Annotated in this window: 52 protein-coding genes, 1 other RNA gene and 6 pseudogenes (2 of these 59 cut by a window edge); 43 read left to right on the forward strand and 16 right to left on the reverse strand. The window is 60.3% G+C overall.

The window, feature by feature from the left end; all coding sequences use genetic code 11:
- The 6 genes from AC0V2S_RS15085 to AC0V2S_RS15110 all read right to left on the reverse strand — a co-directional run.
- Positions 1-50, reverse strand: the 5' portion of a protein-coding gene (locus AC0V2S_RS15085; RefSeq protein ID WP_475510449.1) for an RNA polymerase factor sigma-54. Its footprint begins 1,462 nt before the window's first position; the window shows 50 of its 1,512 coding nt (coding positions 1-50); it begins with the start codon at positions 48-50; its stop codon lies off the left edge, out of view.
- Between the two features lie 173 nt (positions 51-223).
- Positions 224-949, reverse strand: a complete 726-nt coding sequence (gene lptB, locus AC0V2S_RS15090) for an LPS export ABC transporter ATP-binding protein (protein WP_475510450.1) — start codon at positions 947-949, stop codon at positions 224-226.
- The gene (gene lptA, locus AC0V2S_RS15095) at positions 949-1,521 is read right to left on the reverse strand and encodes a lipopolysaccharide transport periplasmic protein LptA (RefSeq protein WP_475510451.1); all 573 of its coding nucleotides are present in this window, start codon (positions 1,519-1,521) and stop codon (positions 949-951) included. The genes lptB and lptA overlap by 1 nt, the downstream gene beginning before the upstream one ends.
- A complete protein-coding gene (lptC, locus tag AC0V2S_RS15100) occupies positions 1,508-2,080 on the reverse strand; it encodes an LPS export ABC transporter periplasmic protein LptC (protein ID WP_475510452.1) in 573 nt (190 codons plus the stop codon). The genes lptA and lptC overlap by 14 nt, the downstream gene beginning before the upstream one ends.
- Positions 2,081-2,089: 9 nt before the next feature.
- On the reverse strand, positions 2,090-2,614 hold the full coding sequence (locus AC0V2S_RS15105; protein ID WP_475510453.1) for a KdsC family phosphatase: 525 nt from the start codon (positions 2,612-2,614) through the stop codon (positions 2,090-2,092).
- A complete protein-coding gene (locus tag AC0V2S_RS15110) occupies positions 2,614-3,588 on the reverse strand; it encodes a KpsF/GutQ family sugar-phosphate isomerase (RefSeq protein WP_475510454.1) in 975 nt (324 codons plus the stop codon). Before AC0V2S_RS15110 ends, AC0V2S_RS15105 begins: the two co-directional genes overlap by 1 nt.
- Before the next feature lie 257 nt (positions 3,589-3,845).
- Between AC0V2S_RS15110 and AC0V2S_RS15115 the strand changes: the two genes are divergently transcribed.
- The 10 genes from AC0V2S_RS15115 to hisC all read left to right on the forward strand — a co-directional run bounded on the left by AC0V2S_RS15115 (position 3,846) and on the right by hisC (position 11,887).
- Positions 3,846-4,655, forward strand: a complete 810-nt coding sequence (locus AC0V2S_RS15115) for an ATP-binding cassette domain-containing protein (RefSeq protein ID WP_271195404.1) — start codon at positions 3,846-3,848, stop codon at positions 4,653-4,655.
- Positions 4,655-5,455 carry a lipid asymmetry maintenance ABC transporter permease subunit MlaE gene (gene mlaE, locus AC0V2S_RS15120; protein WP_475510455.1) on the forward strand — a complete coding sequence of 267 codons (801 nt, stop codon included), beginning with the start codon at positions 4,655-4,657 and terminating at the stop codon, positions 5,453-5,455. The genes AC0V2S_RS15115 and mlaE overlap by 1 nt, the downstream gene beginning before the upstream one ends.
- Complete coding sequence (gene mlaD / locus AC0V2S_RS15125) at positions 5,455-5,922, forward strand: outer membrane lipid asymmetry maintenance protein MlaD (RefSeq protein ID WP_108096164.1); 468 nt, start codon at positions 5,455-5,457, stop codon at positions 5,920-5,922. The genes mlaE and mlaD overlap by 1 nt, the downstream gene beginning before the upstream one ends.
- Before the next feature lie 11 nt (positions 5,923-5,933).
- On the forward strand, positions 5,934-6,590 hold the full coding sequence (locus AC0V2S_RS15130) for an MlaC/ttg2D family ABC transporter substrate-binding protein (RefSeq protein ID WP_475510456.1): 657 nt from the start codon (positions 5,934-5,936) through the stop codon (positions 6,588-6,590).
- Positions 6,580-6,891 (forward strand): STAS domain-containing protein, encoded by a 312-nt coding sequence (locus AC0V2S_RS15135; RefSeq protein ID WP_475510457.1) that lies wholly within the window; start codon positions 6,580-6,582, stop codon positions 6,889-6,891. Before AC0V2S_RS15130 ends, AC0V2S_RS15135 begins: the two co-directional genes overlap by 11 nt.
- Positions 6,892-7,038: 147 nt before the next feature.
- Positions 7,039-7,278, forward strand: coding sequence for a BolA family protein (locus tag AC0V2S_RS15140; protein ID WP_271195400.1), 240 nt, complete (start codon positions 7,039-7,041; stop codon positions 7,276-7,278).
- A gap of 22 nt (positions 7,279-7,300) precedes the next feature.
- On the forward strand, positions 7,301-8,566 hold the full coding sequence (murA, locus tag AC0V2S_RS15145) for a UDP-N-acetylglucosamine 1-carboxyvinyltransferase (RefSeq protein WP_457439086.1): 1,266 nt from the start codon (positions 7,301-7,303) through the stop codon (positions 8,564-8,566).
- Positions 8,567-8,645: 79 nt separating this feature from the next.
- Positions 8,646-9,281: an ATP phosphoribosyltransferase gene (gene hisG / locus AC0V2S_RS15150; protein ID WP_108096159.1), complete on the forward strand. Its 636-nt coding sequence runs from the start codon at positions 8,646-8,648 to the stop codon at positions 9,279-9,281.
- A gap of 160 nt (positions 9,282-9,441) precedes the next feature.
- Positions 9,442-10,752: a histidinol dehydrogenase gene (gene hisD, locus AC0V2S_RS15155; protein ID WP_475510458.1), complete on the forward strand. Its 1,311-nt coding sequence runs from the start codon at positions 9,442-9,444 to the stop codon at positions 10,750-10,752.
- Positions 10,753-10,834: 82 nt separating this feature from the next.
- A complete protein-coding gene (gene hisC / locus AC0V2S_RS15160; RefSeq protein ID WP_475510459.1) occupies positions 10,835-11,887 on the forward strand; it encodes a histidinol-phosphate transaminase in 1,053 nt (350 codons plus the stop codon).
- A 56-nt stretch (positions 11,888-11,943) separates the two neighbouring features.
- Here hisC and algW read toward each other — a convergent pair whose 3' ends face one another.
- Entirely contained in the window at positions 11,944-13,098 is a 1,155-nt protein-coding gene (gene algW / locus AC0V2S_RS15165; RefSeq protein WP_475510460.1) for a Do family serine endopeptidase AlgW, read from the reverse strand.
- 112 nt (positions 13,099-13,210) lie between these two features.
- On the opposite strand from algW, the gene AC0V2S_RS15170 reads away from it, so the two are divergent.
- The 3 genes from AC0V2S_RS15170 to cysN all read left to right on the forward strand — a co-directional run bounded on the left by AC0V2S_RS15170 (position 13,211) and on the right by cysN (position 16,934).
- On the forward strand, positions 13,211-13,969 hold the full coding sequence (locus AC0V2S_RS15170; RefSeq protein WP_475510461.1) for a Nif3-like dinuclear metal center hexameric protein: 759 nt from the start codon (positions 13,211-13,213) through the stop codon (positions 13,967-13,969).
- A 147-nt stretch (positions 13,970-14,116) separates the two neighbouring features.
- The gene (gene cysD / locus AC0V2S_RS15175; RefSeq protein ID WP_475510462.1) at positions 14,117-15,034 is read left to right on the forward strand and encodes a sulfate adenylyltransferase subunit CysD; all 918 of its coding nucleotides are present in this window, start codon (positions 14,117-14,119) and stop codon (positions 15,032-15,034) included.
- A 1-nt stretch (position 15,035) separates the two neighbouring features.
- Positions 15,036-16,934, forward strand: coding sequence for a sulfate adenylyltransferase subunit CysN (cysN, locus tag AC0V2S_RS15180; RefSeq protein WP_475510463.1), 1,899 nt, complete (start codon positions 15,036-15,038; stop codon positions 16,932-16,934).
- Positions 16,935-17,002: 68 nt separating this feature from the next.
- Here cysN and AC0V2S_RS15185 read toward each other — a convergent pair whose 3' ends face one another.
- Positions 17,003-17,461: a Z-ring associated ZapG family protein gene (locus AC0V2S_RS15185; protein WP_271195390.1), complete on the reverse strand. Its 459-nt coding sequence runs from the start codon at positions 17,459-17,461 to the stop codon at positions 17,003-17,005.
- 156 nt (positions 17,462-17,617) lie between these two features.
- On the opposite strand from AC0V2S_RS15185, the pseudogene AC0V2S_RS15190 reads away from it, so the two are divergent.
- The 3 genes and pseudogenes from AC0V2S_RS15190 to zapE all read left to right on the forward strand — a co-directional run bounded on the left by AC0V2S_RS15190 (position 17,618) and on the right by zapE (position 20,945).
- Positions 17,618-18,252: pseudogene (locus AC0V2S_RS15190) on the forward strand (alpha/beta hydrolase).
- A gap of 17 nt (positions 18,253-18,269) precedes the next feature.
- Positions 18,270-19,619 (forward strand): tryptophan--tRNA ligase, encoded by a 1,350-nt coding sequence (locus AC0V2S_RS15195; protein ID WP_475510464.1) that lies wholly within the window; start codon positions 18,270-18,272, stop codon positions 19,617-19,619.
- Between the two features lie 231 nt (positions 19,620-19,850).
- On the forward strand, positions 19,851-20,945 hold the full coding sequence (gene zapE, locus AC0V2S_RS15200) for a cell division protein ZapE (RefSeq protein WP_475510465.1): 1,095 nt from the start codon (positions 19,851-19,853) through the stop codon (positions 20,943-20,945).
- Positions 20,946-21,073: 128 nt separating this feature from the next.
- On the opposite strand, the pseudogene AC0V2S_RS15205 reads toward zapE, so the two are convergent.
- Together AC0V2S_RS15205 and AC0V2S_RS15210 are read right to left on the reverse strand one after the other, a co-directional pair.
- A pseudogene (locus tag AC0V2S_RS15205) lies at positions 21,074-22,037 on the reverse strand (hypothetical protein).
- Positions 22,038-22,109: 72 nt separating this feature from the next.
- Positions 22,110-23,015: a GlxA family transcriptional regulator gene (locus tag AC0V2S_RS15210; protein ID WP_475510500.1), complete on the reverse strand. Its 906-nt coding sequence runs from the start codon at positions 23,013-23,015 to the stop codon at positions 22,110-22,112.
- A gap of 248 nt (positions 23,016-23,263) precedes the next feature.
- Here AC0V2S_RS15210 and AC0V2S_RS15215 point away from each other — a divergent pair.
- A pseudogene (locus AC0V2S_RS15215) lies at positions 23,264-24,399 on the forward strand (acyl-CoA dehydrogenase family protein).
- A 63-nt stretch (positions 24,400-24,462) separates the two neighbouring features.
- On the opposite strand, the pseudogene AC0V2S_RS15220 reads toward AC0V2S_RS15215, so the two are convergent.
- Positions 24,463-25,498: pseudogene (locus AC0V2S_RS15220) on the reverse strand (NADP(H)-dependent aldo-keto reductase).
- A gap of 237 nt (positions 25,499-25,735) precedes the next feature.
- On the opposite strand from AC0V2S_RS15220, the gene rplM reads away from it, so the two are divergent.
- The 7 genes from rplM to AC0V2S_RS15255 all read left to right on the forward strand — a co-directional run bounded on the left by rplM (position 25,736) and on the right by AC0V2S_RS15255 (position 30,551).
- Positions 25,736-26,164, forward strand: coding sequence for a 50S ribosomal protein L13 (gene rplM / locus AC0V2S_RS15225; protein ID WP_457435287.1), 429 nt, complete (start codon positions 25,736-25,738; stop codon positions 26,162-26,164).
- 14 nt (positions 26,165-26,178) lie between these two features.
- Complete coding sequence (gene rpsI / locus AC0V2S_RS15230) at positions 26,179-26,571, forward strand: 30S ribosomal protein S9 (RefSeq protein ID WP_108098496.1); 393 nt, start codon at positions 26,179-26,181, stop codon at positions 26,569-26,571.
- 252 nt (positions 26,572-26,823) lie between these two features.
- The gene (gene petA / locus AC0V2S_RS15235) at positions 26,824-27,417 is read left to right on the forward strand and encodes a ubiquinol-cytochrome c reductase iron-sulfur subunit (protein WP_475510466.1); all 594 of its coding nucleotides are present in this window, start codon (positions 26,824-26,826) and stop codon (positions 27,415-27,417) included.
- Positions 27,417-28,628 carry a cytochrome b gene (locus AC0V2S_RS15240; protein ID WP_475510467.1) on the forward strand — a complete coding sequence of 404 codons (1,212 nt, stop codon included), beginning with the start codon at positions 27,417-27,419 and terminating at the stop codon, positions 28,626-28,628. The genes petA and AC0V2S_RS15240 overlap by 1 nt, the downstream gene beginning before the upstream one ends.
- Entirely contained in the window at positions 28,628-29,410 is a 783-nt protein-coding gene (locus AC0V2S_RS15245) for a cytochrome c1 (RefSeq protein ID WP_475510468.1), read from the forward strand. The genes AC0V2S_RS15240 and AC0V2S_RS15245 overlap by 1 nt, the downstream gene beginning before the upstream one ends.
- A 92-nt stretch (positions 29,411-29,502) precedes the next feature.
- Positions 29,503-30,120, forward strand: a complete 618-nt coding sequence (locus AC0V2S_RS15250; RefSeq protein WP_340662277.1) for a glutathione S-transferase N-terminal domain-containing protein — start codon at positions 29,503-29,505, stop codon at positions 30,118-30,120.
- Between the two features lie 17 nt (positions 30,121-30,137).
- Positions 30,138-30,551, forward strand: coding sequence for a ClpXP protease specificity-enhancing factor (locus AC0V2S_RS15255; protein WP_475510469.1), 414 nt, complete (start codon positions 30,138-30,140; stop codon positions 30,549-30,551).
- A 101-nt stretch (positions 30,552-30,652) separates the two neighbouring features.
- Here AC0V2S_RS15255 and AC0V2S_RS15260 read toward each other — a convergent pair whose 3' ends face one another.
- From AC0V2S_RS15260 to AC0V2S_RS15275, 4 genes are all read right to left on the reverse strand, one after another.
- A complete protein-coding gene (locus tag AC0V2S_RS15260; protein WP_475510470.1) occupies positions 30,653-31,183 on the reverse strand; it encodes a BON domain-containing protein in 531 nt (176 codons plus the stop codon).
- Positions 31,180-31,773: a phosphoheptose isomerase gene (locus tag AC0V2S_RS15265; protein WP_475510471.1), complete on the reverse strand. Its 594-nt coding sequence runs from the start codon at positions 31,771-31,773 to the stop codon at positions 31,180-31,182. The genes AC0V2S_RS15260 and AC0V2S_RS15265 overlap by 4 nt, the downstream gene beginning before the upstream one ends.
- Positions 31,774-31,960: 187 nt before the next feature.
- A complete protein-coding gene (locus tag AC0V2S_RS15270) occupies positions 31,961-32,332 on the reverse strand; it encodes a YraN family protein (RefSeq protein ID WP_475510472.1) in 372 nt (123 codons plus the stop codon).
- On the reverse strand, positions 32,333-34,147 hold the full coding sequence (locus tag AC0V2S_RS15275) for a penicillin-binding protein activator (RefSeq protein WP_475510501.1): 1,815 nt from the start codon (positions 34,145-34,147) through the stop codon (positions 32,333-32,335). It lies immediately after the preceding gene.
- Positions 34,148-34,299: 152 nt separating this feature from the next.
- Here AC0V2S_RS15275 and rsmI point away from each other — a divergent pair, with 152 nt between their 5' ends.
- The 18 genes and pseudogenes from rsmI (at position 34,300) to lpxC (ending at position 53,675) form a co-directional block, all read left to right on the forward strand.
- Positions 34,300-35,145 (forward strand): 16S rRNA (cytidine(1402)-2'-O)-methyltransferase, encoded by an 846-nt coding sequence (gene rsmI, locus AC0V2S_RS15280; protein ID WP_475510502.1) that lies wholly within the window; start codon positions 34,300-34,302, stop codon positions 35,143-35,145.
- Positions 35,146-35,194: 49 nt separating this feature from the next.
- An RNA gene (gene rnpB / locus AC0V2S_RS15285) (RNase P RNA component class A) lies at positions 35,195-35,552 on the forward strand.
- Positions 35,553-35,863: 311 nt separating this feature from the next.
- The gene (gene mraZ / locus AC0V2S_RS15290; protein ID WP_475510473.1) at positions 35,864-36,319 is read left to right on the forward strand and encodes a division/cell wall cluster transcriptional repressor MraZ; all 456 of its coding nucleotides are present in this window, start codon (positions 35,864-35,866) and stop codon (positions 36,317-36,319) included.
- Positions 36,316-37,269, forward strand: coding sequence for a 16S rRNA (cytosine(1402)-N(4))-methyltransferase RsmH (rsmH, locus tag AC0V2S_RS15295; protein ID WP_475510474.1), 954 nt, complete (start codon positions 36,316-36,318; stop codon positions 37,267-37,269). The genes mraZ and rsmH overlap by 4 nt, the downstream gene beginning before the upstream one ends.
- Positions 37,266-37,559: a cell division protein FtsL gene (gene ftsL / locus AC0V2S_RS15300; RefSeq protein WP_475510475.1), complete on the forward strand. Its 294-nt coding sequence runs from the start codon at positions 37,266-37,268 to the stop codon at positions 37,557-37,559. Before rsmH ends, ftsL begins: the two co-directional genes overlap by 4 nt.
- Positions 37,556-39,292 (forward strand): peptidoglycan D,D-transpeptidase FtsI family protein, encoded by a 1,737-nt coding sequence (locus tag AC0V2S_RS15305; protein ID WP_475510476.1) that lies wholly within the window; start codon positions 37,556-37,558, stop codon positions 39,290-39,292. Before ftsL ends, AC0V2S_RS15305 begins: the two co-directional genes overlap by 4 nt.
- Entirely contained in the window at positions 39,292-40,755 is a 1,464-nt protein-coding gene (locus AC0V2S_RS15310) for a UDP-N-acetylmuramoyl-L-alanyl-D-glutamate--2,6-diaminopimelate ligase (RefSeq protein WP_475510477.1), read from the forward strand. Before AC0V2S_RS15305 ends, AC0V2S_RS15310 begins: the two co-directional genes overlap by 1 nt.
- Positions 40,748-42,114, forward strand: a pseudogene (locus tag AC0V2S_RS15315) (UDP-N-acetylmuramoyl-tripeptide--D-alanyl-D-alanine ligase). Before AC0V2S_RS15310 ends, AC0V2S_RS15315 begins: the two are co-directional and overlap by 8 nt.
- The gene (mraY, locus tag AC0V2S_RS15320) at positions 42,115-43,197 is read left to right on the forward strand and encodes a phospho-N-acetylmuramoyl-pentapeptide-transferase (protein WP_475510478.1); all 1,083 of its coding nucleotides are present in this window, start codon (positions 42,115-42,117) and stop codon (positions 43,195-43,197) included.
- A 14-nt stretch (positions 43,198-43,211) separates the two neighbouring features.
- Positions 43,212-44,561 carry a UDP-N-acetylmuramoyl-L-alanine--D-glutamate ligase gene (murD, locus tag AC0V2S_RS15325; protein WP_475510479.1) on the forward strand — a complete coding sequence of 450 codons (1,350 nt, stop codon included), beginning with the start codon at positions 43,212-43,214 and terminating at the stop codon, positions 44,559-44,561.
- A gap of 11 nt (positions 44,562-44,572) precedes the next feature.
- Complete coding sequence (ftsW, locus tag AC0V2S_RS15330) at positions 44,573-45,811, forward strand: putative lipid II flippase FtsW (protein ID WP_475510503.1); 1,239 nt, start codon at positions 44,573-44,575, stop codon at positions 45,809-45,811.
- Positions 45,801-46,870, forward strand: a pseudogene (gene murG, locus AC0V2S_RS15335) (undecaprenyldiphospho-muramoylpentapeptide beta-N-acetylglucosaminyltransferase). The gene ftsW and the pseudogene murG overlap by 11 nt, the downstream one beginning before the upstream one ends.
- Before the next feature lie 28 nt (positions 46,871-46,898).
- Positions 46,899-48,317: a UDP-N-acetylmuramate--L-alanine ligase gene (murC, locus tag AC0V2S_RS15340; RefSeq protein WP_475510504.1), complete on the forward strand. Its 1,419-nt coding sequence runs from the start codon at positions 46,899-46,901 to the stop codon at positions 48,315-48,317.
- Positions 48,314-49,261, forward strand: a complete 948-nt coding sequence (locus AC0V2S_RS15345; protein WP_475510480.1) for a D-alanine--D-alanine ligase — start codon at positions 48,314-48,316, stop codon at positions 49,259-49,261. The genes murC and AC0V2S_RS15345 overlap by 4 nt, the downstream gene beginning before the upstream one ends.
- 4 nt (positions 49,262-49,265) lie before the next feature.
- Positions 49,266-50,144, forward strand: a complete 879-nt coding sequence (locus AC0V2S_RS15350; RefSeq protein WP_475510481.1) for a cell division protein FtsQ/DivIB — start codon at positions 49,266-49,268, stop codon at positions 50,142-50,144.
- A gap of 19 nt (positions 50,145-50,163) precedes the next feature.
- Complete coding sequence (gene ftsA, locus AC0V2S_RS15355) at positions 50,164-51,411, forward strand: cell division protein FtsA (RefSeq protein ID WP_475510482.1); 1,248 nt, start codon at positions 50,164-50,166, stop codon at positions 51,409-51,411.
- Between the two features lie 56 nt (positions 51,412-51,467).
- Positions 51,468-52,652, forward strand: a complete 1,185-nt coding sequence (gene ftsZ, locus AC0V2S_RS15360) for a cell division protein FtsZ (RefSeq protein WP_475510483.1) — start codon at positions 51,468-51,470, stop codon at positions 52,650-52,652.
- 111 nt (positions 52,653-52,763) lie between these two features.
- A complete protein-coding gene (gene lpxC, locus AC0V2S_RS15365) occupies positions 52,764-53,675 on the forward strand; it encodes a UDP-3-O-acyl-N-acetylglucosamine deacetylase (protein WP_271195363.1) in 912 nt (303 codons plus the stop codon).
- 103 nt (positions 53,676-53,778) lie between these two features.
- Here lpxC and AC0V2S_RS15370 read toward each other — a convergent pair whose 3' ends face one another.
- The gene (locus AC0V2S_RS15370) at positions 53,779-54,228 is read right to left on the reverse strand and encodes a DUF721 domain-containing protein (protein WP_475510484.1); all 450 of its coding nucleotides are present in this window, start codon (positions 54,226-54,228) and stop codon (positions 53,779-53,781) included.
- Between the two features lie 359 nt (positions 54,229-54,587).
- Between AC0V2S_RS15370 and secA the strand changes: the two genes are divergently transcribed.
- On the forward strand, positions 54,588-56,539 hold the 5' portion of the coding sequence (gene secA / locus AC0V2S_RS15375; protein WP_475510485.1) for a preprotein translocase subunit SecA. It continues 784 nt past the right edge of the window; only the first 1,952 of its 2,736 coding nucleotides appear in the window; its start codon is at positions 54,588-54,590; the stop codon falls past the right edge of the window.

Raw genomic sequence — 56,539 nt, forward strand, 5'->3', positions numbered from 1 at the left:
GGTGTCATCGTCAGCTGCTGGCCCATTTTTAGGACGAGCGATGGTTTCATGGAGGGGGCTTAAGACCTTATTCGCCGGCGCATACGCGCTTTCCACAACGAGGGCGCATGAGCGCCACCAGGAAGCAAATTATATGCCTATGTTTGAGGGGTTTGCCTAGTCCTCAATCGAAGTCTGTAGTGCGTGTCCGAAATTCACTACAGACGGGTACTGCGGGCGCCTGTTACAGGCGGAACTCATGACCCAGATACACCTCTTTCACCAGCTGGTTGGCCAGGATGGTTGCAGAGTCGCCCTCGGCAATCAGCTGGCCGTCATTGACGATATAGGCCGTTTCGCAGATATCCAGGGTTTCACGCACGTTGTGATCGGTGATCAGCACGCCAATGCCTTTGGCCTTGAGGTGATGAATGATCTGTTTGATATCGCCAACAGAAATCGGGTCGACACCGGCGAACGGTTCGTCCAGCAGAATGAATTTTGGCGCAGTGGCCAGCGCGCGGGCGATTTCCACCCGGCGACGTTCACCACCGGACAGGCTCATGCCGAGGTTGTCGCGGATATGGCTGATATGGAATTCCTGCAGCAGGCTTTCCAGTTCCTTGCGGCGGCCGGCACTGTCGAGCTCTTTACGCGTTTCGAGAATGGCCATGATGTTGTCGGCCACCGAGAGCTTGCGAAAGATCGACGCTTCTTGCGGCAGATAACCGATACCGGCGCGTGCACGACCGTGCATGGGCAGGTGGGTGACGTCCTGTTGGTCGATCAGCACGCGGCCCTGATCGGCGTTTACCAAACCGACGATCATGTAGAAGCAGGTGGTTTTGCCGGCGCCGTTCGGGCCGAGCAGGCCAACGATCTGACCACTTTCAATCGACAGGCTGACATCACGAACCACCTGGCGGCCCTTGTAAGCTTTGGCCAGGTGTTGGGCTTTAAGAGTCGCCATTACTGCGCCTGTTTGTCGGCCGGCTGGGCGCCAGCGGGTTTGGTCTTGGGCTGAATAACCATGTCGATACGCGGGCGCGGGCTGGTGACGTTGGTGCCATTGGCACGGCCGGCGTTAACGATCTGGCGCTGGGTGTCGTAGACGATTTTCTCGCCTTCGAAGGTGTTGCCTTCCTGAATCACCTTGGCCTGGTCGATCAGCACGATGCGGTCTTTGGCGGCGAAATACTGGATGGTCAGGCCGTAGGCTTTGACGATCTGTTTGTCCGGCGCCGGTTTCTGCTCGTAATAGGCCGGGTTGCCCACGGCGGTAAACACTTCGATATCACCTTGCGGGTTTTGCGTGATGGTCACGGTGTTGCCGGTGATCTTCATGCTGCCCTGAGTGATAACGACGTCGCCGCGGTACACCGCCACACCTTGTTTGTCGTCGAGCTCGGCGCTGTCGGCCTGTACGCGAATCGGTTGTTCACGATCGGTAACCAAGGCCCAGGCGCTGGAGCTGGCAAATGCCGCGCCCAGGCTCAAAAGCAGGGACAGGGTGTGCAGGGAAAATTTGTTAACGAACCTCATGCTGGCCTCTTACGTTGGACAGCAGGAGCACCCGGCTGTCTTTCAAATACGCTTTCATTCCATTAGCCGTGGTCACTCCATTGGCGGCCTCGATTCTAACGGCTTGCTGGGTCTGCGCAAATTCCTTGTTCGGGAACACGGTCATGCGACTGCTGGTGATGATGGTGGGGCGATTCTTTTCGTCGGTGCGGGCAATGCGCACGTTGTCGATCAGTTCGACCTCGGTGCCGCCTGGCGCCACTTCGCCGCGCTCGCTCTGGATATGCCAGGGCAGCTGCGAGGTTTCCCGGTAGAGCAACAGATCCGGCTTGGTCACCAGGCTCTTGTCGCTTTCTTTCAGGTGCTCGACTTTGTCGCTGGTCATCTCGTAGTGCAGGGTGCCGTCAGCCTGGAATTCCACACTCTTGGCATTGATGACATAGAAGTCGACGGCATTGTCGGTGCTGGCCTGAGGTTTCTGCTCGAGCAGACTCTCCGGGTTCAGGTTCCAATACCCAAGGGCCGCGACAAGCAATGCCGCCAGGCCAAAGGATACGTAGGGAAGCAGTTTGCGTAGCATGCGTTGGCTCTATAGGTAGGCGGCTTGAGCCGCTTCGAGATTGCCCTGGGCTTGCAGAATCAGCTCGCAGAATTCGCGTGCCGCACCTTCGCCGCCGCGCGCGGTGGTCACACCATCGGCGTGTTGGCGGACAAAGTCATTGGCGTTGGCGACAGCCATGCCCAGGCCCGCACGGCGAATGGCCGGCAGGTCAGGCAGGTCGTCACCCAGATAAGCAACGTGTTCATAGCTTAGGCCGAGTTCGGCCAGAAGCTCGTCAAGAACCACCAGCTTGTCTTCGCGGCCTTGATACAAATGATGAATGCCGAGGTTTTGTGCGCGGCGCTCAACCACTGGCGAGGAGCGCCCGGTAATGATGGCGGTGCGCACGCCCGAGTTGATCAGCATCTTGATGCCCTGACCGTCCAGGGTGCTGAACGTCTTGAACTCACCGCCATCGGGCAGGAAGTAAATCTTGCCGTCGGTGAGCACACCGTCCACATCAAATACGGCCAGTTTGATGGCCTTGCCGCGTTGCAGCAGGTCGTTACTCATCACATCACTCCCGCGCGCAGAAGGTCGCCCAGGTTGAAGGCGCCAATGGGGTGGTCCTGTTCATCCACCACGATCAGCGCGCCGATCTTGTGGTCTTCCATGATCTTCAATGCTTCGGCAGCGAGCATGTCCGGGCGTGCGGTCTTGCCGTGCACGGTCATCACTTCGTCGATGGTGGCCGAACGGATATCCAGGTCGCGGTCCAGGGTGCGGCGCAAATCGCCGTCGGTGAAGATCCCGGCGAGGCTGCCATCGGCTTCCAGCACCGCGGTCATGCCCAGGCCCTTGCGGGTCATTTCCATCAGCGCGTCGCGCAGCAACGTACCGCGCTGCACCTTCGGCAGTTGCTCGCCGGTGTGCATCACGTTTTCCACTTTCAGCAGAAGACGTCGGCCAAGCGCACCACCGGGGTGGGAAAAGGCAAAGTCTTCAGCTGTGAACCCGCGTGCTTCGAGCAGGGCGATGGCCAGTGCGTCGCCGAGTACCAGCGAGGCAGTGGTAGAAGAAGTGGGTGCCAGATTCAGCGGACAGGCTTCATGGGCAACGCGGGCGTCGAGGTTGACTTCGGCGGCCTTGGCCAGCGGCGAATCGGGGTTGCCGGTCATGCTGATCAGGGTGATGCCCAGGCGCTTGATCAGCGGCAGCAGGGTCACGATTTCGGCAGTAGAGCCGGAGTTGGACAGGGCGAGCACCACGTCATCGCGGGTGATCATGCCCATGTCGCCGTGGCTGGCCTCGGCCGGGTGCACGAAAAACGAAGTGGTGCCGGTGCTGGCCAGGGTGGCGGCGATCTTGTTGCCGATGTGCCCGGACTTGCCCATGCCGACCACAACCACGCGGCCTTTGCTGGCCAGAATCAATTCGCAGGCTTTCACGAAAGCCGCGTCGATGCGCGGGAGCAGGCCTTCCACCGCTTCGATTTCGAGGCGCACGGTGCGCAGTGCCGATTGGATCAAGTCGTTGGTCTGGTTCATAACTAAAGACAGTGGCCGCGTGAAAAGGCGGGGATTATAGCGGCAAAGCCGGTTCGGCTCACCCTTGAATGTAGGCGCGTTGCGTCACAGGCGCGCAAATGCGTTTTTCCCGCTGCTGTAACACCTTTGCCGGGTTTGTACCTTGGGCGCGGCCAGATGCCGGTGATATAGTTGCCGCCCTGTCCGGCATGTTCACTCCCGTGGTGTCCCCACCGTGAGACATGACGTCTGATAGGCGGTTGTACCAAGGAGTTCAGATGAGTGCCGATCACGCCTACGCGGTCGAGCTGAAGGGCGTGTCCTTCATGCGCGGTTCGCGCAGCATTTTCAAGAATGTCGATATTTCCATTCCTCGCGGCAAGGTCACCGGCATCATGGGGCCTTCCGGGAGTGGCAAAACCACCTTGCTGCGTTTGATGGGCGCCCAGTTGCGGCCGGCCAGCGGTCAGGTGTTGGTCAATGGTCAGAACCTGCCCGAGCTTTCGCGCAGCGATCTGTTCGATATGCGCAAACAAATGGGCGTGCTCTTTCAGAGCGGCGCGTTGTTTACCGATCTCGATGTATTCGAGAACGTCGCCTTCCCGCTGCGCGTACACACTCAATTACCCGAAGACATGATCCGCGACATCGTGCTGATGAAGCTCGAAGCCGTTGGCCTGCGTGGCGCTATCGAATTGATGCCGGACGAGCTGTCGGGCGGCATGAAACGCCGAGTTGCCCTGGCGCGCGCCATTGCGCTGGATCCGCAGATTCTGATGTACGACGAGCCCTTCGTAGGCCAGGACCCCATCGCCATGGGCATTCTGGTGCGCCTGATTCGCCTGCTTAACGATGCGTTGGGCATCACCAGCATCGTGGTTTCCCACGACCTCGCCGAAACCGCCAGCATCTCCGACTACCTTTATGTAGTGGGCGATACTCAGGTGCTCGGCCACGGCACGCCCAAGGAATTGATGGAGTCGGACAACCCGCGCATCCGTCAATTTATGAAAGGCGTCGCCGATGGGCCGGTGCCGTTCCATTTCCCGGCTGCGGACTACCGCGACGACCTGTTGGGGACGCGTTGATGCGCAGAAAATCCATTGGCGAACGTATTCGCCTGCTTGGCCGTGCGGGCATCGACACCGTCGGCGCGCTCGGCAGCTCCACCGTCTTTTTATTCCGCGCCTTGTTCGGCACCGGCAATGTCGGCAACGGCTTTGGTCATTTGTTGATCAAGCAGCTGTTTTCGGTTGGCGTGATGTCGTTGGTGATCATCGTCGTTTCGGGGCTCTTTATCGGGATGGTGCTGGCACTGCAGGGCTTCAATATTCTGTCCAGCTACGGTTCGGAACAAGCGGTGGGGCAGATGGTGGCCCTGACCTTGCTGCGCGAACTGGGCCCGGTGGTTACTGCGCTTCTGTTCGCTGGCCGTGCCGGTTCGGCGCTGACTGCCGAGATCGGCAACATGAAATCCACCGAGCAGTTGTCGAGCCTGGAAATGATTGGTGTCGACCCGCTCAAGTACATCATCGCCCCGCGCCTGTGGGCCGGTTTCATCTCGCTGCCGCTGCTGACCATGATTTTCTGCGTGGTCGGTATCTGGGGCGGCGCCATGGTGGCGGTGGACTGGTTGGGCGTGTTCGAAGGGTCGTTCTGGGCCAATATGCAGAACAGCGTGTCCTTCGAGAAAGATGTGCTCAACGGCCTGATCAAAAGTGTTGTGTTCGCCTTTGTAGTGACCTGGATTGCCGTGTTCCAGGGGTATGACTGTGAGCCCACGTCCGAGGGGATCAGCCGTGCGACTACCAAAACAGTGGTTTATGCCTCGCTTGCCGTGCTGGGCCTGGACTTCATCTTGACCGCCTTGATGTTTGGAGACTTCTGATGCAAAACCGCACCCTGGAAATTGGTGTCGGCCTGTTCCTCTTGGCCGGTCTGTTGGCCTTGCTGTTGCTGGCTTTGCGGGTCAGCGGCCTGACGGTCGGTGCCGGGCAGGACACCTATAAGCTCTACGCCAATTTCGACAACCTGGCCGGGCTTACCGTGCGCGCCAAGGTCACCATGGCCGGCGTCGGCATCGGCAAGGTCACCGCCATCGACCTGGACCGCGACACCTTCACCGGCCGCGTGACCATGGAGCTGGAAAAGCGTGTGGATAACCTGCCGGTGGACTCCACCGCGTCTATCCTCACCGCTGGTTTGTTGGGCGAAAAATACATCGGCATCAGTGTTGGCGGCGACGAAGCGCTGCTCAAGGATGGCGGAACCATTCACGACACCCAGTCGTCGTTAGTACTGGAAGACTTGATCGGCAAGTTCCTGATCAACTCGGTTAACAAAGAATCCAAGTGAGGAATACAGGCATGGTTAGCGCTCTGCGTCGCGGTCTGCTGGTGTTGTTGGCGGTTTTCCCTCTGTTCGCGTCTGCCGGTCCGGCTGCGCAGGACATCGTGCAGAAAACCACTGACGAACTGTTGAGCGACCTTAAGGCCAATAAAGATGCTTACAAGGCCGACCCACAGAAATTCTATGACTCGCTGAACCGCATCATCGGGCCAGTGGTGGATGCCGACGGCATCTCCCGCAGCATCATGACCGTCAAATACTCGCGCAACGCCACCCCGGCGCAGATGAAGCGCTTTGAAGAAAACTTCAAACGCAGCCTGATGGAGTTCTACGGCAACGCTTTGCTGGAGTACAACAATCAGGATATCCGCGTGTTGCCCAGCAGCGGCAAGCAGTCCGACCCGGAACGCACCAGCGTGAATATGGAAGTGCGTGACACCAAAGGCACCGTGTACCCGGTCAACTACACCATGACGCTGGTGAACGGCGAATGGATGCTGCGTAACGTCACTATTAACGGCATCAACATCGGCAAGCTATTCCGCGATCAGTTCGCCGACGCCATGCAGAAAAATGGCAACGACCTGGACAAGACCATCGACGGTTGGGCGCAGGTAGTGGCGAACGCCAAGAACACCGAAGACGGGCAGAAGGCTGCAGGTCATGACGACTGATAGCGTGATTCGCCAACAGGCCGACGGCGTTTTGCAGTTGGTGGGCGTGCTGGATTTTCGTACTGGCGCCGGGCTGCGTGATGAAGGCGAGAAGCTGATTCGCGCCTCGGCCGCTACCACCGTGGTGGTCGACTGCGCCGAGGTCGAGCACTCCAGCAGTGTTGGGCTGTCGCTGCTGCTGGCCTATATGCGGGTGGCCAAGCAGGCCGGCAAAACCTTGGCGGTGCGTGCGCTGCCAGTGGAAATGCGGCAGATTGCCGAAGTGTCTGGCTTGTTGACGATTTTGCCGTTACAAGCGTAACGCCGGCGATTGGCGGCGATTAGTAGTAAAAGCAGTTAGCAAAATTCGAAGGCCCTCTGTCAGTGTTCCGTATTCCGGGGTTCGCAGGCGGGGGGCTTTTTGTATCATGGCCGACCCGCGCGCGTAGGGCGCCGATTGAGGTTTAGCATGCAGGCCGTAGAAGTTAAAAGCCTCCTTGAGGAAAAGCTGTCCGATACCGAGGTCAACGTGGAAGGCGAAGGCTGTAATTTCCAGTTGAACGTCGTCAGTGATGAATTGGCGGGCATGAGCCCGGTCAAGCGTCAGCAGCAGGTCTATGCCCACCTCAACCCGTGGATCGCCGATGGCAGCATCCATGCGGTTACCATGAAATTCTTCAGCCGCGCCGCTTGGGCCGAGCGTTCCTAAGCCCACGGGCGACGAGACTCCTATGGATAAATTGATTATTACCGGCGGCGTTTGCCTCAATGGCGAAATCCGCATCTCCGGGGCGAAGAACTCCGCCCTGCCGATTCTGGCTGCAACCCTGCTGGCCGATGCGCCGGTTACCGTATGCAACCTGCCGCACCTGCACGACATCACCACCATGATCGAGCTGTTCGGTCGTATGGGCATTGAGCCGGTGATCGATGAGAAGCTCAGCGTTGAAGTCGACGCCCGTGCCATCAAAACCCTGATCGCCCCGTACGAGCTGGTGAAAACCATGCGTGCGTCGATTCTGGTACTCGGCCCGATGGTCGCGCGCTTCGGTGAAGCCGAAGTGGCCCTGCCTGGCGGTTGCGCGATTGGTTCGCGTCCGGTCGATCTGCACATCCGTGGCCTCGAAGCCATGGGCGCGATCATCGACGTGGAAGGCGGCTATATCAAAGCCAAGGCGCCTGAAGGCGGCCTGCGCGGTGCGCACTTCTTCTTCGATACCGTCAGCGTGACCGGTACCGAGAACATCATGATGGCCGCCACCCTGGCCAAAGGCCGCAGCGTGCTGGAAAACGCCGCACGCGAGCCGGAAGTGGTCGACCTGGCCAACTGCCTGATCGCCATGGGCGCGAAAATTACCGGCGCCGGTACCGACACCATCACCATCGACGGTGTTGAGCGTCTCGGCGGCGCGCGTTACAGCGTGATGCCCGACCGTATCGAAACCGGCACCTACCTGGTGGCCGCTGCGGCTACCGGCGGCAAGGTGAAGTTGAAAGACACCGATCCAACCATCCTCGAAGCCGTCCTGCTGAAGCTTCAGGAAGCCGGCGCGGAAATCACCACCGGTCCGGACTGGATCGAGCTGGATATGAAAGGCAAACGTCCAAAGGCCGTGAACCTGCGTACCGCTCCGTATCCGGCATTCCCCACCGACATGCAGGCGCAGTTCATTGCCCTGAACGCCATTGCCGAAGGCACTGGTGCGGTGATCGAGACCGTGTTCGAAAACCGCTTTATGCACGTGTATGAAATGACCCGCATGGGCGCGCAGATCCAGGTCGAAGGCAACACCGCCATCGTCACCGGCACCCAGACGCTCAAGGGCGCGCCAGTAATGGCCACCGACCTGCGTGCATCGGCCAGCCTGGTGATCTCGGCCCTGGTGGCCGAAGGCGACACCCTGATCGACCGCATCTACCACATCGACCGTGGTTACGAGTGCATCGAAGAGAAGCTGCAGTTGCTGGGCGCGAAAATTCGCCGCGTACCGGGCTAGTACAGCCAGGCCCCGTTCGGCGTTCTGCCGGGCGGGGTGCGCAACTGCCGGAAACCAGGTTTTAAGGACACAACGCGCCATGTTGACCATCGCCTTATCCAAAGGCCGCATTCTTGACGACACCCTGCCATTGCTGGCCAAGGCTGGGATCGTGCCGACCGAAAACCCGGACAAGAGCCGCAAGCTGATTATCCCTACCACCCAGGACGATGTGCGTTTGCTCATCGTGCGCGCCACCGACGTGCCGACCTATGTCGAACACGGCGCGGCCGACCTCGGCGTGGCCGGTAAAGATGTGCTGCTGGAATACGGCGGCCAGGGCCTGTACGAGCCGTTGGACCTGCAAATCGCTCGCTGCAAGCTGATGACTGCCGGCGCCGTTGGCGTACCGGAGCCCAAAGGCCGCCTGCGTGTGGCGACCAAGTTCGTAAACGTGGCCAAGCGTTACTACGCCGAACAAGGCCGTCAGGTTGAAGTGATCAAGCTGTACGGTTCCATGGAACTGGCACCGCTGGTTGGCCTGGCCGACAAGATCATCGACGTCGTCGACACCGGCAATACGCTTAAAGCCAACGGTCTGGAAGCCCAGGAACTGATCGCCCACATCAGCTCCCGCCTGATCGTCAACAAAGCCTCCATGAAGATGCAGCACAAGCGCATCCAGGCCTTGATCGATACCCTGCGCGATGCGGTGGAAGCGAACCACCGAGGCTAAACCTCTTTGTGCGTGACCATCGGTCACGCCTGCCTATCCTCGTCATAGCCATCTTTCTCGGGCGTCCACAGGATTGGCTTGGTAGCCTAGCGACGCTCGAGAACCGGTAAAGCCCAACGCTTTGCCGTTCCGAATGTCCATGACTATCACGAGGCCCGTTATGACTGCTCCTATCGCCATCCGCCGACTCAATGCCGCTGACCCGGGCTTCACCAAGCATCTGGATCATCTGCTGAGCTGGGAAAGCGTGTCGGATGACGGCGTCAACGAGCGCGTGCTGGACATCATCAAGAACGTGCGCGAGCGCGGCGATGCGGCCCTGGTGGAATACACCCAGCGCTTCGACGGCCTGACCGTCAACAGCATGGCCGACCTGATTTTGCCGCGTGAGCGTCTGGAACTGGCCCTGACCCGCATCACGCCCGCCCAGCGCCAAGCCCTGGAAGTGGCCGCCGAGCGCGTGCGCAGCTACCACGAAAAACAGAAGCAGGATTCCTGGACCTACACCGAGGCCGACGGCACCGTGCTGGGCCAGAAGGTCACGCCGCTGGACCGCGCCGGCCTGTACGTGCCGGGCGGCAAAGCGTCATACCCGTCGTCGGTACTGATGAACGCCATTCCAGCCAAGGTCGCCGGCGTGCCGGAAGTGGTCATGGTGGTGCCGACCCCGCGTGGCGAAATCAATGAAATCGTGCTGGCCGCTGCGTGCATCGCCGGTGTTGACCGCGTGTTCACCATCGGTGGCGCCCAGGCCGTAGCGGCCCTGGCCTATGGCACCGAGAGCGTGCCGCCGGTGGACAAGATCGTCGGCCCCGGCAACATCTATGTCGCCACCGCCAAGCGCCACGTGTTCGGCAAAGTCGGCATCGACATGATCGCCGGCCCTTCGGAAATTCTCGTGGTGTGTGACGGCCAGACCGATCCGGACTGGATCGCCATGGACCTGTTCTCCCAGGCCGAACACGACGAAGACGCCCAATCGATTCTGCTCAGCCCCGACGCCGAGTTCCTCGACAAGGTGGCCGCCAGCATCGCCAAGCTGCTGCCGACCATGGAACGCGAAGCCATTATCCGCACCTCGATGGAAACCCGCGGCGCGCTGATTCTGGTGAAAGACATGGAGCAAGCCATCGAAGTGGCCAACCGCATTGCACCGGAGCACTTGGAATTGTCCGTTGCCGACCCGGACGCCTGGCTGCCGCACATTCGCCACGCTGGTGCCATCTTCATGGGCCGCTACACCGCCGAGGCGTTGGGCGACTACTGCGCTGGCCCGAACCACGTGCTGCCAACTTCCGGCACTGCGCGCTTCTCCTCGCCGCTGGGCGTGTACGACTTCCAGAAGCGCTCGTCGATTATCCATTGCTCGGCAGAGGGCGCATCGGAACTCGGTAAAAGCGCCTCGGTGCTGGCCCGTGGCGAGTCGCTGACCGCCCACGCCCGCAGCGCCGAATACCGCATCAAGTCGTAAATCGGTCCACGCACGACCGTAGGATGGGTTAGCCGAAGGCGTAACCCATCAGCCCCAACACAATTTTGAGGAGAGAAGGGCAATGAGCAAATTCTGGAGCCCCTTCGTCAAAGACCTGGTGCCGTATGTACCCGGCGAGCAGCCCAAGCTGAACAACCTGGTCAAGCTCAACACCAACGAAAACCCCTATGGCCCGTCGCCCAAGGCGATTGCTGCGATGCAGGCCGAGCTTAACGACAACTTGCGTCTGTACCCGGACCCCAACGGCGAGCGCTTGAAGCACGCGGTCGCCGAGTATTACGGCGTGCAGCAAGCGCAAGTGTTTGTCGGCAACGGTTCGGATGAAGTATTGGCCCACGCTTTCCACGGCCTGTTCCAGCACGGCAAGCCGCTGCTGTTCCCGGATATCAGCTACAGCTTCTATCCGGTTTACTGTGGCCTGTACGGCATTCCGTTCGACGCCGTGCCGCTGGACGAGCAGTTCCAGATCCGCCCGCAGGATTACGCCAAGCCCAACGGCGGCATCATTTTCCCTAACCCTAACGCGCCGACCGGTTGCGTGCTGGCGCTGGACGCCATCGAGCAGATTCTGCAGGCCAACCCGGACAGCGTCGTGCTGGTGGACGAAGCCTATATCGATTTTGGCGGCGAGACGGCCATCGGTTTGGTGGACCGTTATCCGAACCTGCTGGTATGCCAGACCTTGTCCAAATCCCGTTCGTTGGCCGGCCTGCGCGTCGGTTTTGCAGTCGGCCATCCGGACCTCATTGAGGCGCTGGAGCGCATCAAAAACAGCTTCAACTCCTACCCGCTGGACCGCGCCGCCATCGCCGGCGCCGCGGCGGCGTTCGAAGACAAAGCCTACTTCCAGCAGACCTGCCAGGCCGTAATCGATAGCCGCGAGAAGTTGGTGGCCGAGATGACCGCATTGGGTTTTGACGTGCTGCCGTCGGGCGCCAACTTTATCTTTGCCCGCCACCCGGACAAGGACGCTGCCACCCTGGCCGCCGGCCTACGGGAACAGAGCGTGATCGTGCGGCACTTCAACAAGCCGCGTATCGCCCAGTTCCTGCGGATCACCATTGGTAATCCGGCGCAGAATCAGGCGTTGGTGGATGCGTTGAAGCAGCTGTAATGGCTGCCTGAATAAAAAAGCCCGGCTAAGTGCCGGGCTTTTTGTTGATGGGCGACTTATTCGCTCGCATCACTGGTAGCAGGCGGCGGCCGCAAGCCAATCTCTGCCGTCAGCTCCATCGGCTTGCCGTTGCGCATGATCTCGATGCTGGTTTTCTCGCCCGGTTTGGCGCGTGCCACCTGGTTCATCGAACGACGACCATCGCTGGCCGGCTCACCATCAATGCTCAAAATCAGATCGCCCGGTTGCAGGCCGGCCTTCTGCGCCGGGCCGTCACGGTAGATACCGGCAACCACAATGCCGGGCCGGCCATCGAGGCCAAACGATTCTGCCAATTCCGGCGTCAGCGGCTGCACTTCAATGCCTAGCCAGCCACGAATCACCTGGCCATGCTCGATAATCGCCTTCATCACATCCAGCGCCAGTTTGGTCGGAATGGCAAAGCCGATGCCTTGCGAGCCGTTGGACTTGGACAGAATCGCAGTGTTGATACCCACCAGATTGCCGTGGGCATCCACCAGCGCACCGCCGGAGTTGCCGGGGTTGATGGCGGCGTCGGTCTGGATAAAGTCTTCGTAGGTATTGAGGCCCAGCTGGTTACGGCCGGTAGCGCTGATGATGCCCATGGTCACGGTTTGCCCGACGCCAAACGGGTTGCCGATGGCCAGCGCGACATCGCCGATGGCGACGTTATCGGAGCGGCCGAGGGTGATCGACGGCAAGTCCTTGAGGTCGATCTTCAAGACCGCGAGGTCCGTTTCCGGGTCGCTGCCGATGACGCGGGCCAGGGTTTCGCGGCCGTCTTTCAGCGCCACTACAATCTGGTCGGCGCCGGCAGTCACGTGGTTGTTGGTCAGCAAGTAGCCTTCAGGGCTCATGATCACCGCCGAACCGAGGCTCGACTCCATGCGGCGTTGCTTGGGCAGGTTGTTGCCGAAGAAGCGGCGGAACTGCGGGTCTTCGAACAACGAGTTGGCCGGCTTGCTGACAATCTTGGTGGTATACAGGTTGGCAACCGCCGGAGCGGCGACGGTGACCGCGTCGGCGTACGACACCGGCCCCTGCTGAGCCACGCCATATTGCGGCGCCTGCTGCATATGCACATCCTGGCGCGGCAGGCCGACCCATTGCGGGTAGTACTGGATAATCAGCAACGCGAGCAGTACACCGACCAGAAGCGGCCAGCCAAGATAACGCAGAGCCTTGAACATCGATAAATCCTGAGGGTTGCGAGGGCCATGACAGGCCCTTAAGGTGGCGGCCATTATAGAGGCCGTCGCGGCAATAAAAAGCAGCTTAGATTTGTACGGGAGAGTAAATGTTATGGCGATTGCGCTGACCACCCTGCTGGACGAGGCCGACCGTTTTCTCGGCGCCGCGCGCATTGCCGACTACTGCCCCAACGGCTTGCAGGTGGAAGGGCGGCCGCAGGTGCGGCGCATCGTCAGCGGCGTGACGGCCAGCCAGGCGCTGCTCGATGCCGCCGTCGAAGCCGACGCCGATGTGGTGCTGGTGCACCACGGCTACTTCTGGAAAGGCGAGAACCCCTGCGTGGTCGGCATGAAGCAGCGCCGTCTGAAAACCCTGCTGAACAACGACATCAGCCTGCTGGCCTACCACCTGCCGCTCGACCTGCACCCGCAGGTGGGCAACAACGTGCAGCTGGCGCAGCAACTGGAAATCACCGTCGAAGGCCCGCTGGACCCGGAGAACCCGAAAGTAGTCGGCCTGGTCGGTTCGCTCGACGAACCCATGAGCGCCCGCGACTTCGCCCGCCGCGTGCAGGAAGTGCTCGGCCGTGAGCCGCTATTAATAGAAGGCTCGCAGATGATCCGCCGCATCGGCTGGTGCACCGGCGGCGGCCAGGGCTATATCGACCAGGCCATTGCCGCCGGCGTCGACCTGTACCTCACCGGCGAAGCCTCAGAGCAAACCGTGCACAGCGCTCGCGAAAACGACATCAGCTTTATCGCCGCCGGCCACCACGCCACCGAGCGTTACGGCGTGCAGGCACTGGGCGAATACCTGGCTAAACGCTTCGCCCTCGAACACTTGTTTATCGACTGCCCCAACCCTGTGTAGCGGCCCTGTTTAGCGGGAATATCGCTAGATCGTTTCGATCTAAAAGGCTGCCTGAATAGAATAGGGTGCTGTGCTAAAGTGCCGCCCTCGTCCACGGCCCGTAGGCCGTCCAATAACGCTCTCTTCGTGAGAAAGCCGTGAGTAGCCATGCTCGATAAATTGACGCATCTGAAACAGTTGGAGGCGGAAAGCATCCACATCATCCGCGAGGTCGCCGCCGAGTTCGATAACCCGGTGATGCTGTACTCCATCGGTAAAGATTCCGCGGTCATGCTGCATCTTGCCCGCAAAGCGTTTTTCCCCGGCAAGCTGCCGTTCCCGGTCATGCACGTGGATACCCGCTGGAAATTCCAGGAGATGTACTCGTTCCGCGACAAGATGGTGGCGGACCTGGGCCTGGACCTGATCACGCACGTGAACCCGGATGGCGTGGCGCAGAACATCAACCCGTTCACCCACGGCAGCGCCAAACACACCGATATCATGAAAACCGAGGGCCTCAAGCAGGCGCTCGACAAGCACGGCTTCGACGCCGCCTTTGGTGGCGCACGCCGCGACGAAGAGAAGTCCCGCGCCAAAGAGCGCGTGTATTCCTTCCGCGACAGCAAGCACCGCTGGGACCCGAAAAACCAGCGCCCTGAGTTGTGGAACGTCTACAACGGCAAGGTGAACAAGGGCGAATCGATCCGCGTATTCCCGCTCTCCAACTGGACCGAGCTGGATATCTGGCAGTACATCTATCTGGAAGGCATCCCGATCGTTCCGTTGTATTTCGCCGCCGAGCGCGACGTGATCGAAATGAACGGCACGCTGATCATGATCGACGACGACCGCATCCTCGAGCACCTGTCGCCCGAACAGAAAGCCAGCATTCACAAGAAGATGGTGCGTTTCCGTACCCTCGGCTGCTACCCACTGACTGGCGCGGTGGAATCCACCGCCACCAGCTTGACCGACATCATTCAGGAAATGCTCCTGACCAGAACCTCCGAGCGTCAGGGTCGCGTTATCGACCATGACCAGGCCGGTTCGATGGAAGACAAGAAACGTCAGGGGTACTTTTAATATGTCGCACCAATCCGAGTTGATCAGCGAGGACATCCTCGCTTACCTGGCCCAGCACGAACGCAAGGAAATGCTGCGCTTCCTCACCTGCGGCAACGTCGATGACGGCAAGAGCACCCTGATCGGGCGCCTGCTGCACGACTCGAAAATGATCTACGAAGACCACCTCGAAGCCATCACCCGCGACTCGAAAAAAGTCGGCACCACCGGTGAGGACATCGACCTGGCGCTGCTGGTAGACGGCCTGCAAGCCGAGCGCGAGCAAGGCATCACCATCGACGTGGCCTACCGCTACTTCTCCACCGCCAAGCGCAAATTCATCATCGCCGACACCCCCGGCCATGAGCAGTACACCCGCAACATGGCCACCGGTGCCTCGACCTGTGACCTGGCGATCATTTTGGTGGACGCCCGTTACGGCGTGCAGACCCAGACCCGTCGCCACAGCTACATCGCGTCCCTGCTGGGCATCAAACACATCGTCGTCGCCATCAACAAGATGGACCTCAAAGGGTTCGACGAAGGCGTGTTCGAGTCGATCAAGGCTGATTACCTGGAGTTCGCCGAGAAGGTGGCCCTGAAGCCAACCTCGATTCACTTCGTGCCGATGTCGGCGCTGAAGGGCGACAACGTGGTGAACCACAGCGACCGTTCGCCGTGGTACAGCGGCCAGACGCTGATGGAAATCCTCGAAACCGTGGAGATTTCCGCCGACCGTAACTTCACCGACATGCGTTTTCCGGTGCAGTACGTCAACCGTCCGAACCTGAACTTCCGTGGGTTTGCCGGCACCCTGGCCAGCGGCATCGTGCACAAGGGCGACGAAGTCGTCGTGCTGCCGTCGGGCAAGAGCAGCCGCGTGAAATCCATCGTCACCTTCGAAGGCGAGCTGGAAAGCGCAGGCCCGGGTCAGGCCATTACGCTGACTATGGAAGACGAAATCGATATTTCCCGTGGCGACCTGCTGGTGCATGCCGACAGCAAGCCACTGGTGACCGACAGCTTCGAAGCCATGCTGGTATGGATGGCCGAAGAACCGATGCTGCCGGGCAAGAAATACGACATCAAACGCGCCACCAGCTACGTGCCGGGATCGATTGCCAGCATCGTGCACAAGGTCGACGTGAACACCCTGGAAGAAGGTGCGGCAAGCAGCCTGCAGCTGAACGAGATCGCCAAGGTCAAGGTCAGTCTGGACGCCTCCATCGCGCTGGACGGCTACGACCGTAACCGCACCACCGGCTCGTTCATCATCGTCGACCGCCTTACCAACGGCACCGTTGGCGCCGGCATGATCATCGCCGCGCCGGTTGGCGGTCAGGGCGGTGGTGTGCACGGCAAGCTGGCCCACGTAGCCACTGAAGAACGCGCTGCACGCTTTGGTCAGCAACCGGCCACCGTGCTGTTCAGCGGTTTGTCGGGCGCCGGCAAGAGCACCCTGGCGTATGCCGTGGAGCGCAAACTGTTCGATATGGGCCGTGCGGTTTACGTGCTCGATGGCCAGAACCTGCGTCACGACCTGAACAAAGGTCTGCCGCAAGACCGCGCCGGGCGTACCGAGAACTGGCGTCGTGCGGCGCACGTCGCGCGTCAGTTCAACGAAGCCGGCTTGATCACCCTGGCCGCGTTCGTGGCGCCGGATGCGGAAGGCCGTGAACAGGCCAAGACCCTGATCGGCACTCAGCGTTTGCTCACCGTGTATGTGCAGGCGTCGCCGCAAGTGTGCGCCGAACGTGACCCGCAAGGCCTGTACGCCGCCGGTGGCGACAACATTCCGGGCGAGTCCTTTCCGTATGACATTCCGCTGAATGCCGACCTGGTGGTCGACACCCAGAGCGTGTCGGTGGAAGAGGGCGTGAAGCTGGTGCTGGATCTGTTGCGTAGTCGCGGCGCGATCTAACCCGCGGTTTGATCGCCGTTCGACCAATAAAAAGCCCCGCATCTGCGGGGCTTTTTATTGGCGGCGATTTAACGCGGCGAGGTGTCGCTTACCGGCGGCTTCTTCAAACCGAAGGTGGCATCCAGCATCCCCGGCGCATCGGCGCTTTTTGGCGCGTAATCACGGGGTACTTCGGAATCTTTCGGCGGAGTCAGGCGCTCACGGGTGCCCGGTTTTTCGTCATGCAGCGCGGCCAGCAAACGCTGACGGGTGAGTTCATCCAGGGCCAGACGGTTAGCGCCTTCAGAAAGGTGCTCCTGCACTTCCTGGTAGCTCTGGGTAAGTTTTTTCACCAGGCTGGCGGTGGTGTTGAAGTGGGTGACCACTTCGCTCTGGTAGCTATCGAAACGTTCCTGGATTTCGTCCAGCTGCCGTTGCGTGCGGCTCGGTGCGGCGCTGGGCACCAGGCGGGCCACCAGAAAACCAATGGTGACGCCTGCGAGCAGGGCGAGTGCCGGGAGTAACCAGGCCAATAGGGTCTGTTCCACGAGTCCTTCCTCTATAAACGGCTTTGCATTACGGTAACGGCTCACACCTGCGCTGTATAGCGCGGCGCTGCCTCACAGGGCGAGCGTCGTCAGATGCGCCGCTCGCAAGATCTTATCCAAGACGTGTCGACCCCTTGTCGGGTCACGGAGTTCCCGTTGTCAGCTCGCGAAGTCTCCCTGTTTATTGATGGGCCCACCGGCCAACTCGAAGCCCTTTACCTCGACCTGCCCGACGCCCGTGGCTGGCGCTGATCTGCCACCCAAATCCGGTGCAGGGCGGCACCATGCTCAACAAAGTAGTGTCGACGTTGCAGCGCACCGCGCGCGATGCCGGCTACGCCACGCTGCGCTTCAACTACCGCGGCGTGGGCGCCAGTGAAGGCGCCAGCGAAATGGTCAGCGGCGAAGTGGACGACGCTGAAGCCGTGGCCAACTGGCTGCTGGCCGAAAAGCCGGGCCTGCCGCTGAACCTGTTCGGCTTTTCCTTCGGTGGGTTTGTCGCCGCCAGCCTTAGCGGTCGTCTGGAAGCGCGCGGCGTGGAAATCGAGCGGCTGTTTATGGTCGCCCCCGCCGTCAGCCGCCTGAACGAGCAGAACCCGATTGCCCAGCGCGGCGCCCTCACCCTGATTCAGCCCGAGCAGGATGAAGTGATTGCGCCAGATAGCGTTTTCGCCTGGTCCGCCAACCTCGACCGTGCCCACGAGCTGCTGAAAGTGGCAGAATGCGGGCACTTTTTTCACGGCAAGCTCACGGAGCTCAAAGACCTGCTGCTGCCGCGCCTGTCGAACTGACTTAATAAGCGAACGCCATGACCACTCGTATCCTTACCGGTATCACCACCACCGGCACGCCGCACCTGGGCAACTACGCGGGCGCCATCCGCCCGGCTATAGTCGCCAGCCGCGCCGCCGACGCCGACTCGTTCTACTTTCTGGCCGACTACCACGCCCTGATCAAATGCGATGACCCGCTGCGCATTCAGCGCTCGCGTCTGGAAATTGCCGCGACCTGGCTGGCCTCGGGGCTGGATACCGACCGCGTGACGTTCTATCGCCAGTCCGATATTCCGGAAATCACCGAGCTCACCTGGCTGCTGACCTGCGTGGCGGCCAAGGGCCTGCTCAACCGCGCTCATGCCTATAAGGCTTCGGTGGATAAAAACGTCGAGCAGGGTGAAGACCCGGACGCCGGCGTAACCATGGGCTTGTTCAGTTACCCGGTGCTGATGGCGGCGGACATTCTGATGTTCAACGCCCACCAGGTGCCGGTCGGCCGCGACCAGATTCAACACGTGGAAATGGCCCGCGATATCGGCCAGCGCTTTAACCACCTGTTCGGCAAGGGCAAGGAATTCTTCGTGATGCCGCAAGCGCTGATCGAAGAAAGCGTCGCCACCTTGCCGGGCCTGGACGGCCGCAAGATGTCGAAAAGCTACGACAACACCATTCCGCTGTTCGGCAGCGCCAAGCAGTTGAAGGCGGCGGTCTCGTCCATTGTCACCGACTCGCGGGCGCCAGGCGAAGCCAAAGACCCGGACAACTCGCACCTGTTCACCCTGTACCAGGCGTTCTCCACCGCTGCGCAGCAAGCCGAATTCCGTGCCGATCTGCTGGGCGGTCTGGCCTGGGGCGAAGCCAAGCAGCGTCTGTTTGAACTGCTGGACAACGAATTGGGCGAGGCGCGTGAGCGTTACAACGCGCTGATCGAGCGCCCGGCCGACCTGGAAGACATTCTGCTGGCCGGTGCCGCCAAGGCCCGCAAGATCGCCACGCCGTTCCTCGGCGAGCTGCGTGAGGCCGTGGGCCTGCGCTCGTTCCGCAGTGACCTGCAAAACACCCAAAGCACTAAGAAGAAAGCCGTAAAAGGCGCGCGCTTTGTCAGCTTCCGTGAAGACGACGGCAGCTTTCGCTTCCGCTTGCTGGCGGCCGATGGCGAGCAATTGCTGCTGTCGAAACTCTTTGCCGACGGCAAAACCGCCGGCCAGGTGAGCAAGCGTTTGCAGGACGGTAGCGAGCTGGATGTGCGCGTTGAAGGCAACGGTTTTGCGTTATGGCTGGATGACGAGGCCGTCGGTGCCAGCCCGCAATTCGCCGATGCCGCCGCCTGCGAGCAGGCTGTTGCGCAACTGCGCGACGCTCTGGCACCCCAGCCAGAGTGAGGGTGGACGGCCAGCCGGCATGGCTGGCCGATTGCCAAGCAACGGGGTCGCCGCTAAAGTGACGACCCCGTTTTTGCTGTCTGGGCATTCCAGACCCACCACGCGCCGCTAGCCGCGCGTAGGCAAGACGCAGACCCTGGGTACTGTTTACTCGTTACCTGCCCATCACCTGCCTCGCGAAGCCCACTACTGGCCGGTCGCGAGCTAGTAAATAGTTGAGAGCATTACGCGATGACGCCCCTCGAGCGATACCAGGCGGACCTCAAACGTCCCGACTTCTTCCATGACGCCGCGCAGGAAACTGCGGTGCGCCACCTGCAGCGCCTCTACGATGACCTGATTGCCGCCGGCGATAACAAGCCCGGTCTGTTCGGCAAACTGCTGGGCAAAAAGAATCATGACCCGGTCAAGGGCCTGTACTTCTGGGGCGGCGTCGGTCGCGGCAAGACCTATCTGGTCGACACCTTCTTCGAAGCGCTGCCGTTCAAGGAAAAGACCCGCACCCACTTCCACCGTTTCATGAAGCGTGTGCACGAAGACCTGACCACCTTGAGCGGCGAAAAGAACCCGCTGCAAGCCATCGCCAAGCGCTATGCCGCTGAAACGCGGGTGATCTGCTTCGACGAATTTTTCGTGTCCGACATTACCGACGCGATGATTCTGGCGACCTTGCTTGAAGAGCTGTTCAAGAACGGCGTGAGCCTGGTGTCGACGTCCAACATCGTTCCAGATGGCTTGTACAAAGACGGCCTGCAACGCGCGCGCTTCTTGCCCGCCATCGAGCTGCTCAAAGTGCACACCACAATCGTCAACGTCGATAGCGGCGTCGACTACCGTTTGCGTGCGCTGGAACAAGCCGAGCTGTACTACTGGCCGCTCAACGAAGGCGCGGAAGTCAGCCTGAACAAGAGCTTCGTCAGCCTGGTACCGGACTGCGTGCAAGCGCAGGTGAATGAAGTATTGATGATCGAGAACCGTGGCATTACTGCGCTCAAAGTGTGCGACGACGTGGCCTGGTTCGAATTCCGTGAGCTGTGCGACGGCCCGCGTAGCCAGAACGACTACATCGAACTGGCGAAGATCTTCCATGCCATTTTGATTTCCAACGTCGAGCAGATGGGCGTCAACGAAGACGATCTGGCGCGCCGCTTTATCAACCTGGTGGACGAGTTCTACGACCGCAACGTGAAGCTGATCATTTCGGCGGCGGTGGAGTTGAAAGACCTGTACACCGGCGGGCGGTTGAACTTTGAGTTTCAGCGGACGTTGAGCCGTTTGTTGGAGATGCAGTCCCACGAATTTCTGTCGCGGGCGCATAAGCCGTAAGAAATCGCAGAATGAAAAAAGGCGGCCTAAGGGCCGCCTTTTTTTGTCTCGTCTGCGTAGGAGCGAGCTTGCTCGCGAACCCTGCAAACGGAATTCGCGACCAAGGTCGCTCCTACAGGGTCCTCTGCTTAATTCTGCGCCACCTTCTGCTCATGCTCTTTGAGCAGGTCTTTGGCATGCGCCACTTCCAGCGCCTCCATCGCATTGATCGGCTTGATCGCCACGGCCTCTTTCAGGTGCTGAATCACCTTGGCTTCTTCATCGTCGCCATACACATAACCCAGCGCGTTGGCGTATTCGTAATGGCCAATGGGCAGGTTGCTCGACTGCTTGAAGGAACGGGCGAAGTAGCCTTCCATTTTGTCGGCGCTAACGCCGTAGGTCATGCTGCCCACCAGCTTGCCCACCTTGCGAATTACGCCAGCCTCATAGCCGCCATACAGGGCCAGAGCAAACGGCTGCTGCGGTTGTTTGGCCAGCAGGGCATCGAGTTCTTTAGGGATCTGGTTGGTAACCACGCTTGAGCACCACCGGCACCGACAGCTCTTCACCCAGACGGGCCTTGGCATACACGCGGCCGAACTGCGCCACAGTGTCGGCCTGAACCAGCTCGCCAGCCTTGTCGGTGTAGTCGATCACTTCTTCAAGTAAGCGGTGTTTTTCATCCTGATTCGGTACCAGGAACATGGCGTACACCACCTGGGCGAACATCGCCGGAATCTGCCCGCCAACGCCGAGGGCCAGTCCTTCTTTCTTGGCCTGAGCAAAGTCGCCTTTGAACATCAGACGCCAGACGTTTTGCAGCTTCTGTGCGTAGATCTCGGCTTCTTCGGGTTTGCCGGTAAAGCCCGTGTTGCCGGCGACCGTCAGTTCCAGTGCTTTCGGGTAGGTGGTCGCCATCTTGATGACCCACTCCGCATCCGGGAACGGGTAGTTCTCGCCAAAGCCACGGGTCAGCTGTGGCCAGGCCTGGCGCAGTTTGTCGCCGGAGTAGTCATAACCGCTCTGGTCGTAGGGGAAGGGTTTCCATTGTTCGTCCGCGACAGCCACCAGGCTGAACAGCGTAAGCACGGCAAGAATAAAAGGGCGCATGACAAGTACCTGTTTTTGTTAGAGGTTCATACGCCGATCATAGGTCGCAGGGCAGGGCGACCAACCCCCATCCTAGGAATGGCTGTCCTTTTGCTGGAACTGGCGTCGGTATTGGTTGGGAGACAATTCTGTGTGCTGACGGAACAACCGGGCGAAGAAGCTGGCGTCGTCGTAGCCCACTTCGTAGCTGATGGTCTTGATGCTTTTGCGCGTGGCGCTCAGCAGGCCCTTGGCTGTTTCGATCCGTAACCGTTGCAGGTAGTGCAGCGGTTTATCGCCAGTGGCCGTCTGAAAACGCCGCATAAAGTTGCGAATGCTCATGCCGTGCTGGCGGGCCACGTCTTCAAAACGGAATTTCTCCGCGAAGTTTTCTTCCAGCCATTGCTGAATCTGCAGGATGGTTACGTCCTGATGCAGCTTCTGGCCGCCAAAGCCGATGCGCCCGGGCGTGTAGTTGCGCTGCACCTCGTACAGGATGTCGCGGGCTACGGCCTGGGCGACGCTGGCGCCGCAGAAGCGTTCGATCAAATAGAGGTAAAGGTCACAGGCCGAGGTGGTGCCGCCGGCGCTGTAAAGGTTGTCGGCGTCTGAAAGATGCTTTTCCTGATTCAGCAGCACCTTGGGGAAGCGTTCACCGAACTCGCGGAAAAAGCGCCAGTAGGTGGTGGCTTCCTTACCATCCAGAAGGCCGGCCTGAGCGATCCAGAACACCCCCATGGCCTCTCCGCAGATCACGCTGCCGGCAGCGTGCTGCTTGCGCAGCCAGATGAGGATTTGTGGATAGCGCTGGTGCAGCTCGTCGAAATCGCCCCAGTAGGCCGGCAGGATGATGATGTCGGCCGGTTCCAGGCCGCCTTCGACCGGCAGCACCACGTCACTGAAACTGCGCGCAGGCTGGCCGTCAGGGCTGACCAGGTGAATATCGAACGCCGGCGTCAGACCCAAACCCAACTGCCGGCCGTGGCGCAGGCTGGCCATATGGAAGAAGTCTTTGGCTTGCATGAGGGTGGAGGCGAACACGCCCTCGATAGCCAGAATGGCGACGCGCTTGAGTGCACTGGACGGAGCAGTTGGCATGGATGGTTGTTCTTATTAGGGGATAGTGGTCAGTGGCTGGCTGGATCGTCTTATTTTTTGTCGCATGTGTCCAGTGTGTCGAAACGTTTGACTGTCCTACAGTCGGGGCCTTGCCAATCCCGGCTTAGACGTATCCAGTGGGTATAACAATGATTCCAAGAACCCTGTTCAGCTCCGACCACGAGCTGTTTCGTGACAGCGTGCGCAAGTTCCTTGAGCAGGAAGCAGTGCCTTACCACCATCAGTGGGAAAAGGACGGGCACATCGACCGTGCTCTGTGGAACAAGGCCGGCGAGGCCGGCATGCTCTGCTCGCACCTGCCAGAAGAGTACGGCGGCATGGCAGCCGATTTCCTCTACAGCGCTGTCGTTATCGAAGAGATTAGTCGCCTGGGTCTGAGTGGTATCGGCTTCTCGCTGCACTCCGACATCGTGGCGCCGTACATCCTGCATTACGGCTCCGAGCAACTGAAACTCAAGTACCTGCCCAAGCTGGTGTCGGGCGAGATGGTCAGTGCCATCGCCATGACCGAGCCGGGCGCTGGTTCCGACCTGCAAGGGGTGAAAACCACCGCCGTGCTGGATGGCGACGAATACGTACTGAATGGCTCCAAAACCTTTATCACCAATGGCTTCCTCGCCGATTTGGTAATTGTGGTGGCCAAGACCGATCCGAAAGCCGGCGCGAAAGGCACCAGTCTGTTCCTGGTGGAAGCGGGCACACCGGGTTTTGCCAAAGGTAAGCGCCTGGAGAAAGTCGGTATGAAGGCGCAGGACACGTCTGAGTTGTTCTTCCAGGATGTGCGCATTCCCGAGGAAAACTTGCTCGGACAAGCTGGCCAGGCTTCGCTTATCTGATGCAGGAACTGCCGCAGGAGCGTCTGACTGTTGCCCTTGGCGCACTGGCTAACGCCGAAGCTGCGCTGAAGTGGACATTGGATTACACCCGCGAGCGCAAGGCGTTCGGCAAAGCCATCAGCGAATTCCAGAACACGCGCTTCAAGCTGGCGGAAATTGCCACTGAAGTGCAGGTCGGCCGGGTGTTTGTCGACCGCTGCCTTGAGCAACATCTGGAGGGCAAACTGGATGTGCCGACCGCCGCCATGTGCAAATACTGGACGACCGATCTGCAATGCAAAGTGCTCGACGAGTGCGTGCAGTTGCACGGCGGTTACGGCTATATGTGGGAATACCCGGTGGCCCGTTCCTGGGCGGATGCGCGGGTGCAGCGCATTTATGCCGGCACCAACGAGATCATGAAAGAGATCATTTCGCGGTCGCTGTAAGAGCCCTGCGTTGAAATAAAAAAGCCCGGCCAAGTTGCCGGGCTTTTTCGTTTTCAGTGGTTGTTACGGCGCAGGGTTGGGCTGTGCTTTGTGGATGGCGTCGATCTGCTCCAGCAGTTCTGGGCTGAGGATCAGTTCGGTGCTGGCCAGGTTGCTTTGCAGCTGCTCGTTGCTGGTCGCGCCGATGATATTGCTGGTAACGAACGGGCGCGCTGTAACAACGCCAGCGCCATCTGCGCGGGATCCAGACCGTTCTCACGGGCCAATGCGACATAACGCGAGCACGCCGCCTCAGACTGTGGATTGGTGTAGCGGGTAAACCGCTGAACAGGCTGATCCGCGCATTGGCCGGGCGCGCGCCGCCTTCGTATTTGCCGGAAAGCATGCCGAACGCCATCGGCGAGTAGGCCAGCAGGCCGCATTGTTCACGAATGGCGATTTCTGCCAGACCGACTTCGAACGTGCGGTTGAGCAGGTTGTAGGGATTCTGGATGGAAGCAGGGCGGGGCAGGCCGAGTTGTTCCGACAGCTGTAGAAACTGCATGGTGCCCCACGGCGTTTCGTTGGAAAGCCCGACGTGACGGATCTTGCCGGCCTTTACCTGTTCGCCCAGCGCTTCGAGGATTTCGGCGATGGGGGTGAAGTCCTGTTCTTTGTGTTGGTAGCCGAGCTGGCCGAAAAAGTTGGTGCTGCGCTCGGGCCAGTGCAGTTGGTAGAGGTCGATGTAGTCGGTTTGCAGGCGTTTCAGGCTGGCATCCACCGCCGCGACGATGTGGGTGCGGTTGTGTTTGAGCTGACCGTCGCGGATGTAATCGATGCCATTGCCAGGGCCTGCGATCTTGCTGGCGAGAATCCAGTCGCCACGATTCCCGCGGGCCTTGAAGTAATTGCCGATTATTTGTTCGGTCCGGCTGTAGGTCTCGGCGCGCGGCGGCACCGGGTACATTTCAGCGGTATCGATAAAGTTCACGCCGGCGGCGCGGGCCATATCGATCTGCTCGAAGGCCTGTTCCTGCGTGTTCTGCTCGCCCCAGGTCATGGTGCCCAGGCAGATAGCGCTGACGTCGAGATCGGTGCGGCCGAGCTTACGAAACTGCATGAATTTCTCCTCGTGCAAAAAGTGCCATCAAATCAGGTTGATATTTTTCCTGCAATCGGCATAATTCCGCAGCTGTTTTCAGCAGGGGATGCCAAGCCTGCTTGAACTCGCCGTACGGACGTGATGACCCGAGCCCCCGATAGCGTCCGTCTCTGGCTGCCTTTGCTTGTCAAAGCGCGCACTATTCAGTAAGATCCGCCGTCTTATTTTCAGGGCGGCCCCTGAGGCTATTAAAGAATGAAAACTTTTACTGCTAAACCGGAAACTGTTAAGCGCGACTGGTTCGTCGTCGACGCTGCAGGTCAGACTCTGGGTCGTCTGGCCACAGAAATCGCTAGCCGTCTGCGTGGCAAGCACAAAGCCGAATACACCCCTCACGTTGACACCGGCGACTACATCGTCGTTATCAACGCTGAGCAAGTACGTGTAACCGGCGCTAAGACCACCGACAAAATGTACTACTCTCACTCCGGCTTCCCGGGTGGCATCAAATCGATCAACTTCGAAAAGCTGATCGCCAAGGCGCCTGAGCGTGTGATCGAGACCGCGGTTAAAGGCATGCTGCCGAAGAACCCGCTGGGTCGCGACATGTACCGTAAGCTGAAAGTGTACGCGGGCGCTGTTCACCCTCACACTGCTCAGCAGCCCCAAGAACTGAAGATTTAACGGAATAGTTCATTATGTCGGCGACTCAAAATTACGGCACTGGCCGTCGCAAGACTGCAACCGCTCGCGTATTCCTGCGTGCAGGCACTGGCAAGATCTCCATCAACAACCGCACCCTGGAAAACTTCTTCGGTCGCGAAACTGCCCGCATGGTAGTTCGCCAGCCGCTGGAGCTGACTGAGACTGTCGAGAAGTTCGACATCTACGTCACCGTTCTGGGTGGTGGTGTCAGCGGTCAAGCTGGCGCAATCCGTCACGGCATCACTCGTGCTCTGATGGACTATGATGAAGCTCTGCGTCCTGCTCTGCGCAAAGCTGGTTACGTCACTCGTGATGCTCGTGAAGTTGAACGTAAGAAAGTCGGTCTGCGTAAAGCGCGTAAGCGTCCGCAGTACTCGAAGCGTTAATTCGCACTTCGTTCAAAGACGCCCAGTTTCCCAAAGGAACTGGGCGTTTTTTATGGGCGCAAGTTTTAGTTGCGACAACTTGCCGCACCGGCAAATGCCAGGTGCGACAAGGCTTTCAGCCATTTTGTATCCAGTAATTGCCTTGTCAGAAATGGGGCTTTTCTTTACCATTTGGCAAATTTTTTGCGCGGCTTGAATTTTACTTAGTAGACGCCTGAACAACAGGCCACAAAGCTGATGGGAGACGACTGAATGAGCAATGACGGCGTGAATGCAGGCCGGCGTCGCTTCCTTGTAGCAGCCACTTCGGTGGTTGGTGCTGCAGGAGCGGTGGGTGCTGCGGTCCCGTTCGTGGGGTCATGGTTCCCGAGTGCCAAGGCCAAGGCCGCGGGTGCTGCGGTGAAGGTGAATGTCAGCAAGGTTGAACCAGGTCAGCAGATGATTGCTGAATGGCGCGGCCAGCCGGTATTTATCGTTCACCGGACAGAAGAAATTCTGGGCAACCTGACCAAGATCCACGATCGGATGTCTGACCCGGAGTCGAAAGCTTCCGTACAGCCCGCGTATGTCGACAAGACTGTGCGCTCGATCAAGCCAGAAATTCTGGTGTTGGTCGGTATCTGCACCCACTTGGGTTGCTCTCCGTCCTTCCGTCCTGAAGTGGCTCCGGCCGACCTCGGTCCAGAATGGGTTGGTGGCTATTTCTGCCCTTGCCACGGTTCGCGCTATGACCTCGCTGGTCGTGTGTATAAATCGCAACCAGCTCCGTTGAATCTGCCAGTGCCGCCTCACTCTTACGAGTCTGATGCCGTCATTGTCATCGGTGTGGACCAGGAGAAAGCCTGATGAGCAAATTCATGGAGTGGGTAGATGCGCGCTTTCCCGCCACTAAAATGTGGGAAGACCATCTCAGCAAGTATTACGCACCGAAGAACTTCAACTTCTTCTACTTCTTTGGCTCCCTGGCCCTGTTGGTTCTGGTTAACCAGATCCTGACCGGCGTCTGGCTGACCATGAGCTACACCCCGTCCGCCGAAGAGGCTTTTGCCTCCGTTGAATACATCATGCGTGATGTGGAATACGGCTGGATCATTCGACTGATGCACTCCACCGGCGCTTCGGCGTTCTTCATCGTGGTTTACCTGCATATGTTCCGAGGCTTGCTCTACGGTTCGTACCAGAAGCCGCGTGAGCTGGTGTGGGTATTCGGCATGCTGATCTACTTGGCCCTGATGGCTGAAGCCTTCATGGGTTACTTGCTGCCGTGGGGCCAGATGTCCTACTGGGGCGCACAGGTGATCATCTCGCTGTTCGGTGCCATTCCGGTTATCGGCGACGACCTGACTCAGTGGATCCGTGGTGACTACCTCATCTCCGGCATCACTTTGAACCGTTTCTTCGCACTGCACGTAATTGCACTGCCGATCGTGATTTTGGGCCTGGTGGTTCTGCATATCCTGGCGCTGCACGAAGTGGGTTCGAACAACCCGCAAGGCGTGGACATCAAGAAGTTCAAAGACGAAAACGGCGTACCGTTGGACGGCATTGCTTTCCACCCGTACTACACCGTGAAAGATATCGTCGGCGTGGTGGTGTTCCTGTTCATCTTCTGCTCGATCATCTTCTTCTTCCCGGAAATGGGTGGTTATTTCCTAGAGAAGCCGAACTTCGAAGTCGCGAACTCGTTCAAGACCCCAGAGCACATTGCCCCGGTCTGGTACTTCACCCCGTTCTACGCAATTCTCCGTGCTGTACCGGATAAATTGCTCGGCGTAATCGCCATGGGTGCTGCTATCGCTGTGCTGTTCGTGCTGCCGTGGCTCGACCGTAGCCCGGTCAAATCCATGCTCTACAAGGGCTGGATGAGCAAGATCTGGCTGGTGGCCTTCTGCGTGTCCTTCGTCATCCTCGGCGTGCTGGGCGTTCTGCCGCCTACCGACGAGCGCACGTTGCTGGCTCGTATCTGCACCACGCTGTACTTCGCATACTTCATCCTCATGCCGTTCTACACCAAGCTTGAGAAGACCAAACCGGTTCCGGAAAGGGTGACTGGCTGATGAAAAAGCTATTTGCTGCACTAGTTTTCGCTGTTCTGCCGGCCATCGCGTTCGCCAACACTGGTCATGGTCCTGAGTTGGATTCGGTCGATATCGACCTGACCGATAAAGCTGCTATGCAAGACGGCGCACGTACATTCGCCAACTACTGCATGGGCTGCCACAGCGCCAAGTTCCAGCGTTACGAGCGCGTTGCCGATGACCTCGGTATTCCGCACGAGCTGATGCTAAGCAACGTGGTTTTCACCGGCGCCAAAATCGGCGACCTGATGAAAAACAGCATGTCGCCAGTGGATGCCAAGAAGTGGTTCGGTGCGGCTCCGCCCGACCTGACTCTGGTGGCTCGCGTACGTGGTAACGATTGGCTGTACAGCTACTTGCGCAACTTCTACGAAGACCCGGCGCGCCCTTGGGGCGTGAACAACAAGATCTTCCCGAACGTGGGTATGCCCAACGTTCTGGTCGGTCTGCAAGGTCGTCAGGTTGTAGGTTGCAAGCAAGTACAGGTGGTTGAGGACGGCAAGAAGCAGTACGACCCGCTCACCGGTACTCCGTTGACCCACGAAGCCTGTGACCAGCTCACCATCGTGCCGAAAACTGGCAAGCTGAATGAGGCCGAGTTCGACGAGAAGGTCAAAAACCTCGTGACCTTCCTGGCCTACTCCGCCAACCCAGTGAAACTGAAAAGCGAGCGCATCGGCACCTACGTGCTGTTGTACTTGGCCTTCTTCTTCGTGTTCGCGTATCTGCTGAAACGTGAATACTGGAAGGATGTGCACTAAGTAACTGGTATTCTCCGCTGTCGACTTGCGCGCCCAATTGGGCGCGCACGTTTTTGTGCTTCAGATAACTTTAACAAGCGAGGAGGATCGCCATGGGCGTGACCAACCGGTTGGCCTGCTACTCCGACCCCGCCGATCACTATTCCCATCGCGTACGTATCGTGCTCGCCGAGAAAGGTGTAAGCGCGGAAATCATCAATGTGGAACCTGGGCGTACGCCGCCCAAACTGGTTGAGGTCAATCCTTATGCCAGCCTGCCGACATTGGTGGACCGTGACCTGGCGTTGTACGAATCGACCGTGGTGATGGAATATCTTGACGAGCGTTATCCCCATCCGCCGTTGTTGCCGGTTTACCCGGTGGCGCGGGCCAACAGTCGTTTGCTGATTCACCGTATTCAGCGCGATTGGTGTGCGTTGGTGGACCTGATTCTTGACCCGCGCAGCAAAGAGCCGGCCCGTGTGCAAGCACGCAAGGAGCTGCGTGAAAGCCTTACCGGCGTGTCGCCACTGTTCGCCGACAAGGCTTATTTCCTCAGCGACGAGCTGAGTTTGGTAGATTGTTGCCTGTTGCCGATCTTGTGGCGGTTGCCGATATTAGGTATCGAGCTGCCCAAGCCGGCCAAACCGTTGCTCGATTACATGGAGCGCCAGTTTGCCCGCGAGGCCTTCCAGGTCAGCTTGTCGGGTGTTGAGCGCGATATGCGCTGAAGCTGAAGGAGCTTTCAATGAACTCCAGTCGTCCGTATCTGATCCGCGCCCTATACGAGTGGATAGTTGATAACGATTGCACGCCACACCTGCTGGTAAATGCCGAATACCCGAACGTGCAAGTGCCGCAAGGCTTTGCCAATGATGGCCAGATCGTCCTCAATGTGTCGCCCAGCGCTGTCCGTCATCTGCATATGGATAACGATGCGGTGAGCTTCGAGGGGCGTTTTGGCGGTATTGCCCACACCTTGTTCATCCCAGCGTCGGCCGTGTTGGCGATTTACGCACGGGAAAATGGCCAAGGGATGGTCTTCGACTTGGAATCGCCAGTGGCGGACGAAGAGCCTGAAGACGATCCGGATGGCGACGGTCCTGCAGGTGGTGAGCCACCGCGTCCAAGCGGTCGCCCAAGCCTGAAAGTGGTGAAGTAAAACGTAGGTTGGGTTGAGCCGTAGGCGAAGCCCAACGTTTACGCGAAACACAATAAAAAAGGCGATCCGAAGATCGCCTTTTTTATTGCCTGCAGTTTGGGTCAGTCGACGTACTCAAACAGCTTCACGATCTTCTGCACGCCCGACACACCCTGGACCAGGTTGCTGGCCAGTTGCGCCTGCTGACGGCTTACCACGCCAAGCATGTAGACGATGCCGTTCTCGGTGATCACCTTGATGTTCGAGCTGGAAACACTGTTGTCCGCCAGCATCTCGGTCTTGATCTTGGTGGTCAGCAGTGCATCGTTGCTGCGCGCCAGGGCCGAGGAGGGGGCAATCACTTGCAGTTCGTTGTACACCTTGCGCACGCCCTGCACGGAGCGGGCAGCTTGTTCGGCCGCCGCCTTCAGATCAGCGCGTGGGGTTTGGCCGGCCAGCAGCACGATGCCGTTGTAGCTGGTGACGACGACATGCGAGCCATTGGCCAGGTCGGGGCTTGCCTGGTTGATCTTCTGCTCGACATTCGACGGGATAAATTGGTCATCGATCTTGTTGCCGAACGAACGGCTGCCACACCCGGAAAGCACCAGGGTGACGGCAAGGGCGGCAAGGATTAATGGCGAACGGGTCATTCTTCACTCCCAAACAGTTGGCTATCAATCAGATCGCAGAGGCAGTGGATGGCCAGCAAGTGGACTTCCTGAATGCGTGCGGTGACTTTCGATGGAACACGGATTTCGACATCTTCAGGCAGCAGCAGCGAGGCCATGCCGCCGCCGTCGCGACCGGTAAGGGCCACCACGATCATCTCGCGGTCGTGAGCAGCCTGGATGGCCTGAATCACGTTGGCCGAGTTGCCGCTGGTGGAGATCGCCAACAGCACGTCGCCAGGTTGGCCCAGGGCGCGAATCTGCTTGGAGAAGATCTCGTTGTAGCTGTAGTCGTTGGCGATCGACGTAATGGTCGAGCTGTCTGTGGTCAGGGCAATGGCCGGCAGGCTCGGGCGCTCGCGCTCGAAACGGTTGAGCAATTCCGAGGAGAAGTGCTGGGCGTCGCCGGCCGAGCCGCCGTTGCCACAGGTCAGAATCTTGCCCTCGTTGAGCAGGGCTTGAACCATGACCAGACTGCCGTGCTCGATGTAGGGAATAAGCACTTCCATGGCTTGCTGTTTGGTTTCGATACTGGCTTGAAACAGCTGGCGGATACGGGATTGCATGTCCATCGGAGATGACCTTCAGTGTGGCTGCTGATCAGGTGGCCCAGGGTAAGTCTGGTGCCTGCCTGTTACAGGTAAAAATCGCTCGGCGCCGCAACGTTTGCTGGGCTGTGCCGAAACCGGGTTCGGTCTTGCACTAGGTTGCTGCCGTACAGCGTGCTGCCGGCAATCGCTTGTGTTGGTTCAGGCTGAATCAGGTGTCAAAGGCGTTGCGAATCCAGTTCAGGCGGCTCGCGTTTTCGCTGCTGGTGTTGATGGCTACGACATCGAAACGGCACGGATGTTTGGCCCAGCGCGGTTCCTGTTGCAAAAAGCTGCTGGCGGCGAGAATCAGCTTTTGCTGCTTGCGGCCATCGACACTTTCTACTGCGCCACCCCAGGCGGTATGCCGGCGGGCGCGAACTTCGACGAATACTACTGTATCGCTGTCCAGCATGACCAGATCGAGCTCGCCGCCCTTGCAGCGCCAATTCCTGGCGACCAGTTTCAGGCCGTGGCGGCGCAGGTGCTCAAAGGCCTCTGCTTCGCCTTCACGGCCGGCGTGCTGGGTGCTGGCGGCGATCAATCAGAAGCTGCTGCTGACAGGCAGGCGTTGCACGGTGCCGTCGCGGAACTCGGCCCATGGCAGCTGCCGCTCTACGCGCTGGTTGGCATTCACGCTCAAGCTGCCGGACAGACCGTCAACGCGGCTTTCTGGCAAGGCTTTCAGCTCAGTCAGACGCGGCGCCAGGCGATAGGCATCCACGCCCATGGCGTACAGGCGACCGAGGCTGCCAGCGGCTTGCGGCCATTGGCCGGCGACTTGTTGGCGCAGCGGGTCGTTGGCGTCCAGCAGCCACGGGGTTTCGCAGAAGCGAATGCCGTCCAGATCTTGATACTGCGCCGGGTTGCTGCCGCCTGTGAACAGGTGCGAGGTGGCGTATACCGGCACGTCGCCGGCGTATTGGAAGGCCAGAGTCGGTTTGATCTGCTGGGCTTGCTGCGGGGTGGCAGCGAGGAAGATAAAGTCGATGTCCTGGCGACGTGCTGGCTGCGCAGCAACCGAGGTACCAAGCACGCTTTGAATGCGTTTGGCGCGGGCTTCGCTCTGACGCAGTTGGAATAGGTCAGCGATCTGCTGGGCCAGTTCAACCGGCTGATCAACATGTTCAGCGGCGATCAGGCTGCCGCCCTTGGCTTGCCAACTTTGGCGGAAGGCATCCAGTACGCGGTCGCCCCATTCGCCACGTGGCACCAGGGCCACGGCGCGGCGCATGCCGTCGTCCCAGGCGCGGCGGGACACTTCCCGGGCTTCGTCTTCAGCGGCCAGGCCGAACTGGAACAATTGTGGCGGGCCTTCGCGGCCGGCATCGCTGTAGTTCAGGGCCAAGGTAGTGATCGGCAGTTGCTCGCGATCACTCAGCTGTTTCACCAGGTTCTTTTCCAGCGGGCCTACCACCAGTTGAATGCCGGCGGCTTGGGCCTGGCGGTAGAAGTCATCCATCGAGGCCAGGCGCGAGCTGTCGAATACTTCGATGCTCGGCGGATTTTGACCGGCCTGTTGCGCCTGGAAGTGCGCGGCCATAAAGCCGTCACGCAGGGCGCGGGCCACGGAGGCCAGTTGGCCGTCTTGCGGCAGCAGCAGGGCAATCTTGGTCAGCGGTTGGCTGGCCAGTTCTTTCAGTTTGGTCAGCGGCGCGGGCAGTTGCTCGGCGGCCGGGTGTTGCGGGTTCTGTTGGCGCCAGGCGTCGATGGCGGCCTGTTGCTGTTGCAGAGTGCTGGCGCTTTTCACCACGCTGGCCAGTTGCAGCCAGCCGGCCAGGTCGGCATCGCCGCCGCCTTGCAATTGGTCTGCAGGCAAGGAAGAGACCAGGGTCCAGATGTTTTCATGGTTGCTGGAAGCAGCTGCGCCACTGAGCAATGGCGCGATAAAAACGCGCTCGCGGGCGGCGGCGAGAGTTTGGCCGTCGGCTTCGAGGGCTTGGGCGCGAACCAGTTGGGTGCGCACTTGCTGATCGACCGGCAGTTCAGCCAGGCGCTGCATACCCGGCTGGTCGAGGGCCTGCAGAGCGCTTTTTGGTTTGTTGCGGGCCAGTGCCAGTTCGGCGCTCAGGGTGCCGGCGAACACTTGTTGGGCCGGTTTCAGATTGGCGACGGGCACCAGCTCCAGAATTTGCGCGGCGCGCCCCAGATCCTTCTGTTGATACGCCTGGTCCGCAGCGGCCAGGCGCAACGAGGCGGCCTGTTCCGGCTTGGCGCCGTCGGCCTGTTGCAGCAACTGATCAACGCTGGCTTGTGGGGTGCGGGGCAGTTCGCCAAGGGTGGAAGACGGCGAGCTTGAGCAAGCGGCCAAGAGAGCGGCGAGGCTGATAGCGAGGAGCGGGCGCAGGCCGGCGGTCAGGCGGTTGATCATGTAGGCGTTCCTGGTACTTGATCGAAGAGGGCGGATTGTACCCAAGGGCCGGCGCAGGCGCGATGTTGATGGCGTGAATCGGGCTACAATGCGCGCTTTCTGTGATTCATGAGGTGTGCGTTGTGACCACTCAGGGTGTTTTGAATTCCACCACCGGCACGCTTTATGTGGTGGCCACACCCATTGGCAATCTCGACGATATCAGTGCTCGCGCGCTTAAAGTGCTGCGCGACGTGGCGCTGATTGCCGCCGAAGACACCCGCCACTCCATGCGCCTGATGCAGCATTTCGGCATTCCTACGCCGCTCGCGGCCTGCCACGAACACAATGAGCGCGACGAAGGCAGCCGGTTTCTGGCGCGCTTGCAGGCCGGGGACGACGTGGCATTGATCTCCGATGCCGGCACGCCGCTGATTTCCGATCCGGGTTACCACCTGGTGCGCCAGGTGCGCGCGGCGGGCATTAAAGTGGTGCCGGTTCCCGGCCCTTGCGCGCTAATTGCAGCGCTGTCGGCGGCGGGGTTGCCGTCGGATCGGTTTATCTTCGAAGGCTTCCTGCCTGCCAAGGCGGTCGGGCGGCGCGCCCGTCTGGAAGCCGTAAAGGAAGAACCGCGCACCCTGATCTTCTATGAAGCCCCGCACCGTATTCTCGAATGCCTGGAAGACATGGAGTTGGTGTTCGGTGGCGAGCGCGTCGCGCTGCTGGCCCGCGAGCTGACCAAGACCTTTGAAACCCTCAATGGGCTGCCGTTATCTGAATTGCGCGCCTGGGTGGCGAGCGACAGCAATCAGCAGCGCGGCGAGTGCGTGGTGTTGGTGGCTGGCTGGCAAGCGCCGGAAGGTGACGAGGCGGTGAGCGCCGACACCCTGCGCGTGCTCGACCTGCTGCTCAAGGAAATGCCGCTCAAGCGTGCGGCCGCCGTGGCGGCGGAGATCACCGGGGTGCGCAAAAACCTGCTCTATCAGGTGGCCCTGGAGCGGCAATAACGGATTTCGGCTTGTTCTAAGTGGAGGCTGCCGCTACCCTGTGCGGCGGAGAGTCGATTGGACAGTCGCTGCCTCGTTTCGTTCACGCGAGCGGGGGGGAGGAAAGTCCGGGCTCCATAGGGCGGAGTGCCAGGTAACGCCTGGGAGGCGCGAGCCTACGGAAAGTGCCACAGAAAATAACCGCCTAAGCGCTTCGGCGCCGGTAAGGGTGAAAAGGTGCGGTAAGAGCGCACCGCACGTCTGGTAACAGTTCGTGGCTAGGCAAACCCCACTCGGAGCAAGACCAAATAGGGTTCCATGGCGCGGCCCGCGTCGGAACCGGGTAGGTTGCTAAAGGTGTCCAGTGATGGCCACCGTAGAGGAATGACTGTCCTCGACAGAACCCGGCTTACAGATCGACTCTCCACCTCCTTCCGCTATTCGTTGTACCTCCCGTCGCTGCGTTTAACCGCTCAAAAAAATCTCACTCTTAAGAAGTTACTTTAAGTTCGAGGCGCAGCCCCTTGAACTCGTTCGGCTGTACCCGTCAAAACAACGCTAAAACCCCTCTTCCTTGTTCCAAAAACATCGCTAAATCACCGTCCTATAAGGATTTTTCCCTGCAAGCGCGCCTTGACGGTGGGGTGGCTGCGTTCCTATAGTGTGCCGAAGTGGTACAAAGTGGTACGAAGTGGGTTTTCAAAGCACGGAAAGCTAGTAAAAAAGGGGAAGCGCAGTCGTGTTTCGTGGAGCTAACGCAATCAATCTCGACGCCAAAGGGCGCCTCGCGATGCCAAGTCGGTATCGGGACGAGATCGTGTCGCGTTCGGCTGGCCAGCTCATCGTAACAATCGACGCCATTGACCCCTGCCTCTGTGTTTACCCGCTGCCTGAGTGGGAAATCATCGAAACCAAGCTCCGTGAGCTGCCGTCCCTGCGTGAAGAAACCCGTCGCCTGCAGCGTTTGCTGATTGGTAATGCGGTGGATATCGAGCTGGACGGTGCTGGCCGTTTCCTGATTCCGCCGCGTTTGCGCGAGTACGCCAAGCTCGACAAGCACGCGATGCTGGTCGGGCAACTGAACAAGTTTCAACTGTGGGACGAAAACGCCTGGAACGCGCTTGCTGATGCGGACCTGGCAGCCATTAAACAGCCGGGCGGTCTGCCGGACGAATTGCGTGACCTCATCCTGTGACAACTACCAATAGCAGTGGCTTTCGCCACATCACCGTATTGCTCGATGAAGCCGTAGAGGCTCTCGCCGTGCGTCCGGATGGCTGCTATCTGGATGGCACGTTCGGCCGTGGCGGGCATAGCCGGCTGATTCTCCAACAGCTGGGCCCAGACGGGCGGCTCCTCGGTTTCGACAAAGACCCTCTGGCGATTGCGACCGGAGAAGCGCTGGCGGCCGAAGACGGCCGCTTTGTCGTTGTGCAGCGCAGTTTTGCCGAGCTCGGCGAAGCGGTGGCTGAGCGCGGCGACAGCGGCAAGGTGTCCGGCATTTTGCTAGACCTCGGCGTTTCGTCGCCGCAGCTGGACGACGCCGCGCGCGGCTTCAGCTTTATGAACGACGGCCCGCTGGATATGCGCATGGATCCAAACCGTGGCGTCAGCGCCGCGCAGTTCATCGCCACCGCGCCAGAAGAAGAAATTGCCCGCGTCTTTAAAGAATACGGCGAAGAACGTTTCGCCAAGCGCATGGCTCGCGCCGTGGTACAGCGCCGCGAAGTAACGCCATTCGAGCGTACGGCCGATCTGGCTGAAGTATTGAAAGTCGCCAACCCTGCCTGGGAAAAGGGCAAGAACCCGGCGACCCGCGCATTCCAGGGTTTGCGTATTCACGTGAACAACGAGCTGGCCGATCTGGAACGAGGCCTGCAAGCCGCCATGGACGCCCTGGAAATCGGTGGCCGTCTGGTGGTGATCAGCTTCCACTCGCTGGAAGACCGCATCGTCAAACTGTTTATGCGTCGCCTGGAAAAAGGCGAGGCCGACAAACTGCCGCGCAACCTGCCAGTACGGGTTGAGCGCTTCGAGCCGTTTATCAAAACCATCGGCAAGGCACAGTTCCCGTCCGATGCCGAGCAATCGGCCAATCCTCGCTCGCGCAGTGCTGTCATGCGTGTCGCGGAGAAGTTGCGTTGAGCCGCGCGTTTGCCAAGCCGTTGCCGACCGGCAGCACGCTGCTGCTGATTCTGTTCGTCGGCGTTCTGGTGTCGGCCATTGCCGTGGCCTACTGCGCCCACTGGAACCGCCAACTGCTCAACTCCCTGTATGGCGAACTCAGCGTGCGCGACAAAGCGCAAGCCGAGTGGGGCCGCCTGATTCTTGAACAAAGCACCTGGACCGCCCACAGTCGCATCGAGACTCTGGCCAGCGAACAGCTGAAAATGCGCATTCCAGAGCCAGCCGAAGTGCGGATGGTGGCGCCATGATGAAGCTCGAGGGCGCTCTCTACCCATGGCGCTTCCGTGTAGTGCTCGGTCTGCTCGGCGCCATGGTGGCTGCCATCTGCTGGCGCATCATTGACCTGCAAGTGCTCGACCACGCCTTCCTGCAAGGCCAGGGCGATGCCCGTAGCGTGCGTCACGTGCCTATTCCTGCACACCGCGGCCTTATCACCGACCGTAACGGCGAGCCTCTGGCCGTCAGTACGCCGGTCACCACCCTGTGGGCCAACGGCAAAGAACTGCAAGCCGGCAAAGACCGCTGGCCAGCATTGGCTGCCGCATTGGGCCAGGAGCCCAAAGCCTTCGCCGCCAGGCTGGAGGAAAATGCCGGGCGCGAATTTATGTACCTGGTGCGGGGGCTGACCCCGGAACAGGGCCAATCAGTGCTCGACCTCAAAGTGCCAGGCGTCTACTCCATCGAGGAGTTTCGTCGTTTCTACCCGGCCGGCGAAGTGACTGCGCACGTGGTGGGCTTTACCGATATCGACGATCACGGCCGCGAGGGCGTGGAATTGGCGTTTGATCAGTGGCTGTCCGGCGTACCGGGCAAGCGCGAAGTGTTGAAAGACCGTCGCGGTCGCCTGATCAAAGACGTGCAAGTCACCCGCAACGCCAAGGCCGGCAAGGCGCTGGCGCTGTCCATCGACCTGCGTCTGCAATACCTGGCCCACCGCGAGCTGCGCAACGTGGTCACCGAGTTTGGCGCCAAGGGTGCCAGTCTGGTGATGCTCGACGTGAAGACCGGCGAAGTGCTGGCCATGGTCAACCAGCCGACCTACAACCCCAACAACCGCCGGAACCTGCAGCCGGCGATGATGCGCAACCGCGCCATGATCGATGTGTTCGAGCCGGGTTCCACGGTCAAACCGTTCTCCATGAGCGCGGCGCTGGAAAGCGGGCGCTGGAAACCGACCGACACCGTCGACGTTTACCCCGGCACCTTGCAGATCGGCAAATACACCATTCGCGACGTTTCCAAGAATGAAGGCGTGCTGGATTTGACCGGCATCCTGATCAAGTCCAGTAACGTCGGCATCAGCAAGATCGCTTTCGATATCGGCGCCGAGCCGATTTACAACGTTATGCAGCAGGTCGGTCTGGGTCAGGACACCGGTTTGGGCTTCCCGGGCGAGCGCGTGGGCAACCTGCCGAATCACCGCATCTGGCCAAAAGCCGAAACCGCGACCCTGGCCTACGGCTACGGCCTGTCGGTTACCGCCATTCAGCTGGCCCACGCTTATGCAGTGCTGGCCAACAACGGTCGCAGCATTCCGATGACTCTGACCCGCGCCGATGGCCGCGCGCAGGACGGCGTGCAGGTGATCCCTGAAGCCACCGCCAAAACCATTCAGGGCATGCTGCAGCAAGTGGTTGAAGCGCCGACCGGGGTGTTCCGCGCCAAGGTGCCGGCCTACCACGTGGGCGGCAAATCGGGTACCGCGCGTAAAGCCACCGTCGGCACCAAGGGCTACACCGCCAACGCCTACCGCTCGTTATTCGCCGGCTTTGCGCCGATCAGCAACCCGCGTATCGCCATGGTTGTGGTGGTGGATGAGCCGAGCACCGGCGCCTACTTCGGCGGCCTGATCTCCGCACCCGTATTCGGCAAAGTCATGGCCGGCGCCCTGCGCCTGATGAACATTGCCCCAGACAACTTGACGCCGGCCGATGTTCAGCCCGCCGTGGCAGTCACCATTCCTCGGGGGTTAGCGCGCTAATGCCGATGCCACTGAACCAACTGCTGCCACAAGCCGAAAGCTCCGTGCTGATTCGTGAGCTGACCCTGGACAGCCGCAAAGTGCGTCCAGGCGATCTGTTCCTCGCCGTGCCTGGCGGTCAGCAGGACGGCCGCGTCCATATCGCTGACGCCATTGCCCGTGGCGCCGCCGCGGTCGCTTATGAAGCCGAAGGCGCGCAAAAAATTGAAGCGCAGGGCGCCGAACTGGTGCCGCTGAAGAATCTCGCCGGTCAGTTGTCGGCCATTGCCGGCCGCTTCTATGGCGAGCCGAGCCGTGGTCTGCATCTGGTGGGCGTCACCGGCACCAACGGCAAAACCAGCATCAGCCAATTGATTGCCCAGGCGCTGGACCACTTCGGCGAGCGCTGCGGCATCGTCGGTACCCTCGGCACCGGTTTCCACAATGAACTGGAGCAGGGCCGCCACACCACGCCAGACCCGATCGGTGTGCAGGCGGTGCTGGCCAATCTGAAACAGGCCGGCGCTCGCGCCGTGGCCATGGAAGTGTCGTCCCACGGTCTGGACCAAGGCCGCGTTGCTGCGCTGGCATTCGATGTGGCGGTGTTCACCAACCTGTCGCGCGACCACCTCGATTACCACGGTTCCATGCAGGCCTACGGCGAAGCCAAGGCCAAGCTGTTCCGCTGGCCGACCCTGCGTTGCCGCGTGCTGAACCTGGACGACGAATTCGGTCGCCAACTCGCCGCCGAAACCCACGAATCGCGCCTGATCACCTACAGCCTCGAAGACCGCAACGCCTACCTCTATTGCAGCGAAGCGGTGTTCGACGACCACGGCGTGCGCGCCAAGCTGGTTACGCCGAAAGGCGAGGGAAGCCTGCGCAGCTCGTTGCTCGGCCGCTTCAACTTGAGCAACCTGCTCGGTGTGGTTGGCGCCTTGCTCGGCCTGGATTACCCGCTGGACGAAATTCTCAAAGTGCTGCCGCAGCTCGAAGGCCCGGCAGGCCGTATGCAGCGTCTGGGTGGCGGCGCCAAGCCGCTGGTGGTGGTCGATTACGCCCACACCCCGGATGCTCTGGAAAAAGTCCTGACCGCACTGCGCCCCCATGCCACCGGCAAACTGCTGTGCCTGTTCGGCTGCGGCGGCGACCGTGACCGCGGCAAGCGCCCGCTGATGGCCGAAGTGGTGGAGCGTCTGGCCGATGGCGTGATGGTTACCGACGACAACCCGCGCACCGAATCGCCAGAACAGATCTTTGCCGATATCCGTGTAGGCCTGAAGGCGCCGGAAAAAGCCCAGTTCGTGTACGGCCGTGGCCAAGCCATTGCCCAACTGATCGCCACTGCCGATGCCGCCGATGTGATCGTGCTGGCCGGCAAGGGCCATGAGGACTATCAGGAAATCAACGGCGAACGTCAGCCGTTCTCCGACCTGCATCAAGCCACCAACGCCCTGGCGGCGTGGGAGGCCACTCATGTTTAAAGCCTTGCGCCTGAGCGAAGTGGTCAATGCATTGAACGGTTGCCTGGTCGGCGCCGATGCGACCTTCAGTGCCGTCAGCACCGACAGCCGCGCGATCAAGCCCGGCCAGCTGTTTATTGCCCTGACCGGCCCGCGCTTCGATGGCCACAGTTATTTGCAGGAAGTCACCCAGAAGGGCGCAGTCGCCGCACTGGTTGAGCGCGAAACCGTGGGTGTCAGCATTCCCAGCTGGTAGTCGCCGATACCCGTCAGGCGCTGGGCCAACTGGCTGCGCTGAACCGTCAGGCCTACACCGGCCCGCTGGCGGCCATTACCGGTTCCAGCGGCAAAACCACGGTCAAGGAAATGCTTGCCAGCATCCTGCGTGCCGGCACCGACGGCCCGGTACTGGCCACCCGCGGCAACCTGAACAATGACCTCGGCGTGCCGCTGACGCTGCTGGAGCTGGACGCCGAACACCAAGGCGCCGTGATCGAGCTGGGCGCCAACCGCGTTGGCGAGATCGCCTACACCGTCAGCCTGGCCAAGCCCCAGGTGGCAGTTCTGAATAATGCCGGCACCGCCCATATCGGTGAGTTCGGCGGCGCGGACAAAATCGTCCAGGCCAAAGGCGAAATCATCGACGGCCTCGCTGCCAACGGTATCGCCGTGCTCAACCTGGACGACAAGGCATTTGGCATCTGGAAAGTCCGCGCCGGTCTGCGCAAGGTGCTGAGTTTTGCCCTGACCAACGATCAAGCCGATTTCTACGCCAGCGACCTGGGCCGCGATGCCCGTGGTTGCCCGTCGTTCACCCTCAACTGCACGCTTGGTTCTGCCCCGGTGCAGCTCAATCTGCTCGGCAATCACAACGTCGCCAATGCTTTGGCGTCAGCAGCGGCGGCGTTTGCCCTGGGTGTGCCGTTGGTCAGTATCAAAGCCGGGCTGGAAAACGTGCAGCCGGTCAAAGGCCGCGCCGTAGCGCAGTTGGCGACCAATGGCGCGCGGGTGATCGACGATACCTACAACGCCAACCCGACTTCGATGTGCGCCGCCATTGATATACTCGCCGCCTTCTCCGGCCGGACCGTTCTGGTTCTGGGCGACATCGGCGAATTGGGCGAGTGGGCTGAACAAGGCCACCGCGATGTCGGCGCCTACGCCGCCGGAAAAATCGATGCTCTTTATGCCGTCGGCCCGAATATGGCGCATGCCGTTGCCGCGTTCGGCGCCAAGGGCCAGCACTTTGCCGATCAGGCCAGCCTGATCGCTGCCGTCGGTGCTGAGCCGGGCAACACCACCATTCTAATTAAAGGCTCGCGCAGCGCGGCGATGGAAAACGTCGTCGCGGCTTTGTGCACCGCCCTGGGGAGTCATTAAATGCTGCTGCTGTTGGCCGAGTATCTGCAACAGTTCTACAAGGGCTTCGCGGTCTTTCAATACCTGACCCTGCGCGGGATTCTGGGTGTGTTGACTGCCTTGTCGCTGTCGCTGTGCCTGGGCCCCTGGATGATTCGCACTCTGCAGATTCGCCAGATTGGCCAAGCGGTACGCAACGACGGCCCGCAGTCGCACCTCTCCAAATCCGGCACCCCGACCATGGGCGGCGCGCTGATCCTGTCCTCCATCGCCATCAGCACCTTGCTGTGGGCAGACCTGACCAACCGCTACGTGTGGGTCGTGTTGCTGGTCACCTTGCTGTTTGGCGGCATCGGCTGGGTCGATGACTACCGCAAAGTGATCGAAAAGAACTCGAAAGGCCTGCCGAGCCGTTGGAAGTATTTCTGGCAATCGGTGTTTGGTCTGGGCGCGGCGATCTTCCTGTTTATGACCGCGCCAAGCGCCGTCGAAACCACCCTGATCATTCCGGTATTCAAAGACGCCAGCATCGCGCTGGGCGTCGGCTTTGTGGTGCTGACCTACTTCGTGATCGTCGGCTCCAGCAACGCGGTCAACCTGACTGACGGCCTCGACGGCCTGGCGATCATGCCGACGGTTATGGTCGGCGGCGCCCTGGGCATTTTTTGCTACCTGTCGGGCAACATCAAATTCGCCGACTACCTGTTGATTCCTTACGTACCCGGTGCCGGTGAGCTGATCGTGTTCTGCTCGGCGCTGGTCGGCGCAGGCCTGGGTTTCCTCTGGTTCAACACCTACCCGGCACAAGTATTTATGGGTGACGTCGGTGCGCTGGCGCTCGGCGCCGCACTGGGCACCATCGCCGTGATCGTTCGGCAGGAAATCGTGCTGTTCATCATGGGCGGTGTGTTCGTGATGGAAACCCTCTCCGTGGTGATTCAGGTGGCGTCGTTCAAGCTCACCGGCAAGCGCGTGTTCCGTATGGCGCCGATCCATCACCACTTTGAATTGAAAGGCTGGCCGGAGCCGCGCGTGATCGTGCGCTTCTGGATCATCACCGTAATTCTGGTGTTGATCGGCCTCGCCACTTTGAAACTGCGTTAAGGACAAGGACCCGAATGAGCCTGATCGTTTCTGACCACTTCCGCATCGTTGTCGGCCTCGGCAAGAGCGGCATGTCCCTGGTGCGCTTCCTCGCGCGCCAGGGCATCCGCTTTGCCGTGGCCGACACACGCGAGAACCCGCCGGAACTGGCCGCGATTCGCGCCCAGTACCCGCAGGTGGAAGTGCGTTGTGGCGAACTGGACGTCGAGTTCCTGTGCCGCGCCGATGAGCTTTACGTGAGTCCGGGCCTGGCCCTGGCTACCCCCGCGCTGCAGGCCGCTGCCGCACGGGGCGTGAAGCTGCTCGGTGATATCGAACTGTTCGCCCGTCACGCCAAGGCGCCGATCGTGGCCATTACCGGCTCCAACGCGAAAAGCACCGTCACCACCCTAGTAGGCGAGATGGCTGTGGCGGCCGGCAAGCGTGTGGCGGTCGGCGGCAACCTCGGCACGCCGGCTCTGGATTTGCTCAGCGATGACGTTGAGCTGTACGTGATCGAGCTGTCGAGTTTCCAACTGGAAACCACCGACCAGCTGAACGCCGAAGTGGCCACCGTGCTGAATATCAGCGAAGACCATATGGACCGTTACAGCGGTCTGCCGGCGTATCACCTGGCCAAGCACCGGATCTTCCGTGGCGCGCGGCAGGTGGTGGTGAATCGTCAGGACGGCTTGTCCCGTCCGCTGATTGGCGAGAACACCCCGTGCTGGACCTTCGGCCTGAACAAACCGGACTTCAAAGGCTTCGGCCTGCTGGAAGAACAGGGCGAAAAATACCTGGCCTTCCAGTTCGACACGCTGATGCCGGCCCGTGAATTGAAAGTTCGCGGCGCCCATAACCAGGCCAACGCCTTGGCGGCTTTAGCCCTGGGCCATGCTGTGGGGCTGCCGTTCGAACCGATGCTGCAAGCACTGCGTGACTTCACCGGCCTGGTGCACCGTTGCCAGTGGCTGCGTGAACGCGATGGCGTGAACTACTACGACGATTCCAAAGCCACCAACGTTGGCGCCGCTCTGGCCGCCATCGAAGGCCTGGGTGCGGATATCGACGGCAAGCTGCTGCTGGTCGCCGGCGGCGATGGCAAAGGCGCGGATTTTTCCGCCCTGCGTGCCCCGGTGGCGGCCCATTGCCGTGCGGTGATTCTGCTCGGCCGCGATGCCCCGCTGCTGGCCGACGTGCTGGCCGATACCGGCGTGCCGCTGATTCGCGTGCAAACCCTGGATGAGTCGGTGGCCAAGGCCGCTGAACTGGCGCAGAGCGGCGACGCCGTGTTGCTGTCGCCGGCCTGCGCGAGCCTGGATATGTTCAAGAACTTCGAAGAGCGCGGGCGGTTGTTTGCCCAAGCGGTAGGGGGGCTGAACTGATGCTCGCCCGCCTGCTTAGCGTTCTGCGCCCGTACCCGTCGCCGCTGTTCAGCCGCCGCGGCATCGACCTCGACTTCCCGCTGCTGGCCGGTTGCTTCGCGTTGCTGGGCTTGGGTCTGGTAATGATCACCTCTGCTTCCACAGAAGTGGCGGCGGTGCAGACCGGCAACCCGTTCTACCACATGATCCGTCACCTTATTTATATGGGCATCGGCCTCGGTGCCGCCGGTTTGATGATGGTAATTCCGCTGGCTACTTGGCAGCGCATGGGCGGCACCTTGCTGGTGGTGGCGTTCGGTTTGCTGGTGCTGGTACTGGTGCCGGGCATTGGCCGCGAAGTGAACGGTTCGATGCGCTGGATCGGCTTCGGCGCCTTCAACGTGCAGCCCTCCGAAATCGCTAAAGTCTTCGCCGTTATCTACCTGGCCGGCTATCTGGTGCGCCGTCAGGAAGAAGTGCGCGAAAGCTGGATGGGCTTCTTCAAGCCCTTCATCGTGTTGCTGCCAATGGCCGGCCTGCTGCTGATGGAGCCGGACTTCGGGGCTACCGTCGTACTTATGGGTGCCGCAGCGGCCATGTTGTTCCTCGGCGGCGTGGGCCTGTTCCGCTTCTCGCTCATGGTGGCCTTGGCCGTTGCCGCGGTGTTTGTGCTGGTGCAGGCGCAACCGTATCGGATGGCGCGTCTGGTGACCTTTACCGACCCGTGGGCCGACCAGTTCGGTTCGGGCTACCAGCTCACTCAGGCACTCATCGCGTTTGGTCGCGGCCAATGGTTGGGCGTGGGCCTGGGCAACAGCATCCAGAAGCAGTTCTACCTGCCGGAAGCGCACACCGACTTCGTGTATTCCGTACTGGCCGAAGAACTCGGCCTGTTTGGTTCGCTGGCCACCGTGGCGCTGTTTGTGTTCGTCAGCGTGCGGGCCCTGTACATCGGCCTGTGGGCCGAGAAAGCCAAACAGTTCTTCGCGGCATATGTCGCCTACGGCCTGGCGTTCCTGTGGATTGGTCAATTCCTGATCAATATCGGCGTGAACGTCGGCCTGTTGCCCACCAAGGGTCTGACCTTGCCGTTCCTCAGTTACGGCGGCAGCTCGTTGGTGATCTGCTGTGCCTGCCTGGGGTTGCTGCTGCGCATCGAGTGGGAGCGCCGCACCATTCTGGGCAGCGAGGATGTCGACTTCGTCGAGAGCGATTTCGCCGAAGATGCGCCAGCCAGCAAAGCGTCCAAGGAGGTGGTCCATGGCCGCTAATGTTCTGATCATGGCCGGCGGCACCGGCGGCCACGTCTTCCCGGCGCTGGCTTGTGCCCGCGAATTCCAGGCGCGCGGTTACACCGTGCACTGGCTCGGCACGCCGCGCGGTATCGAAAACCAGCTGGTGCCGGAAGCCGGCCTTGAGTTGCACCTGATCAACGTCGCCGGCCTGCGTGGCAAAGGCTTCCTGAATTTGTTGAAAGCACCGTTCAGCCTGCTGCGCTCGCTGTTCCAGGCGCGCCGTATTGTGCGCAAGCTGAAACCCGTGTGCGTGTTGGGCATGGGCGGTTATGTGACCGGCCCAGGCGGCCTGGCGGCGAAGATGGCCGGCGTGCCGCTGATCATCCACGAGCAGAATGCCGTGGCCGGTACCGCTAACCGCAGCCTGGTGCGTTTCGCCAGCCGTGTGTGCGAGGCGTTCCCCAATACCTTCAAGGCCTCGCCCAAACGCCGCACCACCGGCAACCCGGTGCGCGAAGAGCTTTTTCTGGAAACCCCGCGCGACACGCTCAATGGCCGTCGTCCGCGTTTGTTGATTCTGGGTGGCAGCCTGGGGCTGAGCCGCTGAACAAATTGCTGCCTGAAGCACTGCGCGAAGTGGCGGTGGAAATCCGTCCGGAAGTGGTGCACCAGTCCGGCAAGAATCACGATGAAGTCACCACGGACCGTTATCAGGCCGCCGGTGTCCAAGCGCACGTTGCGCCCTTTATCAAAGACATGGCCGGTGCGTATGCCTGGGCCGACCTGGTGGTGTGCCGCGCTGGCGCGCTGACCATCAGTGAACTGGCTGCTGCCGGTCTGCCGTCGATGCTGGTGCCTTTGCCGCACGCTATCGACGATCACCAGACCCGCAATGCCGATTATCTGGCGCGTGAAGGAGCTGCCTTCCTGCTGCCACAAGCGACTACTGGCGCCGCCGAACTGGCCGAGCGCCTGACCGAGGTTTTGATGCATCCCGAACGTCTGATTTACATGGCCAGCACCGCTCGCCGCCTGTCCAAGCCTGACGCCACCCGTGCCGTGGTCGACATCTGTCTGGAGGTGGCCCGTGGTTGAGAGTCAGAAAGCGTTTCCGCAACCTGAAATGCGCCGTATCCGTCGTATCCACTTCGTGGGCATCGGCGGTGCCGGTATGTGCGGTATTGCCGAGGTGTTGTTGAACCTGGGTTACGACGTATCCGGTTCCGACATCAAGGGTTCGGCCGTCACCGAGCGCCTGCAGAATTTTGGTGCCCAGGTGTTTATCGGTCACCGCGCCGAGAACGCTCAGCACGCGGACGTGCTGGTCGTGTCCAGCGCCATCAACACCGCTAACCCGGAAGTGGCCAACGCCCTGGAGCGTCGCATCCCGATTGTTCCTCGCGCTGAAATGCTCGCTGAACTGATGCGCTACCGCCACGGCATCGCCGTTGCCGGTACCCACGGCAAAACCACCACCACCAGTTTGATTGCTTCGGTATTTGCCGCGGCTGGCCTGGACCCGACCTTCGTGATCGGTGGCCGTCTGAACGCCGCCGGCACCAACGCCCAACTCGGCACCAGCCGTTATCTGGTGGCTGAGGCGGACGAAAGCGACGCCAGCTTCCTGCACCTGCAGCCGATGGTGGCCGTGGTCACCAATATCGACATGGACCACATGAGCACCTACGAAGGTGACTTCAACAAGTTGAAGAAAACCTTCGTCGAGTTTCTCCACAACCTGCCGTTCTACGGCTTGGCGGTGGTGTGCATCGATGACCCTGTGGTGCGTGAAATTCTGCCCCAGGTGAAACGTCCGACCATGACCTACGGCCTGAGCGAAGACGCCGATGTGCGCGCCATCAACCTGCGCCAGAACGGCATGCAAACCTACTTCACCGTGCTGCGCGCTGGCCGCGAGCCGTTGGATGTGTCGGTGAATATGCCCGGCAACCACAACGTATTGAATTCCCTTGCGACCATCGCCATCGCGACAGACGAAGGTCTTAGCGATGAAGCCATCGTGCACGGCCTGTCGCAGTTCCAGGGCGTGGGCCGGCGCTTCCAGGTGTACGGCGAACTGCCGGTGGAAGGTGGCAGCGTGATGCTGGTGGACGACTACGGTCACCACCCGCGCGAAGTGGCAGCGGTGATCAAGGCCGTTCGCGGTGGCTGGCCGGAGCGCCGCCTGGTGATGGTGTACCAACCGCACCGCTACAGCCGTACCCGCGATCTGTACGACGACTTCGTACAGGTATTGGCCGACGCCAATGTGCTGTTGCTGATGGAAGTGTACCCAGCGGGCGAGGAGCCGATTCCGGGCGCCGATAGCCGTCAGCTGTGCCACAGCATTCGTCAGCGCGGTCAGCTGGATCCTATTTATATCGAGCGCGGCACCGAGCTTGCGCCGATCGTCAAACCGTTGCTGCGCGCTGGCGACATTCTGCTGTGCCAAGGCGCAGGGGATATCGGTGGCCTGGCGCCGCAGTTGTTGCAGAGCCCGTTGTTTGCCGGCGCGGTTGTCGCCGGTGGGAGTAAGAAATGAGTCGCCTGTTAGAAGCCAATCTGGCCCCTGAAGCCTTTGGTCGTGTTGCCGTACTGTTCGGCGGCAAGAGCGCCGAGCGTCCGGTGTCGCTGAAGTCTGGCGCTGCCGTGCTGGAAGCCTTGCAGGCCGCCGGTGTGGATGCGTTTGGCATCGATGTGGGCGATGACTTCCTGCAGCGTCTGGTCAGCGAAAAGATCGACCGCGCCTTTATCGTGTTGCACGGTCGCGGCGGCGAAGACGGCAGCATGCAAGGCCTGCTGGAGTGCGTGGGCATTCCGTACACCGGCAGTCGCGTACTAGCCTCGGCCTTGGCCATGGACAAACTGCGCACCAAACAAGTCTGGCAGAGCCTGGGCCTGTCCACCCCGCGTCACGCGGTGTTGGCCAGTGTCGATGACTGCCGGTCGGCTGCGACGGAACTGGGTTTCCCGCTGATCGTCAAACCGGCCCATGAAGGTTCCAGTATCGGCATGGCCAAAGTGAACAGCGTGGATGAGCTGATCAGCGCTTGGCGCGATGCCAGCGGCTACGACTCGCAAGTGTTGGTGGAGCAATGGATCTCGGGTCCGGAATTCACCATTGCCGTATTGCGTGGCGAAGTACTGCCACCGATTGGCCTGGGCACCCCGCACACTTTCTACGACTACGACGCCAAGTACCTGGCCAATGACACCCAGTACCGCATCCCGTGCGGCCTGGATGCCGCCAAGGAACAGGAACTCAAAGACCTGACCGCCCGTGCCTGTGAAGCCGTTGGTATTCAGGGCTGGGCGCGTGCCGACGTGATGCAAGACAAAGACGGCAAATTCTGGCTGCTGGAAGTCAATACCGTGCCCGGTATGACCGACCACAGTCTGGTGCCAATGGCCGCTCGCGCAGCAGGGCTGGATTTCCAGCAACTGGTCGTGGCGATTCTTTCCGACAGCGTTGAGGCACGAGGTTAAGACCATGCACGGCGCAACCCTCCGTCATCAGCAACCTGTTCCCGGCCGTGGCGCTTTGCCTCGCAAGCCGGCGCAGCGGGGTGCCAGCCGGATGGTGGCCAAAGAACCGTTGTCGGTGCGCGTGCCCAAGCCGAGTTTTTCGGCGATCAAGCGCGTGCTCTGGCCGGTACTGCTGCTGGTGCTCGGATTTGGTACCTACGAAGCGGCCCAGCGGCTGCTGCCGTATGCCGACCGACCGATTGCCAAGATCAGCGTGCAGGGCGAGCTCAGCTACATCAGCCAGCAAGCAGTGCAGCAGCGGATCGCGCCGTTCGTGGCGTCGAGCTTCTTCACCGTCGACCTGGCTGGCATGCGTGCCGAGCTGGAAAAAATGCCGTGGATTGCTCACGCCGAAGTCCGCCGCGTATGGCCGGACACCGTGACCATTTCGCTGGAAGAACAACTGCCAGTCGCCCGTTGGGGTGACGAAGCGCTGCTGAACAACCAAGGTCAGGCCTTCACCCCGCGTGAGTTGGCCAACTACGAGAACTTGCCGCAACTGGTTGGCCCGCAACGCGCCCAGGAAGACGTGATGCAGCGCTACCAGATGCTGAGCCAGATGCTGCGCCCGCTGGGCTTTTCAGTGGCGCGTCTGGAGCTGCGTGAACGCGGCAGCTGGTTCCTCACTACCGGGGTGAATAACACCGGACAAAGTATTGAGTTGTTGTTGGGTCGCGACCATCTGGTCGAGAAAATGCGCCGGTTCGTGACCATCTACGACAAGAGTTTGAAAGACCAGATCACCAATATTTCGCGCATCGACCTGCGCTACTCCAACGGCCTTGCCGTTGCGTGGCGTGAACCGATTGCGCCGGCGACTGACAAAACCGTCGCGCAGAAGTGAATTAGGAGAAGGCAGCAACATGGCAAACGTGCAGAGCGGCAAGATGATCGTCGGCCTCGATATCGGTACCTCCAAAGTGGTGGCGCTGGTAGGCGAAGTCACATCTGACGGCCAGCTGGAAATCGTTGGTATCGGTACTCATCCGTCGCGCGGCCTGAAGAAGGGCGTGGTGGTGAATATCGAGTCCACCGTGCAGTCGATTCAGCGCGCCATCGAGGAAGCGCAGATGATGGCTGGCTGCCGTATTCACTCGGCCTTCGTCGGCGTGGCCGGCAACCATATCCGCAGCCTGAACTCCCACGGCATCGTCGCCATTCGCGACCGTGAAGTGAGCCAGGCCGACCTGGAGCGCGTACTCGATGCCGCCCAGGCCGTGGCCATTCCCGCTGACCAGCGCGTGCTGCACACCCTGCCGCAAGACTACGTGATCGATAACCAGGAGGGCGTACGTGAGCCGCTGGGTATGTCGGGCGTGCGTCTGGAAGCCAAGGTGCACGTGGTGACCTGCGCGGTGAACGCGGCGCAGAACATCGAAAAATGCGTACGCCGCTGCGGCCTGGAAGTGGACGACATCATTCTTGAGCAGTTGGCCTCGGCCTACGCCGTGCTGACCGACGACGAGAAAGAGCTGGGCGTGTGCCTGGTGGACATCGGCGGCGGCACCACAGATATCGCCATCTTCACCGAAGGCGCAATTCGCCACACGGCGGTGATTCCGATTGCCGGCGACCAGGTCACCAACGACATCGCCATGGCGCTGCGTACCCCGACCCAGTACGCCGAAGAAATCAAAATCCGTTACGCCTGCGCCCTGGCCAAACTGGCCGGCGCCGGCGAAACCATCAAGGTGCCGAGCGTGGGTGATCGTCCGCCGCGCGACCTGTCGCGTCAGTCGCTGGCCGAAGTGGTCGAGCCGCGTTACGACGAACTGTTCACCCTGGTGCAGGCCGAGCTGCGTCGCAGCGGCTACGAAGACCTGATCCCGGCCGGCATCGTGCTCACCGGCGGCACTTCCAAGATGGAAGGCGCGGTGGAGCTGGCCGAAGAAATTTTCCACATGCCGGTCCGCCTGGGCATGCCGCATGGCATCAAGGGCCTGGCCGATGTGGTGCACAACCCGATTTATTCGACCGGCGTGGGCTTGCTCATGTACGGGCTGCAAAAGCAGAACGACGGCATCTCGCTGTCGGGTGGCAGCAGCTACAACGACGAACCAAAGACACCTGTACTGGAGCGGCTGAAACGCTGGGTCCAGGGCAATTTTTGATGTTAAACCGCGTGTGCTGTAGGCGTTACAACTAGAAAAGCAAAGGAGAGGGGACCATGTTCGAGCTCGTAGACAATATCCCGCAAAGCGCAGTTATCAAGGTCATCGGTGTGGGTGGCGGCGGCGGTAACGCTGTTAACCATATGGCCAAAAACAACATTGAAGGCGTTGAGTTCATCTGCGCCAACACCGACGCTCAGGCATTGAAAAATGTCGGCGCGCGTACCGTGCTGCAACTGGGCACCGGTGTCACCAAGGGGCTGGGCGCTGGTGCCAACCCTGAAGTCGGCCGTCAGGCTGCCATGGAAGACCGCGAGCGTATCGCCGAAGTGCTGCAAGGCACCGACATGGTCTTTATTACCACTGGCATGGGTGGCGGTACCGGTACCGGTGCGGCACCGATCATTGCTGAAGTGGCCAAGGAAATGGGCATTCTCACCGTTGCGGTGGTAACCCGTCCTTTCCCGTTCGAAGGCCGCAAGCGCATGCTGATCGCCGAAGAAGGCATCCGCGCGCTGTCGCTCAGCGTTGACTCGCTGATCACCATCCCGAACGAAAAACTGCTGACCATCCTCGGCAAAGACGCAAGCCTGCTGTCGGCTTTCGCCAAAGCGGACGATGTATTGGCCGGTGCCGTGCGCGGTATCTCCGACATCATCAAGCGTCCGGGCATGATCAACGTCGACTTCGCCGACGTGAAAACCGTGATGAGCGAAATGGGCATGGCGATGATGGGCACTGGCTGCGCCAGCGGTCCGAACCGTGCACGTGAAGCCACCGAAGCGGCCATCCGTAACCCGCTGCTGGAAGACGTGAACCTGCAAGGCGCACGCGGCATTCTGGTGAACATTACCGCCGGTCCTGACCTGTCTCTGGGTGAGTACTCGGACGTCGGTAACATCATCGAGCAGTTCGCTTCCGAGCACGCGACCGTCAAGGTCGGCACCGTAATCGACCCGGACATGCGCGACGAACTGCACGTGACCGTTGTGGCCACTGGCCTGGGCGCGAAAATCGAGAAGCCGGTCAAGGTTATCGACAATACCGTGCAAGCTGCGGCGCTGCCGTCGGCCGCTGCCCCACGCCACGAACAGCCTGCGGTGAACTACCGTGATCTGGATCGTCCGACCGTCATGCGCAACCAGGCTCACGCCGGCGCGGCTGCTGCAGCCAAGCTGAACGCACAGGACGATCTGGATTATCTGGATATTCCGGCGTTCCTGCGTCGTCAGGCTGATTAAAGAAATGTATCAGGAGTATTGGGGTGATTGGTGTTCAGCAAAGGCCGGGTCTGGTATTATCCCCGGCCATTGTTGAAAACAATTCGCAACTAGTGTTATAGCGGCCAATCCATGATCAGACAACGCACCCTGAAGAACATCATCCGCGCCACCGGCGTCGGCCTGCATTCCGGGGAAAAGGTTTACCTGACCCTCAAGCCGGCACCGGTTGATACCGGTATCGTGTTTCGTCGTACCGACTTGGACCCCGTCGTGGAAATTCGCGCGCGGGCCGAGAATGTCGGTGAAACCACCATGTCGACCACACTGGTCAATGGTGATGTGAAAGTGGACACCGTGGAGCACCTGCTTTCGGCCATGGCTGGCCTGGGCATCGATAACGCCTACGTCGAGCTCTCCGCGTCCGAAGTGCCGATCATGGACGGTAGCGCTGGCCCCTTCGTATTCCTGATTCAATCCGCTGGTTTGCAGGAGCAGGAAGCGGCTAAGAAATTCATCCGCATTACCCGCGAAGTAACGGTAGTAGAGGGCGACAAGCGCGCCACCTTCGTTCCTTTCGATGGTTTCAAGGTGAGTTTCGAGATCGATTTCGATCACCCGGTTTTCCGCAATCGCACCCAGAGTGCGAGCGTGGACTTCTCCAGCACCTCCTTCGTAAAAGAAGTGAGCCGTGCACGCACCTTCGGTTTTATGAGTGACATCGAGTTCCTGCGTTCGCAGAACCTGGCACTCGGCGGCAGCGTAGAAAACGCCATTGTGGTTGACGAGTTTCGCGTATTGAACGAAGACGGCCTGCGGTACGAGGACGAGTTCGTCAAACACAAGATTCTCGATGCAATCGGTGACCTCTACCTGCTGGGTAACAGCCTGATTGGCGAGTTCCGCGGCTTCAAGTCGGGGCATGCGCTGAACAACCGTCTGTTGCGCACCTTGATTGAGCAACGTGACGCTTGGGAAGTGGTGACATTCGACGACGTGAAGAGCGCGCCGATTTCGTACATGCGACCAGTTGCGGCTGGTTGAGCAATACCCTCCTTAGCTGTTGATGTTTTTAAAGCCACCCTAGGGTGGCTTTTTTTATGGGTTTTTTTGCCGGGTGTAAAAGCAACGAGATGATGAGCGTGGATCAGCCTTTCCCGTGCCGCGCCAACCGCTCAAGCGCTGCGCGTAAGCCTGGGTCGCTGATGCCTTCTGCCACTTCCTGAATCCCTTCGGCCGTTTCGGTCGACAACTGCATGGTGTGCCCGCGCAGCTTGGCGACGCCCACCCGCGGCTGAACCTTGAACAGAATGCGGCTGAGATTGTTGAAGGGTTCGAGCATTTGCAGTTGCCGCTCCAGTCGCCGCTGTTGATAGCGCAGTCGCGTGGCCCAGTGGCCGTCGGTGACAATCAGCAACAGGCAGCCTTCACGCCACGAAGCTACGTGGCAATGCTCGCGTGCCGCCGGTTGCAGTTGGCTTTCCACCAGGCGCTGCAGATGGTCCAAGCGATGGGCCTGGTTGATCAGCGCTTGCAAAGGTTTGGCATCGCGCAACAGCGCGGCGTGACCTTTAGCGGGAAGGGGGCGGAAAGCCATGGTGGGTGGTCTTCAGGGGAGAGGCGGGCATGGTAGCAGATGCGCGCGAGCGCCTGCTGCGGCGGCTAGGGAGGAGGGGCTTGATTGAGAAAAAATGCCCCCATATACAAGGCTTGGAAATGTTTGCAAGTTGTAACAGGTCAGGTTTTACGTCGACAACAAGCAGACTGAGCAGTCAATTTTGTAGTCCGTAACCGAACCAACCGCAGTGGAGTCATCGACTGCTGGCACCATGCAATAACGCTACTTTCCTCAATAACGATTCCGGGTAGAATGCCCGCTTCGCAAGCAGCCATGAAGGCTGCGCGGGCGACTCACGGGGCCGCCCTCCATCCATATGTGTGGAAGATCCTGCCGATATGTTTGCGCCTTTGTTAAAGAAACTCTTTGGAAGCAAGAACGAGCGCGAAGTAAAGCGCATGCAGAAGGTGGTGCAAGCCGCCAATTCGTTCGAAGAGCAGATGCTCGCTCTGTCCGACGAACAACTGCGCGCCAAGACCGAAGAGTTCAAGGCCCGTCTGGCCAAAGGCGAAACCCTCGACCAACTGTTGCCTGAAGCCTTCGCGGTTGCCCGGGAAGCGGGTAAGCGCGTCATGGGCATGCGTCACTTCGACGTTCAGCTCATCGGCGGCGCCACCCTGCACGAAGGCAAGATTGCCGAGATGCGTACCGGTGAAGGTAAAACCCTGGTGGGTACCCTGGCCGTGTACCTCAACGCCCTGTCCGGCAAAGGCGTGCACGTGGTTACCGTGAACGACTACCTGGCCCGTCGCGACGCCAACTGGATGCGCCCGCTGTATGAATTCCTCGGTCTGTCCGTAGGCATCGTCAGCCCGTTCCAGCCGCCGGAAGAAAAGCGCGCCGCTTATGCGTCCGATATCACCTACGGCACCAACAACGAATTCGGCTTTGACTACCTGCGCGACAACATGGCGTTCAGCGTTGAAGAGAAATTCCAGCGCGAGCTGAACTTCGCGGTAATCGACGAAGTGGACTCCATCCTCATCGACGAAGCCCGTACCCCGCTGATCATCTCCGGCCAGGCCGAAGACAGCTCCAAGCTGTACATGCAAATCAACCTGCTGATTCCACGCCTCAAGCAACACGTCGAGGAAGTGGAAGGCGTGGTTACTCAGGAAGGCCACTTCACCGTTGATGAAAAGACCCGTCAGGTCGAGCTCAACGAAGCCGGTCACCAGTTCATCGAAGACATGCTTACTCACGCGGGCCTGCTGGCCGAAGGCGAGAGCCTGTACTCGGCGCATAACCTGGGCCTGCTGACCCACGTGTATGCCGGCCTGCGCGCGCACAAACTTTTCCACCGCAACGTCGAATACATCGTGCAGAACGACCAGGTATTGCTGGTCGACGAACACACCGGCCGTACCATGCCGGGTCGTCGTCTGTCCGAAGGCCTGCACCAGGCCATCGAAGCGAAGGAAGGCCTGAACATCCAGGCCGAGAGCCAGACCCTGGCCTCCACCACCTTCCAGAACTACTTCCGTCTGTACAACAAGCTGTCCGGCATGACCGGTACCGCCGACACCGAAGCGTTCGAATTCCACCAGATCTACGGCCTGCCGGTTGTGGTGATTCCGCCGAACAAGCCGCTGGCACGTAAAGACTTCAACGACCTGGTGTACCTGACCCAGGAAGAGAAGTACGCCGCCATCGTTGCCGACATCAAGGAAAGCCAGGCCGTTGGCCGCCCGATCCTGGTCGGTACTGCTTCTATCGACAGCTCGGAATACGTATCCAAGCTGCTGGAAAACGAAGGCATCGAGCACAAAGTACTCAACGCCAAGTTCCACGAAAAAGAAGCCGAAATCATTGCTCAGGCCGGTCGTCCAGGCGCGCTGACCATCGCCACCAACATGGCTGGTCGCGGTACCGACATTCTATTGGGCGGTAACTGGGAGGTCGAAGTGGCTGCCCTGGAAAACGCCACCGAAGAGCAGATCGCGCAAATCAAGGCCGACTGGCACAAGCGTCACCAACTGGTGATCGAGTCCGGCGGCTTGCATGTAATCGCTTCCGAGCGTCATGAATCTCGCCGTATCGACAATCAGCTGCGTGGTCGTTCCGGCCGTCAGGGTGACCCGGGTTCCAGCCGTTTCTACCTGTCGCTGGAAGACAACCTGATGCGCATCTTCGCCTCTGACCGGGTGAAGAATTTCATGAAAGCGCTGGGCATGCAGTCGGGCGAAGCCATCGAACACCGCATGGTCAGCAACGCCATCGAAAAGGCCCAGCGTAAAGTGGAAGGCCGCAACTTCGACATGCGTAAGCAACTGCTCGAGTTCGACGACGT

The organism is Pseudomonas sp. CC11G (assembly GCF_056174845.1).

Coding starts and splice junctions, on each gene's coding strand:
- lptB (WP_475510450.1), bottom strand. CDS start 949: ATGGCGACTCTTAAAGCCCAACACCTGGCCAAAGCTTACAAGGGCCGC.
- lptA (WP_475510451.1), bottom strand. CDS start 1,521: ATGAGGTTCGTTAACAAATTTTCCCTGCACACCCTGTCCCTGCTTTTG.
- lptC (WP_475510452.1), bottom strand. CDS start 2,080: ATGCTACGCAAACTGCTTCCCTACGTATCCTTTGGCCTGGCGGCATTG.
- AC0V2S_RS15105 (WP_475510453.1), bottom strand. CDS start 2,614: ATGAGTAACGACCTGCTGCAACGCGGCAAGGCCATCAAACTGGCCGTA.
- AC0V2S_RS15110 (WP_475510454.1), bottom strand. CDS start 3,588: ATGAACCAGACCAACGACTTGATCCAATCGGCACTGCGCACCGTGCGC.
- AC0V2S_RS15115 (WP_271195404.1), top strand. CDS start 3,846: ATGAGTGCCGATCACGCCTACGCGGTCGAGCTGAAGGGCGTGTCCTTC.
- mlaE (WP_475510455.1), top strand. CDS start 4,655: ATGCGCAGAAAATCCATTGGCGAACGTATTCGCCTGCTTGGCCGTGCG.
- mlaD (WP_108096164.1), top strand. CDS start 5,455: ATGCAAAACCGCACCCTGGAAATTGGTGTCGGCCTGTTCCTCTTGGCC.
- AC0V2S_RS15130 (WP_475510456.1), top strand. CDS start 5,934: ATGGTTAGCGCTCTGCGTCGCGGTCTGCTGGTGTTGTTGGCGGTTTTC.
- AC0V2S_RS15135 (WP_475510457.1), top strand. CDS start 6,580: ATGACGACTGATAGCGTGATTCGCCAACAGGCCGACGGCGTTTTGCAG.
- AC0V2S_RS15140 (WP_271195400.1), top strand. CDS start 7,039: ATGCAGGCCGTAGAAGTTAAAAGCCTCCTTGAGGAAAAGCTGTCCGAT.
- murA (WP_457439086.1), top strand. CDS start 7,301: ATGGATAAATTGATTATTACCGGCGGCGTTTGCCTCAATGGCGAAATC.
- hisG (WP_108096159.1), top strand. CDS start 8,646: ATGTTGACCATCGCCTTATCCAAAGGCCGCATTCTTGACGACACCCTG.
- hisD (WP_475510458.1), top strand. CDS start 9,442: ATGACTGCTCCTATCGCCATCCGCCGACTCAATGCCGCTGACCCGGGC.
- hisC (WP_475510459.1), top strand. CDS start 10,835: ATGAGCAAATTCTGGAGCCCCTTCGTCAAAGACCTGGTGCCGTATGTA.
- algW (WP_475510460.1), bottom strand. CDS start 13,098: ATGTTCAAGGCTCTGCGTTATCTTGGCTGGCCGCTTCTGGTCGGTGTA.
- AC0V2S_RS15170 (WP_475510461.1), top strand. CDS start 13,211: ATGGCGATTGCGCTGACCACCCTGCTGGACGAGGCCGACCGTTTTCTC.
- cysD (WP_475510462.1), top strand. CDS start 14,117: ATGCTCGATAAATTGACGCATCTGAAACAGTTGGAGGCGGAAAGCATC.
- cysN (WP_475510463.1), top strand. CDS start 15,036: ATGTCGCACCAATCCGAGTTGATCAGCGAGGACATCCTCGCTTACCTG.
- AC0V2S_RS15195 (WP_475510464.1), top strand. CDS start 18,270: ATGACCACTCGTATCCTTACCGGTATCACCACCACCGGCACGCCGCAC.
- zapE (WP_475510465.1), top strand. CDS start 19,851: ATGACGCCCCTCGAGCGATACCAGGCGGACCTCAAACGTCCCGACTTC.
- AC0V2S_RS15210 (WP_475510500.1), bottom strand. CDS start 23,015: ATGGCCAGCCTGCGCCACGGCCGGCAGTTGGGTTTGGGTCTGACGCCG.
- rplM (WP_457435287.1), top strand. CDS start 25,736: ATGAAAACTTTTACTGCTAAACCGGAAACTGTTAAGCGCGACTGGTTC.
- rpsI (WP_108098496.1), top strand. CDS start 26,179: ATGTCGGCGACTCAAAATTACGGCACTGGCCGTCGCAAGACTGCAACC.
- petA (WP_475510466.1), top strand. CDS start 26,824: ATGAGCAATGACGGCGTGAATGCAGGCCGGCGTCGCTTCCTTGTAGCA.
- AC0V2S_RS15240 (WP_475510467.1), top strand. CDS start 27,417: ATGAGCAAATTCATGGAGTGGGTAGATGCGCGCTTTCCCGCCACTAAA.
- AC0V2S_RS15245 (WP_475510468.1), top strand. CDS start 28,628: ATGAAAAAGCTATTTGCTGCACTAGTTTTCGCTGTTCTGCCGGCCATC.
- AC0V2S_RS15250 (WP_340662277.1), top strand. CDS start 29,503: ATGGGCGTGACCAACCGGTTGGCCTGCTACTCCGACCCCGCCGATCAC.
- AC0V2S_RS15255 (WP_475510469.1), top strand. CDS start 30,138: ATGAACTCCAGTCGTCCGTATCTGATCCGCGCCCTATACGAGTGGATA.
- AC0V2S_RS15260 (WP_475510470.1), bottom strand. CDS start 31,183: ATGACCCGTTCGCCATTAATCCTTGCCGCCCTTGCCGTCACCCTGGTG.
- AC0V2S_RS15265 (WP_475510471.1), bottom strand. CDS start 31,773: ATGGACATGCAATCCCGTATCCGCCAGCTGTTTCAAGCCAGTATCGAA.
- AC0V2S_RS15305 (WP_475510476.1), top strand. CDS start 37,556: ATGATGAAGCTCGAGGGCGCTCTCTACCCATGGCGCTTCCGTGTAGTG.
- AC0V2S_RS15310 (WP_475510477.1), top strand. CDS start 39,292: ATGCCGATGCCACTGAACCAACTGCTGCCACAAGCCGAAAGCTCCGTG.
- mraY (WP_475510478.1), top strand. CDS start 42,115: ATGCTGCTGCTGTTGGCCGAGTATCTGCAACAGTTCTACAAGGGCTTC.
- murD (WP_475510479.1), top strand. CDS start 43,212: ATGAGCCTGATCGTTTCTGACCACTTCCGCATCGTTGTCGGCCTCGGC.
- murC (WP_475510504.1), top strand. CDS start 46,899: ATGCGCCGTATCCGTCGTATCCACTTCGTGGGCATCGGCGGTGCCGGT.
- AC0V2S_RS15345 (WP_475510480.1), top strand. CDS start 48,314: ATGAGTCGCCTGTTAGAAGCCAATCTGGCCCCTGAAGCCTTTGGTCGT.
- AC0V2S_RS15350 (WP_475510481.1), top strand. CDS start 49,266: ATGCACGGCGCAACCCTCCGTCATCAGCAACCTGTTCCCGGCCGTGGC.
- ftsA (WP_475510482.1), top strand. CDS start 50,164: ATGGCAAACGTGCAGAGCGGCAAGATGATCGTCGGCCTCGATATCGGT.
- ftsZ (WP_475510483.1), top strand. CDS start 51,468: ATGTTCGAGCTCGTAGACAATATCCCGCAAAGCGCAGTTATCAAGGTC.
- lpxC (WP_271195363.1), top strand. CDS start 52,764: ATGATCAGACAACGCACCCTGAAGAACATCATCCGCGCCACCGGCGTC.
- AC0V2S_RS15370 (WP_475510484.1), bottom strand. CDS start 54,228: ATGGCTTTCCGCCCCCTTCCCGCTAAAGGTCACGCCGCGCTGTTGCGC.